Here is a 57,671-nt window from a genome sequence, read left to right as displayed (position 1 = left end):
GCTGACCTATCCGCCCGCCCCGCAGACGGAGGCGAGTGCACCGGTGGCGAGACCGGCTGAAATTCCCTCGGATATGAGCGATGTTGCCGGTCAGTCGCAGGGCCGTTTCGCCCTGGAAATTGCAGCTGCCGGCGGCCACCATATGCTGCTGACAGGCCCGCCCGGCTCGGGTAAAACCATGCTGGCGGAGCGCCTGCCGAGCATCCTGCCGACCCTCGATAATGATGCCGCGATGGAAGTGACCGCTATTCGTTCCCTCTGCTCGGCGGGGGAGCACCTGAGCGAGCTGGTGCGTCAGCCGCCCTTTGAGGCGCCGCATCATAGCGCCTCCGCGCCGGCGATTCTTGGTGGCGGTAGCGGCATTCCCCGCCCGGGCTGTGTGTCTAAAGCGCACCGCGGCGTGCTCTTTCTCGACGAGGCGCCGGAGTTCAAACGCACGGTGCTCGATTCGCTCCGTCAGCCCCTGGAGTCGGGGACCGTGACCTTGGATCGTTCGAGCGCGTCGGCGACCTATCCGGCGCGGTTTCAGCTGATCCTGGCGGCGAACCCGTGCCCCTGCGGCATGAACGTGGGCACCGGTACGGAGTGCACGTGCGCCCCGCGTGAGCGTCGCGCCTATTTTGGGCGGCTGTCCGGCCCGCTGGTGGACCGCATTGACGTGAATGTGACGGTTCCGAAGGTGTCGTCCACGGAGCTTGCGGGCGGTCAGGTGAACGAGAGTTCGGCGCAGATTCGTGAGCGCGTCATGGCGGCGCGACAGGCTCAGCGGGAGCGTCTGGAGCCGTACGGGTTGAAGACGAATGCGGAGATGAACGGCAAGATTTTGCGCGGTCCGTTGCGTCTGGATGCGAAGCTCACCGGCGAACTGAACGCCGCCGTGGACCGCGGAACGCTGACGGCTCGCGGCTACGACCGGGTGCTGCGTATCGCCTGGACTCTCGCCGATTTGGAGGGGGCCGCCTACCCGAGCCGGGAGCACCTGGATGTGGCGCTTTTTCTGCGGCAGCAGGGGCAATTGAAATAATGCGCCAGCTGAAATAGGGCCAGCTGACATAGCGTGCCGGTTTATAGAAGGAATCACTCACGAGAGGAGAAGAACGTCATGAGTGAGAAGAAGCTCAGAAAACGAGCTGAAGAGGCCGAATTGAAAGAAAATGGGCTGAGAGAAACAGCGCCGGACGAGTGTGTGCCAGAAGTGAGCGTGCCTGAAGAGCATGTGCCAGAAGAGCGCGCGGCGGAGGATTTTGTGCAGGAGGAACTGCAGATCCGCCTGCCAGGCCGCACCCTGGATGCGCACGCCCTGGTGCGTGAGAGGGTGGCGCATATTCTGTCGCTGGGGAACGAACCCTCACCGAGCCCCTATAACGCGGCGCGGTTGCCGGGTTTCCTCACCTCCTGCCTGAACCCGGTGTACCTGGAACAGATGAACCTGCAGGACCTGAGCCGGGAAGAGCAGCCGGGGGAGGAACAGCAGAGCGAGGTGCCACAGGGTGAGCACCCCGAACCTGCGGCGGGTACAGCCTCCAGCGGTTCTGACCCTGTGCCTCTGCTCAATCCAGCACCCCTGTTCAACCCCGCCCTCAGCGCGGAGCAGGTTGAGGCGGCGTGCCGCGAGTACATCCGCTGCTGCACCGCCCAGCTGATGCGCTACGCCGAACCCGCCGATGAGCTCGTGGTCGAATCCCTCACCACCCTGGGAGCGCCGCTGACCCTGCACTACCTGCTGACCGGGCACATCCCCGATGCGCACACCTGGGAGCACGGCGAACCGGATACGCAGCTCAGCGATTATTTGCACTCGGTGGGCGCACCCGCGGAAGGGGAGTCCGCCCTGTTTTCTAGCGCGAATGGCTACTACACGCCGGGTGAGCATCAAATGAGCCGCGATAAGTTCGGCAAGGCGCTCGCGACCCGCCGCCTGCGCTGGAACCGCCGCATGGAACGCACCCTGAATGCGGAGGCGCACATGGCGGCAACCTGCGGGGCGTGGCTGGTCACTCCCGCCGATCCGCTGTGGCCGCCGCAGCTGAACGATTTGGGGCCCGCCCGACCGTACGGGCTGTGGTGCCGAGGCGATTCGCGGCACCTGCTGGATGTGGCGTCTGCCCCGAGCGTGGCGCTGGTTGGTTCGCGTGACCCGAGCATCTACGGTACGGAGGCGACGACCCATCTCGCCGCTGAGCTGGCGCGCCGCGGGTACACGGTGATTTCTGGCGGTGCGATGGGCATTGATATTGCGGCGCATCGGGCGGCGCTGACTCAGCAGGGTAGTGACCTGCCGACCATCGCCTTCATGGCGGGTGGGCTGGATCGGCTGTACCCGGCGCAGAACTCGGATGCGTTGAATATGATTGTTGACCGCGGGCTCATCATGAGCGAGGTGAGTGTGGGTAACACCCCCACGCGTTGGCGTTTTCTGGAGCGTAACCGCCTGATTGCGGCGTTGGCGCGGCACACCATTGTGGTGGAGGCACGCTGGCGTTCCGGTGCCCTGAACACGGCTCGTCACGCGATGGAGATTGGGCGTACCCTCTGGGCGGTTCCGGGGCAGATTAATTCGCCGAACTCGGTGGGCACGAACCGTCTGCTGCGCGATGGACTAGCGCAAACACTCACCGAGGCCGCCGACATCCTCGAGTACGATGCCGCCGCAGGGTTTGAGCTGGGCACCGAGCACGAGAGCGAGTGGGATCAGGCTGCCTCCTCCAGCGCGCTGGATGAGCTGACCGAGCGACAGGGTAGGGTCTGGGACGATTTGAGCCCGCGTTCCTACCGTGGCGTGGACGAGATTGCCGCCGCTCTCGGTTTGAGCGCTCGCGACGTGATGGCTGACCTGTTCCACCTGGGCCGTTGCGGTCTTGCGGAGAGCAGCGGAACGAGCTGGAGGAAGGTCCGCCCGGCTGTCGCAGCCTAGGAGAGCCCCCGCTGAACACCTCAGCTGAACACCTCAGCCGAACACCCCGGCTATAGCGGGATACGCCGGTCGGTCATGACGGGCGGCAGGTCATGACGGGGGCGGTGCGTGGAGAGCTCGGAACCTCTCTACAATTGGGGTAGGCTTGCGCATACTTGCGCGGAGCCTACCCCGCCGCTGCGCTATCAGCAGACGCGCGGAGAAAATGTCGAAAGACCGAAACCCGAAAGGAGGGACGCATGACCCCCGCCCGCCAGCACGAAAACCAGGCAGAAAACCGGAGTGAGAACCGGGAAGAGTACCGGGATGATGCTCCCTCCACGACCCTGCCGGTGACCTATACCCGCAGCCTTGCCGCCGATCATCCCGGAACCCAAGCTGAGGGCTCGGGCTCCGCCCTACCCGGCTCTGTTCTACCTGATTCGGCACTGGGTGTTTCCGGTGAGGTGTTCCGCCCTGTCCTGGACCGTTTTGAGCGTTTTTTGCGCTATGAGAAGCACCGTTCCGAAGAGACGATCCGCTCGTATATCTCCGATTTGGAGGGCTTCTTTGGCTACATGGCGCGCCGCGGTGTGCGGCATCTGGACAGCATTGATGCGTCCCTGATTCGTGAGTGGTTGGGTTCGCTACATCTGCGGCAGGCGGCTCGTTCTACGGTGGCGCGCCGCGGTTCGACCCTGCGCACGTTCTTCACCTGGGCTCAGGAAGAGGAGCTGGTACACGCCAACCCGACCCGCGGTATGCGCACCCCCAAGCGGGAGAATCACCTGCCGCCGGTGCTGAGCCGTGAGCAGATGAACCAGCTGCTGACTACCCTGCAGGAGCGTCGGGCGCAGGATCCTCGTGATGCGCGCCTGTTGCGCCTGGAAGCTGTGGTTGAGGTTCTGTACGCTTCGGGCATGCGTATTTCTGAGCTGACGGGCCTGGATTTGCAGAGCGTGGACCGGGCGAATAAGACGGTGCGCGTGCTGGGTAAGGGCAATAAGGAGCGCGTGGTGCCGTTGGGTACCCCGGCGCTTAAGGCGTTGAATCGTTGGGTGTCCTATGGCCGTCCGCAGTGGATCCAGGAGGGGGCCCAGGGCGTGACGGCGCTGTTTATTGGCCCTCGGGGCGGGCGTGCGAACGCCCGTCAGATTCGTGAGGACCTGACCCGCCTGCTGCGCACGGTGGAGAATACTCAGGCGTCGGGTGCGCACGTTTTGCGTCATTCGGCGGCAACTCACCTGGTGGATGGTGGTGCCGATATTCGTTCGGTGCAGGAGCTTCTGGGGCATTCGTCGTTGGCGACCACGCAGATTTACACGCACGTGTCGATGAAGCGTCTGGCGGAGACGTACGCGCGGGCGCATCCGCGAGCATAGGGCGTTCGCGCGTCTAAGGTCGCGCACCGATATGGGGGAGTATGCTGGGCTGTGTTGTACTGTGCTTTGAATAGTGCGCTGAGCGCCGCCGTCTAATGTCTCTCTATTTGAACCTTGAGTGGCTGAACTGTACGAATGGGGGAAATCGTTCTAAGCTATACACTGTTCAACCTCTGTCTAGGCTCCCAGCGCAGCCCAAAGTTTCTGCACAGTGATGTTTATACAGGGCGGCTGAACAAGGTAGCATAGGTATCAGACTAACCGTGGTCTCCGTCTCTATAACGGCACCGCGTACGAGTACTAAAAACCAGAAAGGTCGCACCGCATGCGCGCACTCGTTTGCCCCGGACAGGGCTCCCAGAAGAAGGGCTTCCTGAGCCCCTGGCTCGAGATTGAAGGTGTGCGTGAGCACCTGGAACGACTCTCCGAAGCGGCAGGCATCGACCTGATTCACTACGGCACCGAAGCCGAAGAAGAAACCATCAAGGACACCGCAATCGCCCAGCCCCTCATCGTGGCTGCAGGCATCGTCACCGGCCGCCTCGCACTACGCGAACTCGACGGTGAAGAACTTATCTTCGCGGGCCACTCCGTCGGCGAAATCACCGCAGCAGCCCTCGCGGGTGTGCTCAGTGACGAAGACGCAATGCGTTTCGTGCGTGTGCGCGCCAACGGCATGGCGGAGGCGGCAGCCGCCTCCCCGACCGGCATGGCTGCAGTACTCGGCGGCGTTGAAGAAAACGTCCGCGAAGCCATCGACGCAGCAGGCCTCGTCGCGGCAAACTCCAACGGCGGCGGCCAGATCGTAGCCGCAGGCCCCATTCCCGCCATCGAGGCATTCGCCGCGAACCCGCCCGCACGCGCTCGCGTCATCCCCCTGAAGGTCGCTGGCGCATTCCACACCGAGGCGATGGCACCCGCCGTGCCCGCCCTGGAAGAGTTCGCCGCATCCCTGCAGGTCTCCGACCCGACCTCCGCACTGCTGACCAACCGCGACGGTTCCGCCGTGGCATCCGGTGAAGAGTTCGTCAAGACCCTCGTCTCCCAGGTCACCAGCCCCGTCCGCTGGGACCTGTGCATGGCAACCCTGCTCGAGCGTGAGGTCGCCGGCATTATCGAGGTCGCCCCCGCAGGCACCCTGGTCGGCCTGGCAAAGCGCGCGATGCGTGGCGTGCCCGGCACCTCCATCAACACTCCCGAGGACCTCGCCTCGCTGAAGGGCTAAACGCCGGGGGGAGAGCACCCAGCCCTCCCCGCGCTAGGAACCCTTCACACTAGACATGCACTTTAGACATGCGAGGCACACAGTGTCTTGCGAGCATCAGCACTAAGGATTGAATACGTGACTACCCTCAAGCAGTACGAAATCAACCGCTACTCCCGCATCCTCGGTTACGGCGCAGCCCGCGGTGAGGTCATCGTCCCCAACGATGACATCGTTGAGGCAATTAACTCCTCCGACGAGTGGATCAGGCAGCGCACCGGCATCGCAACCCGCCATCGCGCCAGCGAAAACCAGTCGGTAGCCGACCTTGCCATCGGTGCCGCCAAGGACGCCCTGGCAGCATCCGGTGTAGCCGGTGAGGACATTGAGGCGGTCATCATCTCGACCATCTCGCACCCCTACGCAACCCCCTCCCTGGCAACCCTGGTCGCTGACGCAATCGGCTCCAAGTGCCCTGCATACGACATCTCCGCAGCGTGTGCAGGTTTCTGCTACGGCATCGCCCAGGCAGACGCCCTCGTCCGCGCAGGCACCGCAAAGCACGTGCTGGTCATCGGCGTTGAGAAGCTCTCTGACTTCATCGACAACACCGAACGCACCATCTCCTTCCTGCTCGGCGACGGCGCAGGCGCAGCAGTTGTAGGCGTCTCCGACGAGCCGGGTATCGCACCGACTGTGTGGGGTTCGGACGGCTCCCGTTGGGGTACTGTGGGTATGACTCACTCCCTGTTGGATATCCGCAACCGCGACTTCGTAGCAAACCCCGTGCAGGAAGGCGAAAAGATTTGGCCCACCCTGCGCCAGGACGGCCCCTCCGTCTTCCGCTGGGCAGTATGGGAAATGGCAAAGGTCGCCAAGCAGGCACTCGAAACTGCCGGCATCACCCCCGACGAGCTCGGCGCACTCATCCCGCACCAGGCAAACGCCCGCATCATTGACCAGATGGTCAAGACCCTCAAACTTCCCGACACGGTGGCAGTGGCACGCGACATCGTTGATGCCGGTAACACCTCCGCCGCATCGGTTCCCCTCGCCGCACACCGCCTGCTCAAGGAGAACCCGGAACTCTCCGGCAAGTTCGCCCTGCAGATCGGCTTCGGTGCCGGCCTGGCATTCGCAGCTCAGGTAGTCGTCCTTCCCTAAGAAAAACCACCAGAGCCCGATGCTCACCGCCCCTCACGACCGGCACAGTGCCGGTACACGAGAAAGAAAATAAAGCGGGAAAGCATCCCCTAAACTCCGAGTTGCCGCATGCGTACACCACGCAGACACGATAAACTCGGTAATGCACGCGTACCCCCACCCGGCGGGTGCGATGACCATCGAACAACAAAGGAGCCCCTGAATGGCTAACAAGGAAGAGATCCTCGCAGGTCTGGCAGAAATCGTTAACGAAGAGACCGGCGTTGAGGTTGAGGACGTTCAGCTGGACAAGTCCTTCACCGAGGACCTGGACATCGACTCCATCTCGATGATGACCATCGTCGTGAACGCTGAGGAGAAGTTCGAGGTGACCATCCCGGACGAAGAGGTCCAGAACCTCAAGACCGTTGGCGACGCAGTCGAGTTCATCGCGAACGCTGCCTAAGCTATAACCAATAACGAGGCGGCGCGGGCTCTCACCGGCCCGCGCCGCATCGCTATTCACTCAGCCTCAACCCAACACACCCCGGGAACACACAGGGTGCGATGACTGCACTCTCCACGGCGTGAAAACGCCCACTGTAAACCCCGGGCCCTACAGGTTTTTATCCACACACCACCGGATAAACCACCAAATCGACCACCGAAGAGAAAGTGCCACAATGTCTCGAAAAGTGCTGGTGACCGGCCTCGGCGCGACCACCCCCATTGGCGGCGACGTCCCCACCACCTGGGAAAACGCAACCAAGGGCGTATCTGGTGTATCCACCCTCGACCACCCCTGGGTCAAGGAATACGACCTGCCCGTATACATTGCAGGCCAGCTCGCCGTGCCCGCCCTCGAATCCGGCCGCCTCACCAAGGTAGAAGCAAAGCGCCTGGATCCCTCGGGCCAGCTCGCCCTCATCGCCGCACGCGAAGCATGGGAAGACGCAGGATTCACCGGCCCCGACGCCGAATCCGCAGAAGAAGTCGACCCCGAGCGCACCGGCGTAGCCTTCGGCACCGGCATCGGCGGCGTGTGGACCCTCCTCGACGCATGGGACACCCTCCGCGAAAAGGGCCCCCGCCGCGTCCTACCCATGACCGTCCCGATGCTCATGCCCAACGGCAACGCAGCAGCCGTCTCCATGAACCTCAAGGCACGCGCCGCAGCACAGACCGTCGTCTCCGCATGCGCATCCTCCACCGAAGCCATGGAGCTGGGTGCCGAAATGATTCGTAGCGGCAAGGCTGACGTCGTCATCGTCGGCGGCGCCGAAGCAGCAATCCACCCGCTTCCCATGGCTGCATTCGCCAAGATGCAGGCACTCTCCTCCCGCAACGACGAGCCCGAAAAGGCATCCCGCCCCTACGACGTCGACCGCGACGGCTTCGTCATGGGTGAAGGCGCAGCAGCACTCATCCTCGAATCCGAAGAGCACGCCAAGGCACGCGGCGCACGCGTCTACGCGGAACTGGCAGGCACCGGCGTATCCGCCGACTCCTACCACATCACCGCACCGGACCCCGCAGCACTCGGCGCAACCCGCGCACTGCGCGAAGCCCTCGAAGACGGCAACATCGACCCGAAGACCGTCGTGCACATCAACGCGCACGCCACTAGCACCCCCGCCGGTGACTTGCCCGAAGCAACCGCAATGCACGAAACCTTCGGCGAGCACACCAAGAACATTGCCGTCTCCGCAACCAAGTCCATGACCGGCCACCTGCTCGGCGGCGCGGGCGCACTCGAAGCCGTACTCACCGTACTGGCACTGCACCACCGCACCGCACCCTGCACCATCAACCTGGACAACAAGGACCCCCAGATTGACCTGGACGTGGTGACTGAGGCGCGCGAGCTGCCCGCCGGTGAGATCGTGGCACTGTCGAACTCCTTCGGTTTCGGCGGCCACAACGCGGTTGTAGCATTCCGCTCCGTAGAGGACTAAAACTCTTCGACAGCCTCATAGAAAGGGCACATCGGAAATGCTAGCGGGGGAGTGCCCCCTCTTCAGCGCCTGGGGGCGCTTCGAGGACGGAGCCCCCGCCACGCATTCCCGACACGCCCTTTATAGGGTTAGCAATAAACAGGGTCGCCTGCGATAGATGTCTATCGTAGGCGACCCTGTTTGCGTATGAAGTTTTACTTGCGGGTTAGTTGTTTGAGAGGTTGTACCGGACACCGCTCGCGGGGGAGTGCGGCTTCCGTGGGTTAGTTGTTTGGAAAGTGCATACCGGACGCCGCTCGCGGGGGAGTGCCCCCTCTGCGGCGCTGGGGCGCCTTGAGGACGGAGCCCCCGCTTCGCGTGTCCGGTACGCCCTCTAGGTCGCCTACCCCTCGGTGGGGTTTATATAGGGGTTGGTCTGTGGTTGGGATTCAGAGGTAACGCGCCAATCCCTTGGGGTAGGGAATATGGGTGGCTTGGTGCGGGGTTTCCTTCTCAGGCTAGCTTGCCTCAGTCTGGGGTGCCCCTGTTTTAGATGTTAAAAACGGGTGGCGTATTCGCTCCGGCACTGCGAATACGCCACCCAAACACACCACACTCCACAAGACAATGCAGAGCGCGCGGGATCAACCATCCCGCAAGGTTCCCGTAACCTCCATCGCGCACCACGGTAGGCGACGACAGAAGAACGGGAGCTTATGACCGTTTGACACGCACAACGCCCCCCTCATAGAGGTTTACAAAGGCGCATACCGTGCGATCTTCCGGAAGTTTATTCGGAAGAGCTCCCACGCCGGTTCCGTTGAGAAATAATTCGGTGTGGTTGCCTCCCGATGGTGAAGCACATCAACATCGTGCGCCGCAATACTGCGCAATCCAGTACGCGCAGATGCTGCGTGAAAACCATCCGGGGAATGCAGTCCGCGGGCCAGTTTTCCAGCTTCAAATGGCAGAAGCTTAAGGGTTTGATGTGAGTGCTCGGATGGTCCGAATCATGTCGCTCTCAACGGAACCGGTTTATCGGTGATGGGAGCTCCTGTAGATAAGAATAACCTTAAATCACCCCTGGAGTAAACCTTAAACCAATAATTTAACCTTATTGTTATAATTCCTTGTCATAAAGGTATTGACGGGTGTTCAATGTGTCCTGGGTAACCCCCCTACAGGTCCCCGTAACTCTTTGGTCTGTTTGGCGCTCTTCACCGTTATGAAACCGTGATAAATCGTCCCCGAAAAATGAAGGACCGGGTTCCGAAGCGGCCCCGTGGGTGACTACCGCGGGGAGTTGCGTAGCGGGACTTGAAGACGCACCGCGGGCACAGTCATAAAACGTCATCTTGTCACGGAAGTTACCCCAGAGAAAACAAATTAAACCCCCGGCGTGCACTGTGGCATAATCAATATCGACATCGTGCTCCGGGGTCGGTGAAATTCCGAACCGGCGGTCACAGCCCGCGAACCGCTCTCGCAGGCAGGCAAAAATCGTACGAATCTTCGCATCCGCGCAGGACGCCAAGACTCCACTAGAGACGCCCGCCCGCAAGAGAGGCCGAACCGGTGAAAATCCGGTGCCGACAGTACAGTCTGGATGGAAGGTAGCACGAGCAGAAAAAGGCAGGTTCCGCCTCTCACGAAGGTGTCTGCGACCCCACCGGCGGTACAACGCGGTGGGGGTCGTGTTTGACGTTTCGTCGTGGTATCCCGAAGGTCCCGCGGATCCTGCCCACACACCGGAACCGGCGCATCCACCCCGTGATGCGCCCGGAATCGATGAGTTCTGTTCCTCTCCCCGGAGCCGCCGCAGATGCGCACCCCGCGCATCCGACACACGGTCCAACTCAGAGAGGAAAGAAACAATGGACATCTTGCGGTGGCTCTTCGACGCACAAATTCACGTGGGGGACCAGTCCCTCCTCGTGCGCGAAGTTCTCGGAAACGCATTCGGCCTGGCATCGGCGCTCGGCGGCATGCGACGCAAAGTATGGGCGTGGCCCGTCGGCATTCTCGGCAACCTGCTGCTCCTCACCGTCTTCCTGGGCGCCCTCGTCGGCAGCCCGCACCCCGTCACCATGCTCGGCCAGGCAGGCCGCCAGATCATGTTTATTGCAGTGTCCATCTGGGGCTGGCATCGTTGGCGTGCCACCCGCGCAGCCGGTGGTGACGCCTCCGAAGGTGCCGCGGTAATCCCCAAGTGGGCCACCAACACCGAACGCGCAGGCCTGGTCGTCGCCATGGTCGCAGGCACCCTGCTGCTCACCCCCATCTTCCGCGCACTCGGATCCTACGAACCGGTCTGGTCCGACGCCTGGATCTTCACCGGCTCGCTGCTCGCCACCTACGGCATGGCGCGCGGCTGGGTTGAATTCTGGCTCATCTGGGTAGCCGTCGACCTGGTCGGCGTGCCGCTGCTGTGGAGCGCAGGCTACTACGCGACCTCCCTCATGTACGTGTTCTACGGATGCTTCACCCTGGTCGGTTTCTTCGTTTGGTGGCGCACTCGCAACCTGGAGGCGCAGAAGACTCGGGTGCAGACCCAGTTCCCCGACGTGACCGTTGAAGTAACTGACCTACAGAAGGGTCGTGCCTAAGATGCCGCAGAACCCCTCGCTGCAGGTGCTGGCGAGCGCGCACCTGCCCGCAACCGTTGCCCCGAGCGTGTCCCTTCCGCACAACGAGGCGGACTACTCCGCCGCGGAGTACGGGCACCTCGCCGGGCTACCCGCCGCACGCACCCTCCAGCTACCCAACCTCGAGCAGACGCTCAGCCACGCAGACGCCATGACCCTGGCACTGCAGGCGGCACGCCAGGGCATCCGCGGCGCGAACCCCCTCGTCGGCGCCGTTATTACCGACAGACACGGGCACCTGTTGCACGTGGGCTACCACCGAGGTGCAGGTACCCCGCACGCCGAAGCCGACGCCCTCGCCGCCGCCCGTGCCGCGGGAACCGACCTCACCGGCGCCCGCATGTACGTGAGCCTCGAGCCCTGCAACCACACCGGACGCACCGGCCCCTGCTCCCACGCCGTCGCCGAAGCGGGCATCAGCGAACTCTACTACGCCTACAGCGACGACACCGAAAACGCAGCCGGAGGCGCCGCCTACCTGCGCTCGCAGGGCGTCACCGTGCACGCCATGGAGGAGTTCGCGAACGCCTCCTACCTGCTGAACGAGCGCTGGTTCATTGCCGCCGCCGAACGCCGCCCCTTCATCACCGCAAAGAGTGCGTCCACCCTGGACGGGTTCATTGCGGCAGCTGACGGCACGAGCAAGTGGATTACCGGCCCCGCCGCGCGCATTGACGGGCACCTGATTCGTCACCGCGCCGACGCCGTCATGATTGGCACCCGAACCACCCTCATGGACGACCCGACCCTGGACGCGCGCGACGCCAACGGGGAACGCTTCGAGAAGCAGCCGCTGCGCGTGGTCATGGGCAAGACCAAGATTACCGAGAACTACCGCGTGCGCGGCCTCAATCCGCCCGAAGGTGTGGAGGCGGACCCGCAGAACTTCCTGCAGGTCTTCACCCACGACCCGCGTGAACTGCTCGACGAGCTGTACGCCCGCGGGGTGCGCCACCTCATGATTGAGGGCGGCCCCGGCATGGTCGGCCTCTTCGCCGGTGAAGACCTCATCGATGAGATGGTCTGGTACCGCGCCCCCATGATTATGGGGCAGGGCAAGAGCGCCGTGTACAGTCTGCTCGTGGACACCCTCGCGCAGGCGCCGCGCCTGCAACTGGACGACCTGGGCATGTTCCCGGCAGTGCGCGTGCTCGGCAATGACACCGCAACGCACCTGGTGCCGGCACCTCGCGGAACGGCGCAGGACCCTGGGCAGCGGCGTACCCTGCCGAAGCTGGACGCCTGCCACGTGCCCGAACCGAGGCTGGACTAGTCGCGGCTGGACTAGCATCCGCCTGGGTTGAGCGCGGGCGGGGGAGTAGCACCTCAAGGAACCCCCGCCGGCGCCCGGCTAGTTTGTGCCGGCTGGTTCATGCCGGCTGGTTCGCATGCTGGCACAAAACCTCCCCGTCACGGGGAATATTCGAAAAATACGTATAGTTATACCGACGAACAAACCATCGCCGCCCGTCGCCCTCAACGACGACGCCCCGGCGGACACGGCGAGAAAAGGAAAGCACACATGTTTACCGGAATCATTGGCGCCCTCGGCACCGTAGAATCCATCACCCCCATCGAAGGTAGCGACGCAGCCTACCTGACCCTCAACGCCGGTGACATTGTCGCCGACCTCGAACACGGTGGGTCCCTCGCCGTCAACGGTGTATGCCTCACCGCTATCGACCTCGACCAGCTGCAGCCCGGCCAGTTCCGCGCCTACGCGATGGGTGAGACTCTGCGCCGCACCAACCTCGGCAACCTGAACCCCGGCGACACCGTCAACCTGGAGCGCTGCCTGCCCGCCGGTGGCCGCCTCGACGGTCACGTCGTGCAGGGTCACGTGGATGCGGTTGGCACCCTCGCATCCGTCACCGCGCACGAGGCGTGGAGCACCCTGCGCTTCAACCTGCCCACCGAACTGGCACCCCTGCTCGCTGAGAAGGGCTCCATCGCGGTTTCTGGCGTGTCCCTGACCGTCACCGCGGTATCTGAGCCCGGCGAAACCCCCGCATGGTTCGAGGTCGGCCTGATTCCCGAAACCCTGAAGGCAACCAACCTTGGCGCGCTCAAGGTTGGCGACAGCGTGAACCTTGAGACCGATGCGCTCGCTAAGTATGTGCAGCGTCTGACCGCGTTCGCAGGCGTGCCCCAGGATTCTTCCTCCGAGCAGGTTGCACCGCGTCGCGCCGACGTCGCAAGCGTCCTCGACAGCGTGCAGACCGCAGTGGACGCTATCGCCGCAGGTCGCGCCGTGGTCGTCGTCGACGATGAAGACCGCGAAAACGAAGGCGACATCATCTTCGCCGCCGAGCACGCAACCCCCGAGCTGATGGGCTTCATGATTCGCTACACCTCCGGCGTGGTCTGCGCACCCCTGAGCAACAAGCGTGCCGACGAGATGAACCTGCCGCCCATGGTCACCAACAACGAAGACCCCAAGGGCACCGCCTACACCGTCTCCTGCGATGCGGCATCCGGCGTGAGCACCGGCATCTCCGCGGCAGATCGCGCACGCACCGTGCAGATCCTCGCGGATGCCTCCTCCAGCCCGGCTGACATTACTCGCCCGGGCCACATCTTCCCGCTGCGCGCCGTTGACGGCGGCGTGGCGGAACGCCCCGGCCACACCGAAGCCGCAGTGGAACTCTCCCTCGCGGCGGGCCTGTCCGGCGTGGGCGTTATCGCCGAGGTCGTGCACGACGACGGCTCCATGATGCGTTTCGACGCACTGCGCGCCTTCGCAACCGAGCACAACCTGCCCATGATCTCTATCGAAGACCTCATCAAGTATGTAGCTAAGGCGTAGGAGAACGCATGAGCGAAACCCCTAACACCCAGGCAACGCCGGGCACTTCCGCATCGGGTACCCCCGCGGCTGTCACCTTGGCAGAGCCGGGCACCCTGGTTGAGCCGCTTGAGGCGCAGGCTGAAGAGCTCAGCGCCGAATCCCTGCGCATCGCCTCCCAGCTCGCTGAAGGCTACCGGGTCAGCCCCCTCGACATGGTGCCCAACCCCAGCCCGCTACTGGTCGAAAGCACCGAAGAGGTCGCCGTACCCACCCCGCAGGGTCTGTTCGGTCTGCGCGCCTGGCGATTCGCAGACGGCGCCGAGCACATCAGCGCCCGCGCCCTCGACCGTGACGGCACCCCCGTACCCGCCGAGGACGGGGGAGCACCCGCGGTACGCATCCACTCTGAATGCGCCACCGGCGACATTTTCGGTTCCTTCCGATGCGATTGCGGCCCCCAGCTGGAGAACGGCCTGCGCATCCTCAGCCGCACCGGCGGGTACCTCATCTACGTGCGCAACCACGAAGGACGCGGCATCGGACTGGTCAACAAGCTCCGCGCCTACGCGCTGCAGGATGCCGGACTCGACACCCTCGACGCGAACCTGGCGCTCGGCCTGGACGGCGACATGCGCGACTACTCGCAGGCGGCACTAATCCTGCAGGAACTCGGCGTGAACGAGCTGAGGCTCGTAACCAACAACCCCGCCAAGCAGGAGGCGCTCGAAAGCCTCGGCCTGCAGGTTACCGAGCTCATCCCGGATGAAATTCCCGCCCGAGTCGAGAACGCACACTACCTGCAGACCAAGCGTGAGCGCATGCGCCACGTGCTCAAAAGCGCGTAGCGGCACCCCTGCAAACTAAACTTTTCAATAACCCAAAACCCACAAGGAGAACACAATGAGCGGCGTAGGCGCAGCAGACACCACCCTCAACCCCGAAGACTACAAGGGCTTCAAGCTCGCAATCGTAGCGGCAAGCTGGCACACCCAGGTCATGGACGGCCTCATCGACGGCGCGCAGCGTGCAGCACGCGACGCAGGCATCGAGCCGACCCTCGTGCGCGTACCCGGCACCTTCGAGCTGCCCGTCGCAGCAACCCGTCTCGCTGAGAAGTTCGACGCAATCGTCGCGCTCGGCGTGGTCATCCGCGGCGGCACCCCCCACTTCGACTACGTCTGCCAGGGCGCAACCAACGGCCTGACCGACGTGTCCGTGCTGACCGGCCGCCCCATCGGCTTCGGCGTGCTCACCTGCGACAACGAGCAGCAGGCACTCGACCGTGCAGGCCTGGAAGGCTCTAACGAAGACAAGGGCTACGAGGCGACCGCAGCGGCACTGCAGACCGCAGCAACCCTCAAGCAGTTCAGCAACTAACACGGCTGAACGGTACGCGGCTCAGTTTCACGAAGAGAACTATTGAATCTTCACCGTGGAACTGGGCCGCAGCACCGGTTAAACTGAAACAACCCGCGCGCAGGGCTTACCGGGCTTTAAAGGGCTTACCGGGCCTTATCAGGCATGATCGGGCGTCTATGGATCTGGCAAGTATGCGCCAGAGAGATACACACCGGAACATATGTCCCGGTACCCCATGTACCGGTAAAACCCCATGTACCGGTAAAAACCCCGCGCAGCAGCTAAGGGACACAGCGCACCGACGCGCTCCCAAACCAACACCAAGGAGTACAGCAATGCAGGATTTGGGCACCATCACCCCCAGCCTCGAAGAATTCCGCGCCCGCGCAGCCGGCACCCGCGTCATTCCCGTACACATCAAAATCCTCGCCGACTCACTCACCCCCATCGGCATCTACCGATCCCTCGTACTCCAAAACGACCAGGGCGAACCCGTCGACGCACCCCACGGCACCTTCCTGCTCGAATCCGCCAAAATCTCCGCAGAAGGCGAATCCGCAGCCTGGGACCGCTACTCCTTCATTGGCGCGTCCTCCCGCTCCACCCTCACCACCGTTGACGGCGCAGTCCACTGGCAGGGCCGCACCCCCGCCGGCGCACCCGTCGACGGCGACCCCGTAGAAGCCATCGCAAAGACCCTGCAGATGCTCTACACCGAACCCGACCCGACCCTGCCGCCGCTCACCTCCGGCCTGGTTGGCTACCTCGGCTGGGACGTCGTGCGCCACTGGGAGCACCTGCCGTTCCCGCCCGCCGATGACGTGAACCTGCCCGAATTCGCGCTCAACATGGTCTCCGACATGGCAATTCACGACAACAAGGACGGCACCGTCCTGCTCGTCGCCAACGCCATCAACTTCAACGGCACCAGCGAAAACGTTGACGGCGCCTACGAAGACGCCATCGCACGCCTGCACAGCATGCTCCGCCGCCTGCAGCGCGGCGCCACCGCAACCACCTCCACTCTCTCCGGCGTGGCAGACGTTGACCGTAAGGTCCGCGAAGACGTCACCCTCACCTGGAGCGAACAGGGCTTCAAGGACGCCATCGACCGCTCCAAGAAGAACATCATCGACGGCGACGTCTTCCAGATCGTGCTCTCACGCCGATTCGAAGCCGAAACCAACGCCAAGGCACTCGACGTGTACCGTGTACTGCGCCAGTCCAACCCCTCGCCGTACATGTACCTCTTCAACTTTGAAGACAGCAACGGCACCCCCTTCCACATCGTCGGCTCCTCCCCGGAGGCGCTCGTCACCCTCAAGGACGGCATCGCCAGCACCCACCCCATCGCCGGTTCCCGCCCGCGCGGCGCAACCCGCGAAGAAGACCTCGCACTCGCCGAGGAACTGCTCGCCGACCAGAAGGAACGCTCCGAACACCTCATGCTCGTCGACCTGGCACGCAACGACCTCTCGCGCATCGCCAAGCCCGGAACCGTATCCGTCGACCAGTTCATGATTATTGAGCGATTCAGCCACATCATGCACATTTCCTCCGCCGTCAGCGCCGAACTCGACCCGCAGTTCAGCGCCTACGACGTGCTGCGCGTCGCCTTCCCGGCAGGCACCCTCTCCGGTGCCCCCAAGCCGCGCGCCATGCAGCTCATCGACGAATACGAACCCACCCGCCGCGGCGTCTACGGCGGCGTATGCGGCTACTTCGACTTCGCCGGCAACATGGACATGGCAATCGCCATCCGCACCGCCGTACTCAAGGAAGGCACCGCCTACGTACAGGCAGGTGCGGGCCTCGTCATGGACTCCAACCCGGACTCCGAAACCCTCGAAACCGTCAACAAGTCCGCCGCCCCGCTGCGCGCTGTGCTGACCGCCTCCGGCCTGGCACCCCTGGACGCAGACGCAGCCGTCAACGCCACCAAGTAACCCAAGGAGACACCATGAGCACCGTTCTCGACGAGATCATCGTCGGCGTCCGCGAAGACCTCGCCGCCCGCGTACAGCAGGTTCCCCTCGAAGAAATGAAGAAGCGCGCCCTCGCAACCGCACCCGCCCGCGACGCGCTCGCCTCCCTACGCGGTGAAGTACCCGGCGGCGGCAACGGCACGACCGCACGCATTATTTCTGAGGTGAAGCGCTCCTCACCGTCCAAGGGTGCGCTCGGCGAAATCCCCGACCCCGCCGCGCTCGCCGCCCGCTACGAGGCAGGCGGCGCCGCAGCGATCTCCGTACTCACCGAACAGCGCCGCTTCAACGGCTCCCTCGCCGACCTGGACGCTGTGCGCGCCTCTGTGAACATCCCCGTGCTGCGTAAGGACTTCACCGTTGACGAATACCAGATCTGGGAGGCACGCGCACACGGCGCCGACCTGGTCCTGCTGATCGTCGCGGCCCTCGACGAGAAGACCCTGCGCGAGTTCCTGGAACTCACCGAGTCGCTCGGCATGAACGCTCTGGTCGAGACCCACACCCCCGAAGAGATTGAGGTCGCCCAGCGCATCGGCGCCAAAATCGTTGGCATCAACGTGCGCAACCTCAAGACCCTTGAGGTCAATAACGAGCACTACGCATCCCTCGCCGCGCACCTGCCCAACTCCGTCATCAAGGTTGCTGAGTCCGGTGTCGCCAGCATTGAGGACGTGCGCGCCTACGCTGGTGCCGGTGCCGATGCTGTGCTCATCGGTGAAGCGCTGGTACGCTCCGGCGACCCCGAAGGTACCGTGCGTGAATTCTCCAAGGTGCCGGTGACCCGATAGGGGTTGCTAAGAGATAGCGACCAAAACACGCGAAGCGGGGGAGTGCCCCCTCTTCAGCGCCTGGGGGCGCTTCGAGGACGGAGCCCCCGCTTCGCGTGTCCGGTACGCCCTCTAGGTCGCCTACCCCTCGGGGAAGGATATAAAGGGGTTGGTAGATAGTTGCCTTCTCGGGTTAGCTCGCCTCGGTCTGGGATAGGGGTATATGAGGTTGGTAGGTGGTTAGCTTCTCGGGTCAGCTCACCTGATTCTGGGGTTATTTGTCCTGTCGGATTTTTTATCTACTTCCCGGATAAAGACCTGATACATACACATAAAGCCGGTGTCCGGTTCCTGTCACATCACAGGAACCGGGCACCGGCTTTTCACCTATTAGAGAGCTTCTAGCGGCCCGTATAGTCCGCGTCCGCAATATCCTTCGGCCAGCGCGCCTTCCGGAACGGCGCCCACGTAAACGCCGCCGCCACCAACAACAAACCACTGATAATGAACGCCGGAACAAAGCCCCACGCATCCGCAATCAAACCAGCTACCAGCGGGCCCAAAATCATACCGAAATCACTACACATCTGATACACCGCCAACACCTGACCACCACTGCGGCGAGTACCAATCACATCAGACACCGCAGCCTGAATCGACGGGCCCATAAACGCCGCACCAATACCCAAGCACGCCGTCAACGACACAAACACCCACGCCACCGGCGCGAAACCCATAAACGTCACCGCAGAACCCGCCAACAGCAGACCCGAAAACGCCATCACACGGCGACCAAAACGATCCGAAAAACGACCCGAGAACGTCTGTGTCAACGCATTACCAAACGAGTTTGTCGCCATCGCCAAAGAAGCCAATAACGTAGCCGCCACCGGATCCGACATGTCACCACCGGTCGCCAAATACGCCGCCGCCAACGGAATAATCGACGACTGCACACCAAACACCGACCAGCCAATCGCCCAATTCGAAACCAGCGCAGAACGGTAATTCGAGAACTTCAACGCGTCACGAACCGTCATCGCAGGAAGATCGCTCTTACCCGAAGAAGACCCAGGCTTAGCCCCCTGACCGGATGCACCAGCGGGCGAAGGCGCCGCCGACGGCAACACCCCGGTACCCTTGCCTTCAGCCAGTGCCGCCGCCTCCATAATCGCGTCGCGCTCCGCCTCCAGCGCCGCCTGCGAAGGCATCAAGAACCACACAATCAGGCCCGCCGCCAGCAACGAAAAACCATACACAATGAACGGCGCACGCATACCAAAGGGCGCCAACGCGCTCGCAATCACCGGGCCCAGCAGGTTACCCAGCAGGAACGCCGTCGCATAATAGCCCGAAATACGGCCGCGCATATGCGCCGGGGACAGGCGCACCAGCAGACCCATCGCAGAGACAGTGAACATGACCGAGCCGATACCCGCCACCGCACGCGAAGCCAGCAGCACCCAATAATCCCAGGCGAACGCAATCATAAACGACGTCACCGACACAATCAGCATGCCAATCGTGTACACCGGACGCTCACCCCAACGGGTAATCATCTGACCCGCTGACGGCGCAAAAATCAGGCGCGTAATCGCCAACGCAGAAACCACCATCGTCGCCATAGTGACCGTGGCATTAAAATTTTGCGCATAGTTCGGCAGCACCGGCGCCACCAAACCAAAACCCACCGCAATCATGAACGACGCAGCAATCAGAACCTTCAAACCGGTCGGCACACGGTTCGGGTCAATTGTGCGCGGGTCAAAAACAGGCGGTGTTTTGGCAGGGTTCCTCATATTCATCCTCGAAATAGTGCGGTGCCGTGCGGCAGTTGCGGGCCCCACCCGCAACTGCCCATCATGTGTTCGGCTAAAAAACTTAACAGTGTCCAGTCTACTCCGCCGACAGCCGGGCATGCGCGTCATCTCGACCAGCCAAACCGCCCAAACCGGTAAGCTAGTAGTGTGAATGAAACGATGATGATAATCTGCGCAATCGTGCTGGGTGTACTGGTGATCGCCGGTGTACTTTTCGCCGTTCTGCGCCGACCCAAGAAGACCGCGAACCTGCAGTCTTTGCGTCAGGAGGCGGCAGAAGCCTCCGGCGGATCGGTGGAAGAACCCGAAAGCTCGGCACCTCGCGCTATTGAACTTGATATGCCCGACCCGTCCGCGGGTCGCCTGGTGCGCCTGCGTGCCCGCCTGGCACGCTCCAACAACATGCTCGGCAAGGGCCTGCTGGCTCTGCTCTCCCGCGACCGCATCGACCAGGACGTCTGGGATGAGGTTGAGGAAACCCTGCTGCTGGCTGACCTCGGTTCTGAGCCGACCACCCGCCTGGTGGAGGCGCTGCAGCAGCGCGTGCGCGTTGAGGGTACGAGCAACCCCGCCGCCGTGAAGAAGATGCTCCGCGAAGAGCTCGTGAAGATTGTTCGCCCCGACATGGACCGCGAGCTGAAGACCGCCGGCAGTGACGGCAACCCCGGCGTGGTGCTGGTCGTTGGCGTGAACGGCGTCGGTAAGACCACGACCGTCGGCAAGATTGCCCGCGTGATGGTCGCTGACGGTCAGACCCTGCTCCTGGGTGCCGCGGATACGTTCCGTGCGGCCGCCTCTGAGCAGCTGACCACCTGGGGTGACCGCGTGGGCGTGAAGACTGTGCGTTCCGAGAAGGAAGGCGCCGACCCCGCATCCGTCGCGTTTGATGCAGTGAAGGCTGGCAAGGAGCAGGGCGTCGACACCGTGCTCGTGGACACCGCGGGCCGCCTGCAGAACAAGTCCGGTCTGATGGATCAGCTCGGCAAGATTAAGCGCGTTATCGAGAAGGAAGCGCCGGTCACCGAGGTTCTGCTCGTGATTGACGCGACCACCGGCCAGAACGGTATGGTTCAGGCGAAGGTCTTCGGCGATATCGTGGACGTCACCGGTATCGTGCTGACCAAGCTTGACGGCACCGCAAAGGGCGGCATCGTGGTCGCTATCCAGGAGGAGCTCGGCGTTCCCGTCAAGCTCATCGGCCTGGGTGAAGGCCCGGACGACCTGGCGCCGTTCGACCCGGAAGCATTCGTGGACGCGTTGCTGGACTAACATCCTCATATTCCGCCGAGAAGCCACATGTGTTGTGAACATATGTGGCTTTTCGCGGTTAATACAGGGGTAATGACGACGGGCAGCACACGATGCGGGGCTCTGGGATATTCTGAAACTAGAAGATGCGTAGCGAGAAAAAGTGCCGACCCCTCAGGCGGTCCCGAGCATCGCACACCATACAGCCCAATTCACCCCGAACCTCAGCGAAGGAGCTACCATGGCAGCCACCCACCTCCCCGGAACTCTTCCCGACCCCAACTACCAGCCCACCTACCGTTCCAACGGCGCGGGCGACGACCTCGCCGCACTCGTTGCACCGTACAGCCTCTCGCGCGTCCAGCTCGCTGAGGCTACCGGTATCGCTGACGAGGCTACCGTGAACAGCTGGGTTGAGCAGTGCTGCCCCGAACTCGCGGCGGATGCTCCCGCGCCCCTCGAACCCGTGCTGCGATACCTGGACGAAACCTACCTTCCCGACCCCGCAAACTGGCCCGGCGATAACGCCTACGACGAGTACATCCTCGAGAACATTGCCGCGCGCATGCTCGCCCGCGTTGTTGCTAACACTTTCGCCGCTGACCGTTCCGGCGACTACCGTGAACTTCTCGCACTCGTTGCAACCCTTGTGCTGATTGCCCGCTACTGGGAGGGCACCGATGAGGCTTTCCTGACCCTGCTCAACGCCGAGCCCACCGCGGAGGCGGAAGAGTCCCTGCAGGAGGCTATCGCGAACGCCCCCGAGTCCCTGCACCCGCTCCTGGCCGAGCTTCTGCTGCCCGCCCTGCGTGAGGCGCGCGGCACCTTCACCGCCGCCGAGGCGCAGCTACTCACCGGCTACGTTCTTGCCGCCGGATACTACGCGGGTGAGCACCCCTACGAGACTCTGAACGGCATCCACGTTGCGTTCGATGCGGATGACCTCACCCTGCCCGATGCTGAGCTGATGAGCCGTATTGAGGACGTCCTCAAGGCTAACTTCCAGGCTGCCCGAGCGGAATCCGGCGCTGCTGACAAGAACCAGGAGCCGCACCACGTCACCCTGCCCGGCAACCAGGACGGCTACGAAACCGCCGCGCACTTGATCGCCGCCCTGCCTCAGGCGCATGACGTTATCGTTTTCAGCACCCCTGAGGGTGATGACGCGGAGGCGCTCGCCGCCGACCGCCGCGCCGCCTTCACTCTGTACCTGTGCTACCTGCTCCTCGGTGATGATGAGTCTTCGGAGGAGCGCGCCGCTGAGCTGTACCGCGCCAGCCGCGAAGGATAGAGCAACAAAGGATGTCTGGTAGCTTCCCAGACGCTAAGAAGCCACATGTGCATCAAACACATGTGGCTTCTTAGCGTTAATTGTGGTGAGTGTGGTGGGATTATTCTCAACGGTGACTGTGCACGGCGATTTACACAGCTACGGGCTGTTCCGCGCGAATCGCATTATAGGTAGCGTCGCTGACGGTCACACCGTACTGCTCGGAGGCGAGCCGCAGAATCTCCTCAACCGTGTAGATGCGGAATACGCCGCCTCCGGTTGCCTTAGCGTATTCACGCAGTAGCTGACGGTTCGCGAGCTGACGTACGGGTTCGCCGCCCGATGCGGCGCGTACCTGCTGACCGTTGCGTAGCCAGGTGTCGCGCACACCGCCGGTGACGAAGACGCAGTCGGTGCCCTTCACACGGGTGGTTGCTTCGGTAACGCACTGGTTCCAGAGCGCGAAGTCGGCGTCAAAGCTGGCATTAGCGAGTAGCGGGTGACCCTGTGCGAGGGCTTCGCGGCACTGCTGTTCGTGGCGTTCGGGGCTGGGTGCCGCACCCACGTGGCCGGTGAAGATGCGGTTCAGTCGCGGCAGGATCGTGTCGTCTTCGCGGCGTGCCATGTTGATGGATCCGGTGTCGGTGGTGGGTTCAAGGATCTTCATGATCTGCGCGATGGAGTGGTCCAGCTGGTGCGTGACTGAACGCAGTGCGCTCCAGGGGGAGTTGCGTTCTTCGGGCAGGGTTTCTTTGAAGGATGCGAGCGCTGAGCGGACGCGGTCTGCGGCGGCGGGTACGGGGGAGGCGCCGTCGAGTGCTGCCCAGAATTCTTTGAGTGCCTGGTGGGGGAGGAAAGCGTGTCCGCGCAGCTGCGAGTAGACGCGGAGGATTTCGTCGCTGATGTGGGTTGGGTAGTTGTAGAGGCTTGCAAGCGCGGTGGAGTCGAAGGCGATGAGAATTCCGGGGTGAATGGAAGTCAGCGGGGCGCGATCGAGTTCCTTGTACTCGACGAAGTCTGAGTACAGGGTGCGTGCTTGACGGGTGATTGACATGAATCCCCTCCGGGTATCGAGTATGGGTGGTCAAATGTGAGTGCCGGAGAAGTCGAGGAGAATACCTATTTCAGTGTATCGGCCTTCTGCGGCGCGTGATGGGGTTTCGATATAAATATTTTGTTTATTACTTTTGTGTCTAACCCGAGGGGGTGTTAGTGCATGTCAGAGTCATTTTCGGGTCCATGTTTTAGGTGTGAATTTCGCCGCGTGACCTCTGCATTGTGCGGTTTTGTTTTCACAGTCATGAGCAGTATAGAACAAAAATGTGCATTAATATGCAAAATCTGATGGAGGGTCACAAAATAACGTCAGAAAACTCCTCCCACCTGCACATAGGACGCATATAACACGCGAGGGACGAGGCGAGAAAGTAGATGAACATTTATTCCCTCCTGTAGACTTTAAGTGATTCAATTTGATAAGGAGAAGAGTAATGTCAGAGCTGACCACTCAAAACCAGGCGGAGGAGCAGGGTCCCGCCCGCACCGTCGTCGTGGCAGAAGACGAGGCACTGATTCGCCTCGACATCGTCGAAATTCTGAAGGACCAGGGTTTCGATGTCGTTGCAGAAACCGATAACGGCAAGACCGCCGTCGAGCTAGCGCAGAAGCACCGCCCCGACCTCGTCCTCATGGACGTGAAGATGCCGATCATGGACGGCATCACCGCAGCTGAAGAAATCGCGAAGGAGCAGATCGCTCCCGTCGTTCTGCTGACCGCATTCAGCCAGAAGGAACTCGTCGACCGTGCCGTTGAGGCAGGCGCTATGGCGTACGTCGTCAAGCCGTTCTCCCCGAACGATCTGGTCCCCGCAATCGAGGTAGCAATCAGCCGCTACGAGCAGATTCGCGCTCTCGAGAAGGAAGTTGGCACCATCCGCGACCAGTTCGAGACCCGCAAGCTGGTTGACCGCGCAAAGTCGCTACTCATCACCAAGATGAACCTGACCGAGCCGGAAGCATTCCGCTGGATTCAGAAGACCTCCATGGACCGCCGCCTGTCCATGCGTGAAGTTTCCGACACCATCATCAAGCAGCTCTCCTAAAGACGTACACAGTACAAACGGTACAGGTACGAACGCACGCTACGACGAAGACTAGGATTCGCCCGTACGCACCTTCAGCCGGTCAGCATCTGGCCAGCACCTTTTCATGACACGCTAACGCCCCATCCCTCACAGTGAAGCTGAGGGACGGGGCGTTAATGTTTAACCTCTGAAGCTCACATCCTGCCGGGGCAGTCGGAGCGTTTCTAAGCCCGGAGCGTTTCTAAGCCGGTGCCGCGGGCAACCCAACGCTGCAAGAGCTGCAGCGTCAGGCGGTCTTAGCGCATGTAGCGGTTGAAATCGTCTTCGTCATTGTTGGGGCCGCTAATGGGACGGTCCGTGGGGGAACCCGCCCAGAGCATACCGCCAGTACCGAGCATCACGCCCAGCCACCAGAAGCTACCGGGGTTATTGATGGCGGTCACCAGGCACACCAGCATCACACCGATTGCGATGGGCAGGACAATGCGCTTGGCGCGCACAATCTTCGGGTAACGCTTGAAATAGGGGGTGCGCTCGCGGGCCATGGTGCTCCTTCTGGTCGTACCTTCTGGTGGGTGTTGGGGGCTGTGTACCCCGTGCTTCTACGATTTTAGGCTACTTGCGTAGGCTGTAGGGTCTTATGCTGCGGGGTATTAGGCAGTGGATGCTTATGCAGTGGGAGTTTATGCAGCGGGGCGGGGGATCAGCATGTTGGTGATGCGCGCCGTGCAGGTGGTGCGGCCGCGCTCATCCACAATGTCGATGGAGTGGATGCACAGGGTGCGTCCGAGCTTGACGGCGGTGCAGGTTGCGGTGACCAGACCGGAGACTGCCGGGCGCACGTGGGTTGCGTTGATGTCCACGCCGACTGCTACGAGGTTTTCGCCGCCGTGCACACCCGCGGAGAGGGAGCCGAGGGTTTCGGCAAGGACCACGTTGGCGCCGCCGTGCAGCAGGCCGATGGGCTGGGTGTTACCGGCGACGGGCATGGTTGCGACGGTGCGTTCTGCGGTGAGTTCCTGGAATTTAATGCCCATGGCGGGGATGAGTTCGCCCAGGCCGCGGGGGAAGTAGGGGTGCAGGTGTTCGGGGATTCCGCTGTCGGTCAGCTGCGCCTTGATTTCTTCTGCGCTGAGGGTGGTGGGTGCTGCCGCGCGGACGGGTGCGTGCTGTGTGTTGTTTTCAGTCATGACTTCCAGTGTACTCCTCGGTTTTTGGTGCTTTGACCTGCGGGGGAGGTTCCGGGCACGATTCAGCCCCGCCTCCTGAACTCAGGAGACAGGGCTGAATAACGCTATGGAAGCTTACGCGAGGATTAGGCGGAAATAGCTTCTGCCTTTTCGATGTCCTCGTCGCGGATTTCCTTATCGGGATTCACGCCACTTGCCTTGGAAATACGCTCGGTCAGGGCTGCGATGGTCGCGTCACCGGTCACGTTGGTTGCGGTGCCGAAGGAGTCCTGAGCCAGGTACAGGGCAATCATCAGGGCGATCATGGAGGAGTCAAAGCCGAGCATGGACTCGAGCAGACCAATTGCGGTCATCACGCCACCGCCGGGAACGCCGGGAGCGGCAACCATCATCACGCCGAGCACCAGAATCATGGGAACCAGCGAACCGAAGTCGGGGCTCTTACCGGTCATGAACAGCACAGCCACCGCGCAGGAGGTAATGGTAATCATGGAGCCGGAGAGGTGAATGGTTGCGCATAGCGGAATCGCGAAGTCCACCACGCGAGCAGAGATGCCAGCTTTCTTTGCCGAACGCACGGTCACAGGGATGGTAGCAGCCGAAGACTGGGTGCCGATTGCGGTGAAGTACGCGGGCATCATGGTCTTGAGCATCTGGATGGGGCTACGGCGAGACACCGCGCCAGCCACCGAGTACTGCAGGGCCAGGGTGACCCAGTGCAGGATAATCACCATGACAAAGACCAGACCGAAGACGGAGAGGATCTTGGCAACCTGACCGGCGAGGGTCATGTTCGCGAACACACCCACAATGTGCACGGGCAGCAGGGGGATAATCACGTAGCTGAGCATCTTCTCAACGATGACCTGGAAGTCTTCGAAGAGGTTCAGCATCGCACGGGTCTTCAGCGCGGTAATGCCCAGACCCAGAATGAAGGAGAGAACCAGCGCGCTGAGCACACCCATGATCGGGGGCAACTGAATGGAAACGTAACCGGCGGAGAGCGCATTCTCCGGGTTATCGAAAGATGCCAGCTGCTGACCCTTCAGAATGATGGGGTAGAGCAGCAATGCGCAGGTCAGTGCCAGGAAGCCCGCAAGGATGCTGGAGAGGTACGCCAGACCCACGGTGATGCCGAGCATCTTGCCTGCACCCTGCGCGAGGGAACCAATACCGGGCACGATGAAGCCGATAATAATCAGCGGAATCGCGAAGCTCAGGAAGGCACTGAATACGGTGGAGAAGGAGACGAAGAGCTGCACAATGAAGTCGGTGGGGATGGCTGCGCCGGTTGCGTCATTGATGCCGCTAATCATTCCGGGGGTCAGCATGCCGATAAGCACACCCGATGCAATCGCGATGATAATCCACGCGAGGAGGGGAAGTTTTTTGAGTGCCTTCATAGTTTCCTAAATGAGGGTTCGTTGTGTGTTGAGCGCGGGAGGTGCCCTCACGGTCCGGTGAATCCTGTCGGTGAATTTTGCCAGTAAATTCTGGGTAGAGTTCTGCCTATGAATACACGGGGTGTGGGGGTTTCCTACGCTGGAGGCGATAATAAGGTTATATATTATCTGGAAACTGTATTATTATCCACCTTACATAGTGACTTGGGGCACATTTTTGGGAAGAAAACTCACCAAACGCACCCCACCGGCACTTATATATGAGGTAAAACTCTTTCCACACGCCCCCTAGTTCCGCTATATGGCACAGCACCGGCACCCAATACGGCACGGGCGCCTCCCACATGGCTGACCAGCCCAAGGCAGACCCTCAGTGCTGACCGGCAGTCGTCACAAAACCGTCCGTCACGAAGCTTCCCGTCACGAACCCAACCACCGAGCAAACTCAGACTCGATACACTAGAAGAGTGACTACAGAGAACAAAACCCTCCTGCTCATTGACGGACACTCCCTCGCCCTACGCTCCTTCTTCGGCATCTACACCATGGCCGAAAAGACCGGACAGCACATCTTCGTGCGCAGCGACGGCCAGCACACCGAAGCCGTCCACGCCTTCCTCTCCACCCTGCTGAGCATCATCAAAGACAACCAGCCCAGCCACATCGCCGTAGCCTTCGACCTGCCCGGCGGCACCTTCCGCACCGCCGAATACGGCGAATACAAGGGCGGCCGCAACGCCATCCCCGAAGCCTTCAACGGCCAGATCGACCTCATCAAAAAGATGCTCGGCGCGCTCAACATCCCCGCGCTCACCTACGAAAACTACGAAGCCGACGACATCGTCGCAACCCTCACCCGCCGCGGCACCGAAGCCGGCTACAAGGTCCTCATCCTCTCCGGCGACCGCGACATCTTCCAGCTCGTTACCGACGACGTCACCCTGCTCTACCCGGTCACCACCGGCCCCTCCAAGGGTATTCAGCGCATGGACCCCGCCGCCGTCGAAAAGAAAACCAAGGTACCCCCGCACATGTACCCCGACCTTGCCGCCCTCACCGGCGAGCAGGCGGACAACCTGCCCGGCGTACCCGGCGTGGGTCCCGGCTTCGCCGCCAAGTGGCTCGGCGAGTACGGCTCCCTCGACGCCGTCATCGAAAACAGCGACAAGATCGGCGGCAAGAAGGGTGAAGCACTACGCGAAAACATCGACAACGTCGTGCGCAACCGCCGCCTCAACCAGCTCGTCAACGACCTCGACCTGAACGTCACCCTCGAAGACACCGCATTCACCCCCGACCTGGATGCACTCAACACCTTCTTCGACGAAGTAGAGTTCCGCACCATCCGCAAGCGTGCCGCCGACACCCTCGGCCCCATCGTGCACGCCGCCGGAACCGCAGGCTCCGCAAGCCCCGCCGCAGAAGCGGGGGAGGAGGGCGCCACCAAGAAGGCACCCACCGGCCCCGTCTACGCACCCATTGTCACCAGCGCACCCACCAAAAACGCAGACGCAGCAGCATTCCGCGCCTTCTGCACCGCCGCAGCCGAAGAAAACTACGGCAACGACGAACAGGGCGCGCCCATCCCCGTACCCGAACGCCTCGAAGGCGCCGTGACCCTCTACCCGGTCACCAACCTGCCCGTAGCACGCCCCGCCATCGGCGACGCCCCCGCCGTCAAGGTCACCAAAACCAAGATCCGCGCCGCCGAAGAAAACCCCGAACTGCTCGGCGTGCTCCTCACCAGCAAGAGCACCAGCCTCTGGATCGACACCCGCACCATCGACCCGGAACTCGACGCCGCCCTCGCCGCCTGGCTCTCCGACGAAGCAGCCCGAAAAATCGTCATGGACCTCAAAAACCAGCGCAAACTCCTGCGCGCCTACGGCTACGAACTCGCCGGCGCCGTCGAAGACCCCGCTCTGTCCTCCTACATGTGCGGATTCATCCCCACCGCAACCCGCAAGCTCTTCTCTGAACGCATGGAAGACCTCGCCGAACGCTACCTCTGGATCCCCAAGGACCCCTACGCGCAGCTCGTCTTCCAACCCGAAGAAGACGAGGCAGAACCCTCCCTCTTCAGCCTGCCCGGCGAAGCCGAACCCGTCGATAACCTGCGCTACTTCACGCAAATCAGCCGCATCATCCACGAACTTGCACGCCTGCTGCACTACGAAATGGAAGAGCACGGCCAGCTGAAGGTCTACGAAGAAATCGAACTGCCGCTGCTCTACGTCCTCGCAGACATGGAGCAGGCAGGTATTGCCGTCTCCGACGCGCTCCTGACCGAACTGCACGACACCTTCTCCGCACGCGCAGCCCAGGCACAGGACGCCGCACGCGCCATCATCGGCGACACCGTCGAAACCGACGACGGCGAAGAATCCCTCAACCTCGCCTCCGTCAAACAGCTGCAGACCGTGCTCTTCGACAAGCTCGCCCTGCCGCACACCCGCAAAATCAAATCCGGCTACTCCACCGACGCCGAATCCGTCACCGAACTACTCTCCAAAATCTCCCCGGAGTCCGACGGCGCCGCATTCCTCGGTGCGCTCGCCGCCTACCGCGACAACATCAAACTCGTCCAGACCGTCGAAGGCCTGCAGAAAGCAGCCGCCGACGACGGACGCGTACACACCACCTTCCAGCAGGGTGCCGCCTCCACCGGTCGACTCTCCTCAACCGCACCGAACCTGCAGAACATCCCGATCCGCACCGAAGAAGGCCGCCGCATCCGTGGCGCCTTCATCGTCGCGCCCGCACCCGTCGACGGCGTGGAATACGAGGGTCTGCTCACCGCCGACTACTCGCAGATCGAAATGCGCATCATGGTGCACCTCGCCGCCGACGAGAAGCTCATCGCAGCCTACGAAGCAGGGGAGGACCTGCACCGTTACGTCGGCTCCGAAGTCTTCGGCGTCGCCCCCGAAGACGTCACCCCCGAGCAGCGCTCCAAGGTCAAGGCAATGTCCTACGGCCTGGCATACGGCCTGTCCCGATTCGGCCTCGCCAAGCAGCTGAACATCAGCTCCGACGAAGCAGGCGAACTGCGCACCAACTACTTCAAACGCTTCGGACGCGTGGGACGATTCCTGCGCGGCGTGCTCAAGCAGGCACACCAGGACGGCTACACCGAAACCATTTTCGGCCGCCGCCGCGTGCTGCCCGACCTGGACTCGCCCAACCGTGTACGCCGAGAAGCCGCCGAACGCGCCGCCCTCAACGCCCCGATTCAGGGCACCGCCGCGGACATCATCAAGATCGCCATGATCAACATTCACCGCCGCCTGCGCGAAGAGGGCCTGAAGACCCGCATGCTGCTGCAGGTGCACGACGAAATCATCCTCGAAGTCGCCACCGGTGAGCGTGAAGCCGCCGAACGCGTGCTCGTCGAGGAGATGAGCGGTGCCGCCTCCCTGCGTGTTCCTCTGGATGTGCAGGTCGGCTGGGGCAAGTCCTGGCAGGAGGCGGGCCACTAGGCTCGTTTCTTCCGTTTGGCTCCGCTTGGAAAGGCGGTTATCGTCCTCGTTCCTACAGGGGCACCCGCCCTCGCTTCGCTTCGGGCACCCTGATGTCACTTTCGGACGATATCGCCTTTCCGCGCTGGGGGTAGCAGGTCACCGAGCGGGTGCGGCCGCGTTTTCCGGATGCGCCCTCAGGGTGTCAGCCCGGACGCTCTCCGATGCGGAGCGAGGAGAGGGCGGAGCGTCCGGGTGACGGGTGCCCCTGCGTAGGCGCGGAGGAAATATGCGGCGCCCCGCCCTTCCCATGGTGAGAGGAACGAGGACGAGCACCGTCCCTCGAGCTAGGCCCGTCCTGCCTGCAAAATAGGGGAGCAAAACCGGGCGCGTAACCATTGACGACACGCCCGGGATTCCCGTACACTATTAATCGCGTGTACCAACGTACGGGTTTTCTATGCTCTTTTTCTCCTTAAGAAAACGGGTACAGACTGCTCGTACACCCTGCTAAAAGCATCTGCTTCCGGTGGGCGGTACACATTGTAAGTATCCGTCAGCTCGACGTTTCCTCACCTCGTTCAAAGGCGTTAGCGGCCCTATGCCGTGCGCGCCGGGGTGAAAAAGTGAGCCGGTCGGCGCCTCCACCCGGGGGTGTTGAGCGGTGAACCGGCAGCGTCGACCTATTAGAAATCCAATTGGAGCCCTCACTACATGAGCACCAACATCCCTCAGGTCGCAATCAACGACATCGGCGACGAGCAGGCATTCCTCGAGGCTGTCGACAAGACCATCAAGGTCTTCAACGACGGCGATCTCGTCTCCGGCCAGGTCGTCAAGATCGACCACGATGAGGTTCTGCTCGACATCGGTTACAAGACCGAAGGCGTCATCCCCTCCCGCGAGCTGTCCATCAAGCACGACATCGACCCCTCCGAGGTCGTCGAGCTCGGCTCCGAGGTTGAGGCACTCGTCCTCACCAAGGAGGACAAGGAAGGTCGCCTGATCCTCTCCAAGAAGCGCGCACAGTACGAGCGTGCATGGGGCGACATCGAGAAGGTCAAGGAAAACGACGGCGTCGTTACCGGTACCGTTATCGAGGTTGTCAAGGGTGGCCTTATCCTCGACATCGGTCTGCGTGGCTTCCTGCCCGCATCCCTCGTTGAGATGCGCCGCGTCCGCGACCTCGCACCTTACATCGGTCAGCAGATCGAAGCTAAGATCATCGAGCTGGACAAGAACCGCAACAACGTTGTTCTGTCCCGCCGTGCATACCTGGAAGAGACTCAGTCCGCTGTTCGCTCCTCCTTCCTCAACGAGCTGGAGAAGGGTCAGGTCCGCGAGGGCGTTGTCTCCTCCATCGTCAACTTCGGTGCATTCGTGGACCTGGGTGGCGTGGACGGTCTGGTTCACGTTTCCGAGCTGTCCTGGAAGCACATCGACCACCCGTCCGAGGTTGTCGAGGTTGGCCAGCCCGTTACCGTCGAGGTTCTCGAGGTGGACCTGGACCGCGAGCGCGTGTCCCTGTCCCTCAAGGCAACCCAGGAAGATCCGTGGCAGGCATTTGCTCGCACCCACGCTCTGGGTCAGATCGTTCCCGGCAAGGTCACCAAGCTCGTTCCCTTCGGTGCATTCGTGCGCGTTGAGGACGGCATCGAGGGCCTCGTCCACATCTCCGAGCTGGCAACCCGCCACGTTGACCTGGCTGAGCAGGTCGTCTCCGTTGGTGAAGAGGTCTTCGTTAAGATCATCGACATCGACATGGACCGCCGCCGCATCTCCCTGTCCCTCAAGCAGGCAAACGAGGGCGTTGACCCCAACGCTACCGAGTTTGACCCCGCTCTGTACGGCATGGCTGCAGAGTACGACGAGGCTGGCAACTACAAGTACCCCGAGGGCTTCGACCCCGAGGCTAACGAGTGGCTGGAAGGCTTCGACGCACAGCGCGAGGCATGGGAAGCACAGTACGCAGAGGCACAGGCTCGCTTCGAGGCTCACAAGGTTCAGGTTGCTAAGGCTCTCGAGGCTGACGCAGAGGCTGCAGCAGCAGCTCCCGCAGCAGCTGAGCCCGCACCGACCTCCTACTCCTCCGAGGAGCCCGCATCCGCAGGCACCCTCGCATCGGATGAGGCACTGGCTGAGCTCCGCAAGAAGCTGACCGGCAACTAATCTGCCGCTCAGATGAGCACTCATCAGGCGTAATAGCCGATAGGTAACCCCCGCGTGGGGTGCCTTAGAGCAGAGGAACCCCCTCATCTCCCGTTTGGGAGGTGAGGGGGTTCTTTGCGTTATTGGGGGTTTGGGTTTGGAGCTGGGCGCCTTGGGAGCCGGGGCGTGTGCCTTGTGTTGCTGTGCCCCGTGTTGCTGGGGAGGATCTTAGGCGGCGGTCATCTGCTCCCAGACGGCGCGCACCTGCTCGGCGGTTTCCTCCAGCGAGCCGCCGTTATCGATAATCCAGGTTGCGACCGCCTCACGCTGCTCGTCGGTAGCCTGCGCGGCGATGCGGGCGCGCGCATCCTCCTCACTCATGCCACGCGACGATACGAGGCGCTGCAGGCGAGTTGCCAGGGGAGTGCGCACCACGACCACGCCCTCAAAAGCGGACGGGTCGCCGGTCTCCACGAGCAGGGGAATATCCTCCAGCACCACGCCGCTGAACCCGGGTTCGGACTGCGCCTGCTCCACCAGTTGCGCGGCACGCTCACGAATAGCGGGATGCACAATCGCGTTCAGACGCAGGCGCGCCTGCTCATCATTGAACACGATACGCGCCAGGGCGGGGCGGTTGAGGCGGCCGTCCTCATCGAGCAGATGCTCGCCGAACTCCGCGACCGTGCGGGCGAGCACCGCCTCGCCGGGCTCCATGAGGGATCGGGAGATGGCGTCCGCATCCACCAGGAATGCGCCCTGCTCCACGAAGAGGGCGGCGATGGTGCTCTTGCCACTGCCGATACCGCCGGTGAGGGCGTAACGGCGCAGCGTGGTAGAAGCGGGGGAAGAAGGCTGGGACATGGACGGTGCTCCTGACGGGCTGTGCCACAATAGATAGGTACTGATTAGAGGAGGACACATGCAGGAAGAAACTCGCGCCAACCGATACCTTGTGCCGCGCGGCGATGAGCCCTATGAGAGCCTCCTCGAAATTAAGCGTAGCGAATTTATTGGTCACATCAAACGCGTGAGCACCGTTGAGGAGGCGCGCGCCTACATTGAGTCAGTGCGCAAGACCTACCACGATGCCCGCCACGTGTGTTCAGCGTTCATTATTGGTGCTGACCGCGATATTCAGCGTTCCTCCGATGATGGTGAGCCCGCCGGTACCGCCGGTGTGCCGATGATGCAGGCGCTGCTGGCGCGTCAGACCCGCGAGGACGGCACCACCGACCTGTCGGATGTGGTTGCGGTGGTCGTGCGCTATTTCGGTGGCATTAAGCTCGGCGCGGGCGGTCTGGTGCGTGCCTACACTGATTCGGTGGTGCAGACCCTGGATGGCGCGCTATTCGATTCGCGTGAGCGTCTGCGCGTGGGTAAGGTGCCCAGTTCGCATGCGGATGCTGGCCGCCTGGAGAATGAGATTCGTGCCGCCGGTCTGAACGTTCTGGGTACCGAGTATGGTGCGGAGGGCGCCACGATTTCCCTGGGTGTGTTTGACCGCCCGGAGGAGCTGGCGCGTGCCGAGGAGCTGGTGGTGAGCTTGAGTTCCGGTGCGGCGAGCGTGACCTGGGGCGATACGCAGTGGGTGGATTTGCCGGTCTAGGCTGCCCTAGATTCCCGGTCTTAGACTTCCGCCCCCAGATTTTCCTCCTAGATTTCGGGGCTAAAGCGCCTGCGTAAAGCTCTCAAAGCCTAAAAGATAGTCCAACCTTAGTTAATAGTTACTTGAACCCTAGTAATTGCCTGTTTTTGTTGCTAGGGTAGAAGGAGTGCCAAAAGGCTTATCCAATATCTGAGGTCGTGAAAACGTGACGCAGTCGGGAACCTACCGAGAACAAGCAGGCAAAAACTCATCAGAGCAGTCCGCGGGCAGCCGCGGCGGCACCGCAACCCTCAACCGCCAGGGAGCGCGCCTCCCCGCGAGGGGCACCGTCGAGCAGCTTGAACCCGCCACCGTCGCCCAGCTGCTTAACGCCTATCGCCAGCAGAACCTCGGCACCCTACTGAGCGTGCTCACGCAGCGTCCGGCAGAATTTGCTCGCCAGCTTGGCAGGCTCTGCCGCGTCTTCCCCGAACATGTTCACGCTATCGCCCAGGCGTTCGGCACCGTGGGCCGCGCCCTGCCCATTGACGAGCTGGTGCGCCTGCACAACCGCTACTCTAACGCCGCCCGCGGAGTTGGCGAACACCTCAGCCTGGACAACTCCGGTGTGGCGCACATGGTTCAGAGCCCAGCACTGAGCCGTGAAGGTGCGGGCCACCTGCTCATGGCGATTGAACTCTGCCTCGCCGGCAGGATGCGCGGGCTCACCATCGCCATGCCCGCCACCGAGGCATTCACCCCGGCTGAGCAGGCGCCGAGCCTCGGATCCTGCAACCCCGCCCTGGACGGTGCCCTCAATGCTTTTGAACCGGCAGGCTGGGAGCCGTTCCCCCTGGACGGCAGCGAAGTGTTGCTCGCGACCGGTGTGCGCGATGTACCCGACGGCTATGAGCTGTCCCTCTGGCTGCTCGATGACGACTATCAGTGCCGCGCCCGCATTGAGCGAGGCGCCCCGCAGGTGTGCGTGGCAAGCTTCTACGATGAAGAAGTCATCACCCGCACCGTGGAAGAAACCGGGTCGGGCGAAGCCGGTCTGGTCGAGAACTACCGCGTGGAGGAGTACGCGGAACTGGACTTCCTCAACGCCATGGACCGGCAGGTACGCTACGTGGCGGTCACCGCCGCGGTGGGGGAGCCGCTGCTGTCTGTGCTGAACGAGAAGAGCGCGGTGCCGAATAGTATTCCCGACCCTGCCGCTTTTGCGAACGGTGCGGGTGCCTCCCGGTTTGAGGGCAGCGCTTGCCCGGATATTCGTACCGCCGCCGTGGTCGGTAAGGGCCTGCGCACCGTCAATCACCGCGGCATGCTGCCGGTGTTGGGTGTGCCGAACCGCACCGTGTGCGCGGTGATTGACCTGTATAAGCAGCGCATCTGCGTGCCGGGTGTGGGTATTCCGCGCGGGCTGAGCGTGGAGGATGAAGAGCGCACCATGCAGCTGATTTTGAGCGCCCTGAACGGGTACCTTCCGCTGACGAACCGGGCGCTGATGAGCCTCGCCGGAGCCACCGTGGAGGTGCGCTAACGCTGCGGTTAACTAACGCTGAACTCGACTAATACAGTGGCACCCCACGGCTACAAACCAATAAAATACCGCCCGGAACCATGCTGTGAGCACGGTTCCGGGCGGTACGTGTTCAACGAACTAGCCGGTCGCCAAGTGAGCTACCGCCAGGCGAGTTAGTCGCCGGATTAGCTAGTTTCGGATTAGTTAGCTGCGGGGCCCTGACCATTGATGATGCGCTGCGCTTCATCCTCGGTCAGCTGGTAGCCGTAGAAGGTCGAGTAGAACTCGCGGGTCTCCTTCACCAGGTCAATGTCGGAGAACTTCTCGGGGTGGAACAGCTTCGCCGCCCACAGAATCTGCAGAGCCTCCTCGGCGGAGTAGCGGTCCCAGTTGAAGGTGCCGACCGGGTTCTTAATAATCTTGCCGTTCTTCACCGCCGGAACGTCAGCCCACGCGGCGTCAGCCTTAATCGCGTCCACGCCCTTCTGGGCATCCGCGCCGCCAATGATGATGTACTCCGGCTGCGAGGCAATGATCTGCTCCAGAGAAATGTTCTTCAGGTTCTCCACGCCGTCCAGGGAGTTCTTCGCACCCGAAAGCTTCATCCATTCACCAATTAGGGAGTTCGAGCCGTCCACCTTCGTCAGGTCAGAACCGCCCGCAATGTGTAGCACCTTCGGGGACTCGGTGACGCCCTGCAGGCGCTCCTTGATGAGGTTCTCGTTCTTCTCCAGATATGCCAGGTACTTCTCGGCACGCTCAATCGCCTCATCGGTACCGATGACCTCGGCGGTCAGCTCAACGGTGCGCTTCAAATCAGCGAAGTTCTGGAATTCCACGTGCACCGCCGGGATGCCTGCCTCAGTAGCCTTCGAAATCTGATCCTTCGAGGAGGCGAGTAGCACCTCCGGCTTATCGGCAAGCAGCTGCTCCATGTTCACGTCGGTGCCCTTCACCGGCGCGTCAACCTTCTCAATACCGGGGTACACCTGCTTAAACCACGCCAGAGACTTCACGGCAGTCGTGGTGGACACCAGCTTCTCAGCGCCGCCGAGCAACAGAACCACCTGGTTGTTTGCGTGCCACAGGTCAGCGATGCGCTCGGGGTTGGTCGGGACAGTGACCTCCTTGCCGTCAATGTCCTTAATGACCTTGGTGCCGTCACCGTTATCCTTCACGAAGAAGCTGGTGTGCTTCTTTGCGGAATTGCTCGAAGTCGAGACTGAGGTTGAGCTCGATGCGGAACCCGAGGAGGAGGCGGTGTTCGCTGCGCCGCAACCGGTCAGCGCAGCCAACAGGAGGGAAGTGGTCAGGGCAATGCCGGTGTGGAACTTCGTAATCTTCATGATGTGTCTTTCTGTGTCGACAGGGTGGGTGAATAACCCGGAGGCGGTTCGGGGAAGCGGCGCTCTAGGGGCGCGCCACCACAGCGGATGCGGCACCTCTACCGCATCTTCTGTATCTGGTTCAAACCGCCACCGGAAAACTAAAAGCTGTGGAGCCTCATATCGAGGCTCGTCATGTGCACGCTGGAACGACCCAGCTGTGGTGAATACACCACCGACAAATCTGTAGCGAAGGTGCGTGAGAGAACCTCGCTGGTGAGCACCTTGGAGGCGCGGCCCGTGAGCAGCTGAGCCGGCGCATGTGCAGATACCTGCGGCGTTGCGTTTGGCATGGTATCGGGCATATCGTGTACGCCAAGCAGGGCGACGGTCGCATCCAACAGGAGCGCGTGATCCGGATTGTGGGTCGTAAAAATAACCCCGTACCCGGCATCGCGCAGCTGCCGAATCTTGCGCAACACCTTCGCCTGATTCGCCACGTCCAGTGCACTCGTCGGCTCGTCCAGAACGATGAGCGGGGCGTCTTGCACCAGGGTTCGGGCAATACCTACCTGCTGACGCTGACCGCCGGACAGCTCATCCAGCGGGGAGTGCGCCAGGTCGAGCAGCCCCAGCTCCTCCATCACGGTATGCACCTGCTCACGGTCACGGCGCGAGGGTGAAGAGAACAACCCAATATAGGGTGCGCGACCCATCAGCAGGTACTCGGTCACGGTGTAGGAGATGCCGCGACCCTCCATCTGCGGAAGGTAGGCGATGCGGCGGGCACGCTCAGTCGCGGTCAAAGAATCCAGCGGCTCACCGCCCAGGTGAATGCTGCCCTCGGTGAGCGAATTTAAACCAATCAGGCAGTTCAACAGGGTGGACTTACCCACACCGTTGCGACCCAGAATGGCGAGGACCTCACCGCGTCGCACCTGCAGGTTCACGTTGCGGAAAATCCAGCGGCTGAAGCGGTGCCCGGAACGGTGCAGACCCGCGCGGCGGCGATTGATGCGCTTGCCCCGGCGGCCGTAACGGAAGCCCGCATCGTCCAGGTGCAGCAGAACCTCTGCGCTCGCATCCGTGCGCTGCTGAGTATTGGGAATGGAAGAGGGCATTACTTCACCCGAACCTTTCCAAGCAGCAGTAGCGCCACGTACAGCGGCGTGCCAATGAAGCCGGTCAGTACGCTCAGAGGCACCTCCGCACTGGTGAGGCTACGCGCCAGGGTATCGACGAACATCATGAACGAAGCACCCATCAGAATGGACAGCGGCATGAGCTTGGTCGTGTCGCTACCAACCAGCAGGCGGCACAGGTGCGGAATGACCAGGCCAACCCAAGAAATCGGGCCGCCAATACACACGCTGGTCGCGGTCACCAGGGTTGCCAGCAGAATGGTGATACCGCGGGTGCGGGTCAGGTTAATGCCGAGGGTGCGCGCTTCATCGTCACCGAGCGAGAGGATATTGATGCGCCAGCGCATCGCCAAGAGCAGCAGGATGCAGGGCACCGCCACCAGCGCAAACTGCGTGAGTGCTTCCGCGCGTACGTCCTGCAGGGAGCCCATCTGCCAGAACACGATTTGCGCCAGCTGAGTTTCAGGGTTCGCAATGAACTTCAACGCACCCAGCGCGGCGGTGCCAAAGCCACCCACAATCACGCCGGAGAGCACCAGCATGAGCGTGGACTGATTCTTGAGCAGGCGCGGAATGCTCACGGTCAGCAGTACTGCCGCGAGGCCGCCGGCGAGGGCGGAACCCTGAATGGCGAGGCTCGTGCCCACACCCAGCAGAATGGCGGAGGCGGCACCCACCGACGCGCCCTGCGAAACACCCAGCAGGTAGGGGGAAACCAACGGGTTACGGAAAACTGCCTGGAAGGTGGCGCCCGCAATGGCGAGGGCGGCACCGATGAGCCCGGCGGCGAGCAGGCGCGGAATGCGCACGGTCAGCAGCATGTTTTCGGCGGGCTTGTAGACCTTCAAATCCATGCCGAACCAGTTCTTGCCGAGGATGCGGAAGAGCTCGTCCAGTTCGACCGGGTACCTGCCGGTGATGAGTGAGAGGTAGGTGACGCCCAGCAGAATGGTGAGGGCGATGAGCATGATTAGCGGGTACGAGGAGGCGAAGAGGCGGCGGCGCTCGGTCTTGGCGGCTGGTGTGCTGGTGGAGGTCACCTCCGTGGTCGTACTCATGGAGTCCTTCCGTGCGCTCTTGTGGTCCCGTTCTGTCTGCGTGTGTGCTCTAAACATATGTGAGCCACATCAAGGAGGCAAAGGGTGCGGGTGCGGAGCGCCCGCCATAAGTCTTTATGTGTTGCCGCTTATCTTCTGCGGTGCGGTGCCCGTGAGTGGCGGCGGCTGTGGGGGAGGGCGGCCACCCCTAAGAGCGCTGTTCCTAAGAGCACCGTCATCGTGCGGAAAATGCTCCCGCTCGCCTCCTGCCCGGTAGCGCAGATGAACCAGTCGAATACCTCTTATCTTTTGCGTCCTTTCTTTTATGAACTTGGGCACTTTCATGGTGATGGCTTGTTACCTGTCGTGTCTGTACTATTGCGCGTGATTATATTGCGCCAGCAGAAAAGGGTGACCAATCCGGGGGCGCGTCGGGCGGCTTTCCCCTAGGATGGATACATGAGTTATGCACCCCAGATTAACCGTGTTGTTGCCCCCTTTGAGGTAGTCAGCCCCTTCCAGCCTGCCGGCGACCAGCCCAAGGCTATTGCCGAGCTCACCGAGCGTGTGCAGAACGGTGAGAAGGACATTGTGCTGATGGGCGCTACCGGTACCGGTAAGTCCGCGACCGCAGCCTGGCTAATTGAGGCGGTGCAGCGTCCGACTCTGGTGCTCGTGCAGAATAAGACTCTGGCGGCGCAGCTGGCGAATGAGCTGCGTGAGCTGCTGCCGAATAATGCGGTGGAGTATTTTGTCTCCTACTACGACTACTACCAGCCTGAGGCGTACGTGCCGCAGACCGATACGTTCATTGAGAAGGACTCCTCCATCAATGAGGAGGTGGAGCGTCTGCGCCACTCGGCGACGAACTCCCTGCTGACTCGCCGTGACGTGGTGGTGGTTGCGACCGTGTCCTGCATTTACGGTCTGGGCACGCCCGAGGAGTACATTGCGCAGATGGTGACTTTGCGTCGCGGTGAGGAGGTTGACCGCGACGAGCTGTTGCGCCAGTTCGTGGCGATGCAGTACGCGCGTAACGATATGGACTTTCACCGTGGCACGTTCCGTGTGCGCGGCGATACCGTCGAAATCATCCCCATGTACGAGGAGAACGCGATCCGCATTGAGTTCTTCGGCGATGAGATTGAGGCGATTTACACCCTGCACCCGCTGACCGGCGAGGTGATTCGCGAGGAAGAAGAAATGTATGTCTTCCCCGCAAGCCACTACATCGCCGGTGCCGAGCGTATGGCGAAGGCCATTACCTCCATTGAGGATGAGCTACGCGAGCGCCTGCAGACCCTCGAATCTCAGGGCAAGCTGCTGGAGGCGCAGCGTCTGCGCATGCGCACCACCTATGACCTGGAAATGATGGAGCAGATGGGCTTCTGCAATGGCATTGAGAACTACTCTCGCCATATTGACGGTCGTGCCGCAGGTAGCGCTCCGAACTGTCTGCTGGATTATTTCCCGGATGATTTCCTGCTGATTATTGACGAGTCACACGTGACGGTTCCGCAGATTGGCGCCATGTACGAGGGTGATATGTCCCGTAAGCGCACCCTCGTGGAGCACGGTTTCCGTCTGCCGTCGGCGATGGATAACCGCCCGCTGAAGTGGGAGGAGTTCCTGGAGCGTATCGGTCAGACGATTTACCTCTCGGCGACCCCCGGCAAGTACGAGCTGTCGCAGGCTGATGGTTATGTGGAGCAGATTATTCGACCCACCGGCCTGATTGACCCGGAGATTGTGGTCAAGCCGACCAAGGGTCAGATTGATGATTTGCTTGAGGAGATCCGCGTGCGCGTGGAGCGTGATGAGCGTGTGCTGGTCACGACCCTCACCAAGCGCATGGCGGAGGATTTGACCGAGTACCTGTTGCAGCACGGTGTGAAGGTGCAGTACCTGCACTCTGACGTTGACACGTTGCGCCGTGTGGAGCTTCTGCGTGAGCTGCGCCTGGGCACCTTCGACGTGCTGGTTGGTATTAACCTGCTGCGTGAGGGCCTGGACCTGCCCGAGGTGTCCCTGGTTGCGATTCTGGATGCCGATAAGGAAGGCTTCCTGCGTTCGACCACGTCGCTGATTCAGACCATTGGTCGTGCGGCGCGTAACGTGTCCGGTCAGGTGCACATGTACGCCGATAAGATTACGGATTCTATGCGCGTGGCGATTGATGAGACGAACCGCCGCCGCGAGATTCAGCAGGCGTACAACCGTGAGCACGGCATTGACCCGCAACCTCTGCGGAAGAAGATTGCCGATATTACGGATGTTCTCGCCCGCGAGGAAGAGGATACCCGCGAGCTTCTGCAGCAGCGTAAGAGTGGTAAGAAGGGTGCCCGCACGGTGAGTGCGGGGGCAAAGACCGGTTCTGCGACCTCGTCGAAGATTGCCACGAGCACCCCGGAGTCGGAGGAGCTTCTCGCCCGTGCGGAGGCGCGCGTTCGTGCCGACGGCCTGGCGGCGGCACCCGCTGAGGATCTGCTGGATTTGATTGAGCAGATGAACGAGCAGATGCGCGTGGCGGCGGAGAACCTGCAATTTGAGTTGGCGGCGCGTCTGCGTGATGAGCTTGCCGATTTGAAGAAGGAGCTGCGCCTGATGAAGGAGGCAGGTCACGCCTAAACCCGGTGTTCTAAACCCGGCGTTTAGGGGTTCGACGTGGGTTTTTCGCCATGAGGTAACTCATTGTTCATGAAGTTCTACTGAGTGCAGATACATGCTGTACACTATCAAGGTGTTTTACGTGTCAAATAAAACCTTGATGCTTCCGAACGATAAAGAAAAATCTGTGACTATTTCTCATAACTCTTCAGACGCACACACCACGGGAGCTCGTTCCGTTACCCGCCGCAACCTCACCCGCGGCGCGCTTTGGGCTGTGCCCGCTATTGCCGCCTCCACGACGGTGCCCGCATTCGCTGCATCGGCTGATGATTGCAAGACGGTACACGGCCCGGACTTCACCCAGGTCGGCGGCTGGATGATTACCAACCCCGCCAGTGGCGCCCTGCAGTCGCGCACCAAGAACAAGCCCGTGACTGCGCCGGAGACCGGTCAGGCGTGGTGGTCCATGGAGAATGCAACCTCACCGAACCCCGCGACGATTCGCCTCATGTCCGTGTACGAGGCGACTCACGGCCCCGAGGGTGACCTCAACCTGAACTGCGGTGAGTTCGTGATGACCTACAACGTATCCGCCCTGGAGGCGACGACCGGCACCACGCACCTGCACCCGTCCATGGACATTTACCTCTTCTCGCCCGAGGGTAAAATCATTGACCGCCAGATTTTCACGACTGACCCGACCGGCAAGGCAACCGTCATGACCCGCAACGGCAAGACTCAGACTGTTCAGGGTCAGGTCATTCCGTTTGCGTCGAGCGTGAATGATAAGGCGACCGGCATCTCCGCGCGTTTTGCGTTGCGTGGTAATACGCTCATGGAAGGCATGTACCAGTTCGAGGTGGTTATTACCGTCCCGACGATTCAGGAGAACGGCACGCTTGATACGAACAAGCAGGTCAATGCGATTGCGTTCACCCCGCCGACCTTCAACATGGTCTCCTAACTGAATGAAAAGTAGCCCTCCCCGTAATAGTTCACGGGGAGGGCTACTTTTGTATGGGCTTGTTGCACGGTGTTGATCTGTGTAGTGCTGGTCTGCAATACGCCGCTCTACATGTTGTCAAACTAATAGTGGCGCCAGCTAGACCCCCAACTAGACAGCGTGTATTCGTCACGCAGAACGCCGCATCCGACAGGTCAACCCCGCCGGATGCGGCGTTTCGGTGCACCTAGCTCCTGAAAGTTCTCCCGGAGGGGCTCCTGTGCGAAAACCCCAACCTGCTGTATAATCGTTCACCGAGCAAGGGAGTATCCCACCAATCGACTCATCGTCAGCACGTTAGCCGAAGGCGCCTAACCGGTGAATCGAGCCGACCTCCATTAAGGTCGGCGGGAGAGACTTGTGGTCCTGTACGCACACCACAAGAAAGGCTCCCCATGGAAGTTACCGGGTTGCAATGGTTGGTTACTATTCTCATCATCGCGGGTCTGTTGGCCTTCGACTTCGTGTTCCACGTTCGTAAGGCGCACGAACCTTCCGTCAAGGAAGCGGCCATCTGGTCGAGTATTTACATCGGCATCGCGATGCTGTTCGGTCTGTATATTTTCGTGACGAACGGCCCCTCCGCTGCCACCGAATTCTATGCAGGCTACATCACCGAAGAAGCTCTCTCGGTCGATAACCTCTTCGTTTTCATGATTATTATGGGCACCTTCCGTGTCGCCCGTGAGAATCAGCAGAAGGTTCTGCTCTTCGGTATTGTCTTCGCGATCCTGGCGCGCGGCTCCTTCATCTTCGCCGGCGCAGCGATCATCAACTCCTTCGCTTGGGTGTTCTACATCTTCGGCCTGGTCCTGCTCATGACCGCAGGTAACCTGCTCAAGGACGAAATCACCGAAGGTGACGGCGATGACGAAGCCGACAACATCATGGTCCGCCTCGCCAAGAAGTACCTGAAGACCAGCGACCACTTCGACGGTGACAAGCTCTTCACCATCGAAAACGGCAAGCGCGTCATGACCCCCATGATGCTCGTCATGGTCGCTATCGCTGGTTCCGACCTGCTCTTCGCGCTCGACTCGATCCCCGCGATCTTCGGCCTCACCCAGTCCGTCTACATTGTGTTCACCGCGACCGCGTTCTCCCTCATGGGTCTGCGCCAGCTGTACTTCCTTATTGACGGCCTGCTGGACCGCCTCGTCTACCTCTCCTACGGCCTGGCGACCATCCTCGCGTTCATTGGTGTGAAGCTCATCCTGCACGCAATGCACGAGAATAACCTGCCGTTCATCAACCACGGCGAGCCCGTGCACGTGGTCGAAATCAGCACCGAAATGTCGCTGATGGTCATCGTGGGCGTCCTGATCATTACCGTGCTTGCCTCGCTGCTCAGCCCCAAGGGCCGCGCGCTGCAGACCATTCAGCGTGTTCAGGCGCTCTCCGAGAAGTACCTGGCACTGCCCGAGGATGCACCCGCCGCCGAGCGTGCGGACATCACCGCCCGCTGGCAGAAGGAAACCGAGAAGCTCAACGCCATTCCCGCCAAGCTGCGTGACGAGCTGATCGAGAAGGAAGACGAATACCACGCCCTCGTGATGCGTGCCCGCACCGCACAGGATGCGCACGCTTCCTCCTCGAAGTAGTTTGAGCTACTGAGCGTGCAGCCTCACCAGGCTAAGCGCTCACACGAAAGCCCCTCACACCGGATCAACCGGGGTGAGGGGCTTTAGCTATATCAAAATATATTCGGGGATAAACCCGGGGCAGAATGACTACCCGGCGAAGAATTACTGGTTGTGAACCTCAGCCAGCATGTTCTTCAGGTGACCCAGAATGGTCAGCGGGTCAGAACCGAAACCATCGTGGTGGTGGGTCTTCGAGGTCCACACCTGAGTGTTACCAACCCAGCGAGCGGTCTCCATGGAGTGCTCAAAGTCCACGTACACGTCCGGGTTGTACGCCGCAGCCACCACGGGAACCTCGTTCTTGTGCAGCTGTGCGTGGTCGTACAGGCGACCCCAGTCCTTCTTCTCAGCCAGCAGGTTAGCAACCTCAGCCAGCGGACGCAGCGAGGGATCCTCCTCGTAGTACCAGGGGAAGATGTGCTCGCCGGTGAAGAGCAGACGGTCCGCATCCGGTGCGAACTCGGGGCGGGAAGCCGCCACGCGAGCAGCAGACCAGTTGGTCGGCGCGGGGGAGGGGGACAGTTCGTAGCCGGGGATGCCGGGCAGAACGCCGTCAGCGGGGCCGTCAGCGTAAATGGTCTCGTGCATCAGGGCGTACAGCGGGTTCGCCTGGAAGGTCACCTCGGCACCCATAGCGGTCAGGAACTGATCGGAGAGGTGGTCGTTACCCTCAGCGAAAGCGGTCTCCAGGAAGTAGTGCAGACCGCGCTCGCGCCAGCGGCCACCCAGGAAGTGACCAGCCATCTGGAAGCGGTGATCGGTCAGACGCTCACCGGTGGGCAGGTACTCCTTGTGGGTGCGCAGGTGCTCAGCAATGCGGGTTGCCAGCTCGGCGTCCTCGGGGAACCAGCTGTAGTACTCCTCAACACGTTCCTTCATGCGGTCGAAGGTGTGCTGGTAGACGTTGTCCACGGAGGTACGAATCGGTGCCAGACCTGCGGTGATGCGGCAGTCACGCAGCGACTGCGGTGCGAACGACAGGTAGGACAGGGTCAGGAAGCCACCGAAGGACTGGCCAATGGTGGACCAGCGCTTGTCGGCACGGTCAGCCAGCAGCACCTCGCGGACAGCCTCCGCGTCAGCGATGATGGAGTCCGCACGGAACAGCTCAGTGTACTCAGCCTGAACCTGCGGGTCACCCACAGCGGTGATGTTGCGAGCAGACAGCGGGGAAGACATGCCGGTACCGCGCTGATCCAGAAGAACCACGCGGTGAGTCTTCGCCAGCTCAGCAATCCAGCCGCCAATGGAGCCGGTCTTCGGCGAACCGAAACCGGGGCCGCCCTGCAGGTACACAATGTAAGGACGCTTATCAGCCGAAACGGTCAGAGTCTCGTTGGTGCTCACAACCTCGCGGGCGAACACGGTGATGGTCTGGTCCGCGAAACGGGAGGAGAGAGCGGCATCCTTGCCCTTGGAGAAAATCAGACCGTGGGTCAGGGGAACCTGGAACCAGTGGTCGGTAATCTCGTAGCCGTCGTGCTTGACGACCGAACCCTTGCGGTACTCAACCTTGGGAAGCGAAGAAACGGTCAACGGTGAACCTTCTTTCATTCAAATAGATAGATACTCTGTATTCTAGCCCACTACGGGCAACATCTGGGCAGAGCCTCGGGCGGAGTCTCAATTGGAGCCTTAGAACTCGCCCACGCTCAGGATCTTCAGCACCGGGTAGCCAGCCTCATCGGAGGCCGCCAAATCAACCTCGGCACGAATACCGAAGTCAAAGTTGTCTTCGGGGTCGGCGAAGCTCTGCTGAACCTTCCACACGCCCGGATGCGCGGTGGTGTCCTCATCCATGCTGACCAGGCGAGGCGAGCGCGCGTCGGCGTCCGTGTAGATGTCATCGTAGGTGTCGAAGTAGTCGTCCATGGCGTCCGCCCAGCGGTCGGCATCCCAGCCGCACCATTCGTCCATCGCGCCCAGGGCACGGTCACGCTCCTCAGCGAAGAGCTCCACACGGCGGAAGAGGGCGTTGCGCACCATCACGCGGAAGGCGCGCAGGTTCTTCGTCACGGCGGGAGGCTCTTCCTCCTCGATGGAGGCGTGCTCTGCCGCAATGGTCGCGGTGTCTTCGCCGGCAGCCAGCTTCTCCCACTCGTCCACCAGGGAGGAGTCGGTCTGGCGCACGAGCTCGCCGAGCCACTCGATGATGTCGTCGAGCTCGTCGGTCACGGCAGAATCGGGGATGGTGTGGCGCAGTGCCTTGTACGCGTCAGAGAGGTAACGCAGAAGCACACCCTCGGCGCGTTCGAGCGAGTAGTACTGCACGAAGTCGTTGAAGCCCATCGCGCGTTCGTACATGTCACGCACAATCGACTTGGGGCGCGGCTCAAAACGTGCAACCCACGGGGCCGACTGCTTGTAGGTCGTGTACGCCTGATCAATGAGCTCCGCCAGGGGCTGCGGGTAGGTGACCTTGTCCAGCTCGTTCATGCGTTCGGTGTAGTCCACACCGTCCGCCTTCAGCTGTGCCGACAGTTCGTTCTTCGCCTTGCGTTCCTGTGCGTACAGCACCTGGTTCGGCGAATCCAGGGTCGCCTCAATGAGGGAGAGCGCGTCCAGCGCGTAGCTGGGGGATTCGGGGTCGAGCAATTCCAGCGCGGCGACCGCAAAAGCGGACAGCGGCTGGTTCAGGGCAAAGTTATCCTGCAGGTCCTCGGTCAGGCGCAGGTAGGAGCCGTGCTCGTCCGGGGTGTTGGTTCGCTCAATCACGCCGCCGGTCAGCAGCTCCTTGTAGATGCCAATTGCCTTGCGCAGCAGCTCGCGGCGGCGCGCAGGCGACTCGTGGTTCTCCTGGATGATGCGGTACGCAGCAATGACCGGGTTCTCCGGGCGGTGCATCAGGTTCAGCAGCATCGAGTGGGTGATGTCGAAGGAGGAGGTCAGCGGCTCCGGGGCGGCCTCTACCAGCTGGTCGAAGGTCTTCTCGGACCAGCCAACGAAGCCTTCCGGCGCCTTCTTACGCTTGGAGGACAGCGACTGGTTAATGCGCTTGGTGTCGTCACCGAACTTCGCCTGAGCCTTAGCCAACAGGCGAGCATTCTCAATATCGTGCTCGGGTGCCTGAACCACCACGGTGCCGGCGGTATCAAAACCGGCGCGGCCGGCGCGTCCAGCAATCTGGTGGAACTCGCGGGCACGCAGACGGCGGCTACGGGCACCATCAAACTTCGACAGCGCCGTAATCAGCACGGTACGAATCGGCACGTTAATACCCACACCCAGGGTGTCGGTACCGCAAATCACCTTGAGCAGACCCTCCTGAGCCAGCTGCTCCACGAGGCGGCGGTACTTGGGCAGCATACCCGCGTGGTGAATACCGATACCGGCACGCACCAGCTTATTCAGCGCCTTACCGAAACCCGGACCGAAACGGAACTTAGCAATCAGCTCGGCAATGCGTTCCTTATCTTCCTTCGAAGCAATAGCCACCGACAGCAGCGCATTCGCCTGCTCCAGCGCCGCCTTCTGCGAGAAATGCACAATGTAGACCGGAGTCTGCTTGGTCTGCACGAGCTCCTGCACCGTCTCCTGAACCGGGGTGGTGGAGTAGTAGAAGTGCAGCGGAATAGGACGCTCAGAATGCGCCACCAGGTCACTCTCGCGACCGGTCAGCGCCGTCATCTCCTCCTGGAAGCGAGTCGTATCGCCCAGGGTCGCGCTCATCAGCAGGAACTGCGCCTGCGGAAGCTCCAGCAGGGGAAGCTGCCACGCCCAGCCGCGCTGCGGGTCAGAGTAGAAGTGGAACTCGTCCATGATGACCTGGCAGAGGTCCGCGTCCTTACCCTCGCGCAGGGCAATATTGGCGAGAATCTCCGCGGTGCAGCAGATAATGGGCGCCTCCGTATTAATGGCGGAGTCGCCGGTAATCATGCCCACGTTCTCGGCACCAAAAATATTGATCAGGTCAAAGAACTTCTCAGATACCAGCGCCTTAATGGGGGCGGTGTAGTAGGAACGCTGGCCGGTCGCCAGGCCCGTAAAATGCGCGGCAACAGCCACGGTGGACTTGCCCGAACCGGTCGGGGTTGCCAGCACCACGTTATGTCCGGCGGCAATGCTCAGAACGGCCTCGTCCTGGGCGGGGTACAGGGTCATACCGCGGGTCGAAATCCACTCGGTGAACGCCTCATAGATTTCTTCGGCGGTGAGGGGGTTGACCTTGAAATCGCGTCGATTGTAGTCGCCGGGGTTCTCGCCCAGCGAGGGAGAAAGAAAATTCAAAATACTCATGAGAATTCCAGTCTATCGGGAATAGGGCGGGCGCGGGGGCGTTATCGTTACGAGGGAACAACTCGGCAGGGGCGCGAAGGCGCGTGCTCTAATGCGGGAAACCGCAAAGTTCAGGTAGGGTAGAACAAAGCGCTTTAGGTGCAGGTTAGGTGCAGCGATGCACAACCCTGCACTCAGAAAGTCTGCGTTCAGAAGGTTGAACGCACAGGGCTCTATATTGTAGGGCTACACACCACAGGGCGCCAGGTCGCATGAATTACCGCGCCGAATAAATGACCGCGTAGGTTCAAGTCCGCCGATTGATGCCGGCTTATATTGCGCGGTTGATACACGCCCCAGATACGTTGCACAAAATAACGACACGCCCCACTAATGCACTCATAGTGTTGCGTGCCACATTGATAAAGGAATAGGGTAAGAGAAAGGAGAGACGTTGAATGACTGAATACAACGCTGACAAGGCGCAAGAAAACGCTGCGCGTGAAGAAGCTACGCATGAAGAATCCATGCATAACAAAACCACGCAGGAAAAAGCCGCTCAGAAGAAAACTGCGCAGAAAAAAGCTGCACAGGAAGTAACCGGTAGCGAACAGCGCAAGGCTGAAGAAGAAGCCCTCAAGAAGCGCCTCGCCCTGCGAGTCACCGCGCCCGGACACAAATACCCCTGGCACCGCTGGGCAATCCCCATCGCGGGTGAAACCACCGCAGGCATCGGCGCAATCATGATCCCCGTCATGGTGGGTCAATTCATCAACCAGCACATCGCTGGCAAAGCCCACGACGCCTGGCCCATGTTCTGGGTCGTCGTCGCCGCTATCACCTTCATCGTGATTAACGAGTTCTTCGGCTGGGGTACCTCCATGACCCTCAGTGCGGAACTCGGCCGCGACTGGCGCATCTACATCAACCGACTCATGGGACGCACCCGCGCTGGCGTAGACTCCGGCGAAGCGGTCACCGTCATGAACAAAGACGTACGCCGCATTACGGACGTCTACTTCTCACTGCCGCTATTCGTCAACGCCATGATCGTCGCGACCCTCGGTGCCGTGCAGCTCTGGCTCATCAACCCCGTCACAGCGATCGTGACCCTCATCGGCACGATTATCGTGGTTAGCGTTATCGCCTGGTACTCGACCTTCCTCGAATCCAAAATCGGCGAATACCGCGAAAAGGACGGTGAAGCCTCCTCACGCGCCTCCGACATCGCCACCGGTCTGCGCACCATCGCCGGCCTCGGCGCGGAAGAGCAGATGCGTGAACGCTACCACCGAGCCACCGACGAAGTCTTCGACAGCTACATGCGCTACGAAAAGACGCACCGCTGGATGTACCTCATCCGCGCGCTGCTCGGCGGTGTCGTGACCCTGCTCGGCATCGGCTTCGCCCTCACCGGCCACGTCGAAAACGGCCGCTGGGTATCCGACACGCCCGCCGCGTCCCTGGTGACCGTCGCCTCCATTATCGCGATGATGGGTGGCCCCATCTGGATTACTCAGAACTTCCTCACCTCATGGCGATACGCCAAGATTGCGCTCGCCAAGGTCGCCCGACTCGAAGGTCACGCGGGCGTACGCCAGGGCGTGCTGAAGAGCCCGCGCACCGACGAAGAAATGGCGCAGCTGGCACGCGCCGAACAGGCAGTTGAGGCGAGCACCCTTGAGATGCCCGTACCCGTCGCCCCCGCCGGTGCCAGCAACCCGCGCATCGTGTACGTCAACCCGCGCGACTACAACCTCACCGCGCAGGACTACGCCGAGGCACTCGCCCGCACCCTGCGACGTGGGGGAGAGGACCTCAAGGACGCCTCCGGCCGCCGCGTGCTACTGAGCGAACCGAACCCCATGATTTTCGCGGGAACCCTGCAGGAGCACCTGCGCCTGGGCACCGTGCCGAACCCCGACGAGGAGCTGGCACAGGCAAAGGACCAAGAGCTGCTGAAGATTACCGACTCCCGCGAAATCGCCTACCGTCTGGGCGGACGCAACCCCGAAGACTACTTCGCCGCCCGCATCACCAGCGAAGGCGCGAACCTCTCCGGTGGTCAGCGTCAGCGACTGGCACTCGCCCGCGCACTCGCGCAGGATGCGCAGGTGCTCATCCTGACCGAGCCGCTGAACTCTGTGGACGAACCCAGCCAGCGCTACATCTACGATGCGATGGAAACCCAGATCGGTAGCGACCGCCTGCCCGTCGGCTACCCCGGCCTGCTGCAGGATTTGGAGCAGGTCTACGTTGTCTCCACGACCGCGGAGACGACCCGCCGCATGGAACGCGACGGCTACCCGGCCGCCGACTCGGGAACTCCCTCAACTACTCAGAATCAGGAGGTGAACTAGCATGGCAAAGCAGCTCCCCATCGAAACCCCCGCCTACGTGGCACACCGCATGTGGAACTACCTCGCGGCGCATAAGGGACGCGCCCTCTACACCTTCGTCATCTACATGGTCAGCACCCTCATGGGTGCGGTGGTGCCCCTGCAGATTGGTGCCACCGTGGACGACGTGGTGGCGGGCAAGTTCTCCAGCTACCCGTGGCAGCCGATTCTGATTATCCTGGCGGCGTTCATCGTGCAGGCAGTGACCCTCATGGTCTCCTCGTACAGTGCGGCGCGACTGGGTGCGCTCGTCACCCGTGACGCCAACCAGGACACCCTCGACGGCACCCTCGACCTGGACGCACGCACCGTGGAAGAAGCCGGTAGTGGCGACCTGCTGACCCGCGTGACCGACGACCTCTCCTCGGCAGCCAAGTCCGTCAGCGAGGACCTGCTCGGCGCAATCTACGTGCTGCTGTACTTCCTGATTTCCACAATCTCCCTGGCGTTTGTGAGCCCCGCAATGGGTCTGATTATGCTGCCCATGATTGCCGGTCTTGCCCTCATCATGTCGAAGATGCTGCCGCTCATGGCGGCACGCAACCAGACCGCCCAGGAGCGCGTGAGTGACCTCAACAGCGTGCTGACTGAGAACATTCGCGGCACCTCCACGATCCGTGAGCTGGGTGTTCACGCCGCCCGCGAAGACGCCTTCGCCGGTGAGAACAAGCGCCAGTTCGCCGCACAGCTGGGCATGGTGCGCATCCGCCAGCTGTACTTCACCGTGGATGCTATCAACGCCTGGATCCCCACGGTTCTGTGCATGCTCTGGGGCGCCGCCTGCGTGGCTCTCGGCTGGGCAAGCTGGGGCGCCGTGGCAACCGCCTCGGTCATGGTATTCAGCCTGCGAATCCTCGCCGACATGCTGAACCACCACGTCAGCAGCCTGCGCATCATGCTCGTGAACATGGGCCGCGTGTTTGGTGTGGTTTCCCTGGCGAAGAAGCAGCGTGAGACGCGTGCACAGCACCGCGCCGAAGCCTTCGCCGCCGTGTCTGATGAAGCCGTGAAGAACCCGGAGTACGCCATTGACTGCACCGACATATCCTACGGCTACTCGCCGGACGCTCTCGTTCTGGAAGGCATCAACCTGAAGATTCGCCGCGGCGAGGCGCTCGCCCTGGTGGGCCGCTCCGGCTCGGGTAAGACCACCCTGGCGCGTCTGATTGGTGGTTCGCTGACCGCCCTGGACGGCACCATCAGCGTGATGGGTCGCCCGGTGGGTCACGGCGACTTCCCGACCGATGCCGCCGCCGACGGCCGCCCGCGCCTGCTGGTCTGCACCCAGGAAGCACACGTCTTCTTCGGTACTCTCGCCGATAACTTTACGGTGGTCGTGCCGGATGCAACCGTCGAGCAGATGGGCGAGGCACTGGACGCTGTCGGTGCCCGCTGGTGGCGTGACCTGCCGCAGGGCATGGACACCGTCGTCAGCGGCGCAGATTCGCCTCTGACCCGCGACCAGATTCAGCAGCTGGCACTGGCACGTATTGTGCTGGCTGACCCGCACGCCGTGATTCTGGACGAGTCCACCACCCAGCTGGAACTCGCGGACGCAACCGAGTCCCTGAGCGCCGTGCTGGCGAACCGTGCGGTGCTGATTATCTCGCACGATGCGCGTATCGCCTCCCTGGCTGACCGTGCGGTCCTGCTGCACGAGGGTAGGATCATTGCGGAGGGTTCACCGGCAGAGATTTTCGCCCTGACCTAAGCCCGGAGGATAAGCCCGGTTGATAGTGCCCGGTACCGTGTGAAGCGGTGCCGGGCACTGCTCTTTAATGGGCGAGTTCTGGGTGGGATGTACGCTGAAACCTGCGCTGAAAAACCTGAGCCGGAGTGGGGGTGCAGCAACGCAATGCTCAAACGAAAATTTCGGAGAGATTCGCTGGGCCCCCGCAAAACTTTCAGCTCCTGAGAATCGTTGTGATAACCTGGCAGAGCGATATGGGGTGCCTTGAGACGCCCGCAACCCGCCCAACACCAGCCCACCCCGCCCAATGAAGGGTATACGGGGCATACGGCACAGTGGGCGCACGAAACGGCGTCAGAACACTCAAGGCTGAGAGAATCACCCATTGAACCTGCTCTAGTTCGAACTAGCGAAGGGATTATCGATCATGGCAGAGCAGCCTACCGCGCCCGCGTGCGCACCCACCAACCCCTCTAACCCTGCACCCGGCGCGAGCGCTTCCGGAACTCCCGGGGTACCTGGGACCTCTAGGGTGCCGAGGGTCCTGTCCATTGCGGGAACCGACCCCTCCGGCGGTGCGGGTATTCAGGCGGACCTCAAATCCATTACTGCATCCGGCGGTTACGGCATGTGCGTGACCACCTCACTGGTCGCCCAGAACACCTGCGGAGTGCGTGAAGTATTCACCCCGCCTCTGGAATTTTTGACCGCGCAGCTTGCCGCCGTTTTTGATGACGTCACGGTTGACGCCGTAAAAATCGGTATGCTCGGTGACGCAGATACGATTCGTACTGTCCGCACCTGGCTGAGTGAGCATCCCGTGCCCGTGGTCGTGCTCGACCCGGTCATGATTGCTTCTAGCGGTGACCGGCTGCTACAGGCGGAAGCGGAGCAGGCGCTGCGCGACCTCGTGCCGCTCGTGGATGTGATTACCCCGAACATTCCGGAGCTTGCCGTGCTCTGCCAGAAGGAGCCCGCCCAGACCTTTGATGAGGCGCATGAGCAGGCGGCAAACCTTGCGGCGGCGACCGGAACCACCGTGATTGTGAAGGGCGGCCACCTGTGCGGTCAGGACGCCGGTAACACCGCGGTCTTCCCGGACGGCACCTGCGCCCACGTGCGCACCCCGCGCCTGGACAGCCGCAATACGCACGGCACCGGATGCTCCCTGTCCTCCTCGCTGGCAACCCGCCTGGGCGTGGAACTGCTCCAGCATACCGAAGCCGCAGAATCTTCTGAGGGCGAGAAGAATGCTCTGACCAGCGAAGACACCCACCGCGCCCTGCAGTGGAGCACCCGCTGGCTCCACGAATCCATCGCCGCAGGCGCCGGGTTGCAGGTGGGCTCCGGTGAGGGCCACGGCCCGGTGGACCACGCCGCCCGTGCCCGCCGTCTGGAAGCTGCCGCCTCCGCGTACCCGTGGCATCACCTGCTCGCCACCACCGACTCTGAGGGCAATGCTCTTGACGGCACCAGCCCGGAGCGTCTGCTGCCGGTCAGCCCCGTGCCCGCCGGTGAAGCCGTCGTTAAGCCTGCCGGTCCGTGGACCGCCGCCCTCTGGGCAGCCGGTGGCGAAACCTGGCACCAGATCCTGGACCTGCCCTTCGTGCGTGCCCTCGGTGACGGCACCCTCGACGAGGACCTGTTCTCCTTCTACCTGGACCAGGATGCCCTCTACCTGCGCGACTATTCGCGTGCGCTCGCGACTCTCTCGGCGCGTGCTGATACCGCTGCGGCACAGGTGCACTGGGCGGCCGGTGCGCACGAGGCGATTGCCGCCGAATCGCAGCTGCACGAGGGCTGGCTGGCGAACCGTGCGCGTCTGGGTGGGCCCTCGCCGATTACGATGGGGTACACGAATTTCCTGCGTGCCTCCGCCGCCGGTGATGATTACGTGGTCGGTGCCGCGGCAATCCTGCCCTGCTACTGGCTGTACGAAGAAGTGGGCGCTGTGCTCTCCTCACAGAATCACGCGGACCACCCGTACGCGGAGTGGTTGAGCCTGTACGGTGGCGAAGAGTTCGCCGCGGAGGTGGCGCGTAGCCTCGCGGAGGTGGAGCGTGCGTTTGAGGCGGCTTCACCGGCTCAGCGTGTGCGTGCGGCGCGGGCGTACCTGTCGGCGTGCGTGTACGAGCGTGAGTTCTTTGACCAGGCGCACCGAGCATTGCGTTAGTTTGCTGGGCGCTGCGCTAGCTGACGGGCGCCGCGCTAGGGGTTGCGCTGTAGCCAGCTCGCCGGTGCTTGAGGTACCGGTGCTTTAGGTGCCGATTCTGGGCTGAATACCGCCCCGGCATGGCGTGAGATGGGTGATTGATGCTTCACTCAGACTGCCGCCGGTTCGGGGTGTGTGCCGGTTATGCTTAAGGCGTCGGTGAAAACCGTTTGCGGTAGGATTCCGGCCCCTCACCCAACTGGCTGATGTACCTGCCGCGCCCGCACCTCTACGGTGTGTAGCCGACCTAGGAAAGTTTGGCCCGTCGCAACCACCTCATCCAACCCCCGCGGCGGGCCAAACGCCTTCCTTCCCGGGTTTTCCTCCCGGGTTTTCTTCTGGGGGCTCCGTTTGAAAGCATTCGGCTTGAAAGCGTTTTGCGTATGAATCCCGCATAGAAATATCCCGTGCAGATACTCTCATCTGCACGGGATATTTCTATGTTCACCGCTGCGGGTCAGCCGCCGCGGCGGGTACTTCAGGCTAGTACATCAGGGAAGGGGAGTAGCCTACTTGCTCTCGCCCTTGAGCGCACCCATGAGCGGGCCAATCACGTCCATGGGCAGCGGGAAGACCACGGTCGAGTTCTGGTCGGCACCCAGCTCCAGCAGGGTCTGCAGGTAACGCAGCTGCAGGGAGGCGGGGGACTGGCTCAGAATGTCGGACGCTTCCTTCAGCTCGCTCGAAGCCTCCAGCTCACCGCGTGCCGAAATGATCTTTGCGCGGCGCTCACGCTCAGCCTCAGCCTCGCGAGCCATGGCGCGCTGCATAGCCTCGGGAATCTCAACGTCCTTAATTTCGACGAGCTCCACCTGAATACCCCACGGCTCGGTGCGCGAACCGATGATGGAACGCAGGTCCTCGTTCAGGTCCTCGCGGTGTGCGAGCAGGGTGTCCAGGTCAACGCGACCGAGCAGGGAACGCAGGGTGGTCTGCGCAATCTGGCTGGTGGCAATCGGGTAGTTTTCAACCTCAAGCACGGCGTTCTTGGCGTTGGTCACGCGGAAGAGGACCACGGCGTTCACGCGGGCAGGGACGTTGTCCTTGGTGATGACTTCCTGCGGGGGAATGGTCAGGGTGATGACACGCATATCAACGCGCTGCAGGGAGTCGACGAGGGGGAAGACGATGTTCAGGCCGGGCTTCAGTTCCGAGCGCAGGTGACCGAAGCGGAAAGAGATGCCACGCTCGTATTCGGGGATGACGCGGAACATACGAATCAGAATAAAAAGAACAATGACGGCAACTGGGATGAGGATAGTTGCCAAAGTGACGGGATCCATGGTTTTCCTTCACAAGTATTGGGGGAGGACGGTATGTGTGCCCACCTGCCCGCGCCTCGTACGGTTCAGGTAGTAGGGGTGTAGGTAGTGGGTGTTGCCCGGTACCGGGCTGTGTGGGGAGTTTGGGAGGGGAATTTCCCGTCCCGGCGTACATCGCGGCGGTCGGTGCTTTAGCGGTACCCCGCATGGAAAACTCAAAAGAGAAATCCACACGGGGTAGCCGCCGAAGCTAACAGACGGGACCAGCCAGCCGGTCAGCCGCCGGAACGGAAAAACCTATGCAGCGCTACTTCTTCGCCATTTCCTCAGCGGCCTGAGCATCAGCAAGGTTCTGCTGTTGCAATACCTCGTTCGTGGTCTTATGCAGACGCGGAACCGAGGTGCCGGTACCGCTCCATGCGGGGCGGTCCGGGTCGAGGGCAGAGGTACGAACCGGCAGGGTTGCATCCGCAATCATCTGCTTGCGGGTCTGCTCGGTACGGCGCTTACGCTCATTCGACACGCCACCCCACTTCGCCGCGAAACGGTCCATCTTCACGTTCACCGATTCGTCAGCGGTGGATGCGTGAATATGCTTCGGATCGTTCTCGAAGTTCGCGGGGGAACGCATGAGCTTCACAGCCAGCGGGTAGGTCAGCGACAGGCAGACCACCGCGGCGGCACCCTCCACCAGAAGCTCCAGCGGGGAGTGCCAGACGATGGCGGCACCAATCAGGATGACCACACCCAGCAACGAGACAGCAACCGCCAGCCCGCGGTGGAAACGACCCGACTCGGAGTAGGGCCATTCGTCCACTTCACGGGTGAGCTCGCGGCCGTTCGCTGAGACGGTGCAGCTGTCCTTAATCGGGCAGGTGTTGCACACGCTGGGCTTGGCGCGGTAACGCATCACTCGGTTATCCGAGTCGAATGCGGTCGCCCACAGCCACTGGTCTTCGGGGCAGAGCCACGCGTCGCTCTCTTCGTGGTAGGTGAACCCGAAGGTTCGCGCCGCCACCATGCGCTGGCTGGTGCGCTTGGCGAGAATATCGAAGCCCCAACCCACGGCGACCAGGCCGAACGCGTACACGCAGGCCAGCCACACGAGGAAAGAAACTCCAGCAATCTGCTCAGGCATGGTTAGCCTCGACGATCGCTACGGTAGGGGCTGGTCTGCTCGGGCAGCTCCTCGGCAGCCTTAGCGCCGGCGAACTCTGCGATGCGAGCGTCCTCAACCACCTCGTACAGCGGCGGTTCGGGCAGCTCCAGGACGGTTTCCTTAGCGTTCTTGGAGAA

At 61.9% G+C, this 57,671-nt stretch carries 41 protein-coding genes and 1 riboswitch (2 of these 42 running past the window's edge); of the genes, 27 read left to right on the top strand and 14 right to left on the bottom strand.

The window, feature by feature from the left end:
* From LPB405_RS00885 to trpC, 14 genes are all read left to right on the top strand, one after another.
* Nucleotides 1-1,024, top strand: partial view of a YifB family Mg chelatase-like AAA ATPase gene (locus tag LPB405_RS00885; RefSeq protein ID WP_219101578.1) — the 3' portion only. It extends 515 nt beyond the left edge of the window; 1,024 of the gene's 1,539 nt are visible here — the last part of the coding sequence; the start codon falls outside the window, past its left edge; the stop codon is at nt 1,022-1,024.
* Nucleotides 1,025-1,201: 177 nt separating this feature from the next.
* Nucleotides 1,202-2,914: a DNA-processing protein DprA gene (gene dprA, locus LPB405_RS00880; protein ID WP_257604936.1), complete on the top strand. Its 1,713-nt coding sequence runs from the start codon at nt 1,202-1,204 to the stop codon at nt 2,912-2,914.
* 239 nt (nt 2,915-3,153) lie between these two features.
* Nucleotides 3,154-4,275: a tyrosine recombinase XerC gene (locus tag LPB405_RS00875; protein ID WP_219101574.1), complete on the top strand. Its 1,122-nt coding sequence runs from the start codon at nt 3,154-3,156 to the stop codon at nt 4,273-4,275.
* Between the two features lie 325 nt (nt 4,276-4,600).
* Entirely contained in the window at nt 4,601-5,500 is a 900-nt protein-coding gene (locus LPB405_RS00870; protein WP_005507477.1) for an ACP S-malonyltransferase, read from the top strand.
* Nucleotides 5,501-5,617: 117 nt separating this feature from the next.
* Entirely contained in the window at nt 5,618-6,643 is a 1,026-nt protein-coding gene (locus LPB405_RS00865; protein WP_219101572.1) for a beta-ketoacyl-ACP synthase III, read from the top strand.
* 202 nt (nt 6,644-6,845) lie between these two features.
* On the top strand, nt 6,846-7,088 hold the full coding sequence (locus LPB405_RS00860; RefSeq protein WP_005506250.1) for an acyl carrier protein: 243 nt from the start codon (nt 6,846-6,848) through the stop codon (nt 7,086-7,088).
* 217 nt (nt 7,089-7,305) lie between these two features.
* Nucleotides 7,306-8,577: a beta-ketoacyl-ACP synthase II gene (gene fabF, locus LPB405_RS00855; RefSeq protein WP_219101570.1), complete on the top strand. Its 1,272-nt coding sequence runs from the start codon at nt 7,306-7,308 to the stop codon at nt 8,575-8,577.
* Between the two features lie 1,404 nt (nt 8,578-9,981).
* Nucleotides 9,982-10,180: riboswitch (FMN riboswitch) on the top strand.
* A 250-nt stretch (nt 10,181-10,430) separates the two neighbouring features.
* On the top strand, nt 10,431-11,162 hold the full coding sequence (pnuC, locus tag LPB405_RS00850; protein ID WP_219101568.1) for a nicotinamide riboside transporter PnuC: 732 nt from the start codon (nt 10,431-10,433) through the stop codon (nt 11,160-11,162).
* Nucleotide 11,163: 1 nt separating this feature from the next.
* Nucleotides 11,164-12,474 (top strand): bifunctional diaminohydroxyphosphoribosylaminopyrimidine deaminase/5-amino-6-(5-phosphoribosylamino)uracil reductase RibD, encoded by a 1,311-nt coding sequence (gene ribD / locus LPB405_RS00845; protein WP_219102027.1) that lies wholly within the window; start codon nt 11,164-11,166, stop codon nt 12,472-12,474.
* Nucleotides 12,475-12,723: 249 nt separating this feature from the next.
* Nucleotides 12,724-14,007, top strand: coding sequence for a 3,4-dihydroxy-2-butanone-4-phosphate synthase (ribB, locus tag LPB405_RS00840; protein WP_219101566.1), 1,284 nt, complete (start codon nt 12,724-12,726; stop codon nt 14,005-14,007).
* An 8-nt stretch (nt 14,008-14,015) separates the two neighbouring features.
* Nucleotides 14,016-14,834 (top strand): GTP cyclohydrolase II, encoded by an 819-nt coding sequence (locus tag LPB405_RS00835; RefSeq protein WP_219101564.1) that lies wholly within the window; start codon nt 14,016-14,018, stop codon nt 14,832-14,834.
* Nucleotides 14,835-14,889: 55 nt separating this feature from the next.
* On the top strand, nt 14,890-15,366 hold the full coding sequence (gene ribH, locus LPB405_RS00830) for a 6,7-dimethyl-8-ribityllumazine synthase (protein ID WP_005506244.1): 477 nt from the start codon (nt 14,890-14,892) through the stop codon (nt 15,364-15,366).
* Nucleotides 15,367-15,683: 317 nt separating this feature from the next.
* Complete coding sequence (locus LPB405_RS00825; RefSeq protein WP_219101562.1) at nt 15,684-17,294, top strand: anthranilate synthase component I; 1,611 nt, start codon at nt 15,684-15,686, stop codon at nt 17,292-17,294.
* Between the two features lie 14 nt (nt 17,295-17,308).
* Complete coding sequence (trpC, locus tag LPB405_RS00820; RefSeq protein WP_102033834.1) at nt 17,309-18,124, top strand: indole-3-glycerol phosphate synthase TrpC; 816 nt, start codon at nt 17,309-17,311, stop codon at nt 18,122-18,124.
* Between the two features lie 380 nt (nt 18,125-18,504).
* Here trpC and LPB405_RS00815 read toward each other — a convergent pair whose 3' ends face one another.
* Nucleotides 18,505-19,902: an MFS transporter gene (locus LPB405_RS00815; RefSeq protein ID WP_219101560.1), complete on the bottom strand. Its 1,398-nt coding sequence runs from the start codon at nt 19,900-19,902 to the stop codon at nt 18,505-18,507.
* A gap of 180 nt (nt 19,903-20,082) precedes the next feature.
* Between LPB405_RS00815 and ftsY the strand changes: the two genes are divergently transcribed.
* On the top strand, nt 20,083-21,192 hold the full coding sequence (gene ftsY, locus LPB405_RS00810) for a signal recognition particle-docking protein FtsY (RefSeq protein ID WP_219101558.1): 1,110 nt from the start codon (nt 20,083-20,085) through the stop codon (nt 21,190-21,192).
* 220 nt (nt 21,193-21,412) lie between these two features.
* Nucleotides 21,413-22,462, top strand: coding sequence for a glycosyltransferase (locus tag LPB405_RS00805; RefSeq protein ID WP_219101556.1), 1,050 nt, complete (start codon nt 21,413-21,415; stop codon nt 22,460-22,462).
* Between the two features lie 130 nt (nt 22,463-22,592).
* Here LPB405_RS00805 and LPB405_RS00800 read toward each other — a convergent pair whose 3' ends face one another.
* Nucleotides 22,593-23,495 carry a PIN-like domain-containing protein gene (locus LPB405_RS00800; protein WP_070543078.1) on the bottom strand — a complete coding sequence of 301 codons (903 nt, stop codon included), beginning with the start codon at nt 23,493-23,495 and terminating at the stop codon, nt 22,593-22,595.
* 436 nt (nt 23,496-23,931) lie between these two features.
* Between LPB405_RS00800 and LPB405_RS00795 the strand changes: the two genes are divergently transcribed.
* Nucleotides 23,932-24,543 (top strand): ANTAR domain-containing response regulator, encoded by a 612-nt coding sequence (locus LPB405_RS00795; protein WP_005509159.1) that lies wholly within the window; start codon nt 23,932-23,934, stop codon nt 24,541-24,543.
* Between the two features lie 278 nt (nt 24,544-24,821).
* On the opposite strand, the gene LPB405_RS00790 is transcribed toward LPB405_RS00795, so the two are convergent.
* The 3 genes from LPB405_RS00790 to LPB405_RS00780 all read right to left on the bottom strand — a co-directional run bounded on the left by LPB405_RS00790 (nt 24,822) and on the right by LPB405_RS00780 (nt 27,118).
* Nucleotides 24,822-25,070: a hypothetical protein gene (locus tag LPB405_RS00790; RefSeq protein ID WP_219101554.1), complete on the bottom strand. Its 249-nt coding sequence runs from the start codon at nt 25,068-25,070 to the stop codon at nt 24,822-24,824.
* A gap of 138 nt (nt 25,071-25,208) precedes the next feature.
* A complete protein-coding gene (locus tag LPB405_RS00785) occupies nt 25,209-25,715 on the bottom strand; it encodes a PaaI family thioesterase (RefSeq protein ID WP_219101552.1) in 507 nt (168 codons plus the stop codon).
* 125 nt (nt 25,716-25,840) lie between these two features.
* Complete coding sequence (locus LPB405_RS00780; protein ID WP_219101550.1) at nt 25,841-27,118, bottom strand: dicarboxylate/amino acid:cation symporter; 1,278 nt, start codon at nt 27,116-27,118, stop codon at nt 25,841-25,843.
* Nucleotides 27,119-27,585: 467 nt separating this feature from the next.
* Here LPB405_RS00780 and polA point away from each other — a divergent pair, with 467 nt between their 5' ends.
* Both polA and rpsA read left to right on the top strand, forming a co-directional pair.
* Nucleotides 27,586-30,597 (top strand): DNA polymerase I, encoded by a 3,012-nt coding sequence (gene polA / locus LPB405_RS00775; RefSeq protein ID WP_219101548.1) that lies wholly within the window; start codon nt 27,586-27,588, stop codon nt 30,595-30,597.
* Between the two features lie 693 nt (nt 30,598-31,290).
* The gene (gene rpsA / locus LPB405_RS00770) at nt 31,291-32,745 is read left to right on the top strand and encodes a 30S ribosomal protein S1 (protein WP_219101546.1); all 1,455 of its coding nucleotides are present in this window, start codon (nt 31,291-31,293) and stop codon (nt 32,743-32,745) included.
* A 207-nt stretch (nt 32,746-32,952) separates the two neighbouring features.
* Here the strand turns inward: rpsA and coaE are convergent, their stop codons facing one another.
* Nucleotides 32,953-33,588: a dephospho-CoA kinase gene (gene coaE, locus LPB405_RS00765; RefSeq protein WP_044150491.1), complete on the bottom strand. Its 636-nt coding sequence runs from the start codon at nt 33,586-33,588 to the stop codon at nt 32,953-32,955.
* Between the two features lie 58 nt (nt 33,589-33,646).
* Here coaE and LPB405_RS00760 point away from each other — a divergent pair, with 58 nt between their 5' ends.
* Together LPB405_RS00760 and LPB405_RS00755 are read left to right on the top strand one after the other, a co-directional pair.
* On the top strand, nt 33,647-34,333 hold the full coding sequence (locus LPB405_RS00760) for an IMPACT family protein (protein WP_012903629.1): 687 nt from the start codon (nt 33,647-33,649) through the stop codon (nt 34,331-34,333).
* Between the two features lie 205 nt (nt 34,334-34,538).
* The gene (locus LPB405_RS00755) at nt 34,539-35,855 is read left to right on the top strand and encodes a 2-oxoglutarate dehydrogenase (protein WP_219101544.1); all 1,317 of its coding nucleotides are present in this window, start codon (nt 34,539-34,541) and stop codon (nt 35,853-35,855) included.
* Between the two features lie 182 nt (nt 35,856-36,037).
* Here LPB405_RS00755 and LPB405_RS00750 read toward each other — a convergent pair whose 3' ends face one another.
* The 3 genes from LPB405_RS00750 to LPB405_RS00740 form a co-directional block, all read right to left on the bottom strand.
* Nucleotides 36,038-37,183 carry an ABC transporter substrate-binding protein gene (locus LPB405_RS00750; protein WP_239669183.1) on the bottom strand — a complete coding sequence of 382 codons (1,146 nt, stop codon included), beginning with the start codon at nt 37,181-37,183 and terminating at the stop codon, nt 36,038-36,040.
* A 140-nt stretch (nt 37,184-37,323) separates the two neighbouring features.
* The gene (locus tag LPB405_RS00745) at nt 37,324-38,283 is read right to left on the bottom strand and encodes an ABC transporter ATP-binding protein (RefSeq protein ID WP_219101541.1); all 960 of its coding nucleotides are present in this window, start codon (nt 38,281-38,283) and stop codon (nt 37,324-37,326) included.
* Complete coding sequence (locus LPB405_RS00740) at nt 38,283-39,362, bottom strand: FecCD family ABC transporter permease (RefSeq protein WP_257604934.1); 1,080 nt, start codon at nt 39,360-39,362, stop codon at nt 38,283-38,285. Before LPB405_RS00740 ends, LPB405_RS00745 begins: the two co-directional genes overlap by 1 nt.
* 438 nt (nt 39,363-39,800) lie before the next feature.
* Here LPB405_RS00740 and uvrB point away from each other — a divergent pair, with 438 nt between their 5' ends.
* The 3 genes from uvrB (at nt 39,801) to LPB405_RS00725 (ending at nt 44,555) form a co-directional block, all read left to right on the top strand.
* Entirely contained in the window at nt 39,801-41,969 is a 2,169-nt protein-coding gene (gene uvrB, locus LPB405_RS00735; RefSeq protein ID WP_219101539.1) for an excinuclease ABC subunit UvrB, read from the top strand.
* 166 nt (nt 41,970-42,135) lie between these two features.
* Complete coding sequence (locus LPB405_RS00730; RefSeq protein WP_246824763.1) at nt 42,136-42,915, top strand: ornithinee aminotransferase; 780 nt, start codon at nt 42,136-42,138, stop codon at nt 42,913-42,915.
* A 434-nt stretch (nt 42,916-43,349) separates the two neighbouring features.
* Entirely contained in the window at nt 43,350-44,555 is a 1,206-nt protein-coding gene (locus LPB405_RS00725; RefSeq protein WP_049341332.1) for a TerC family protein, read from the top strand.
* A gap of 144 nt (nt 44,556-44,699) precedes the next feature.
* Here LPB405_RS00725 and LPB405_RS00720 read toward each other — a convergent pair whose 3' ends face one another.
* Both LPB405_RS00720 and LPB405_RS00715 read right to left on the bottom strand, forming a co-directional pair.
* Nucleotides 44,700-46,151 carry an alpha/beta fold hydrolase gene (locus LPB405_RS00720; RefSeq protein WP_219101537.1) on the bottom strand — a complete coding sequence of 484 codons (1,452 nt, stop codon included), beginning with the start codon at nt 46,149-46,151 and terminating at the stop codon, nt 44,700-44,702.
* Between the two features lie 81 nt (nt 46,152-46,232).
* The gene (locus LPB405_RS00715) at nt 46,233-48,833 is read right to left on the bottom strand and encodes a DEAD/DEAH box helicase (protein ID WP_219101536.1); all 2,601 of its coding nucleotides are present in this window, start codon (nt 48,831-48,833) and stop codon (nt 46,233-46,235) included.
* A 437-nt stretch (nt 48,834-49,270) separates the two neighbouring features.
* Here LPB405_RS00715 and LPB405_RS00710 point away from each other — a divergent pair, with 437 nt between their 5' ends.
* The 3 genes from LPB405_RS00710 (at nt 49,271) to LPB405_RS00700 (ending at nt 55,074) form a co-directional block, all read left to right on the top strand.
* Complete coding sequence (locus LPB405_RS00710; RefSeq protein WP_219101534.1) at nt 49,271-51,172, top strand: ABC transporter transmembrane domain-containing protein; 1,902 nt, start codon at nt 49,271-49,273, stop codon at nt 51,170-51,172.
* Between the two features lies 1 nt (nt 51,173).
* Nucleotides 51,174-52,922 (top strand): ABC transporter ATP-binding protein, encoded by a 1,749-nt coding sequence (locus tag LPB405_RS00705; protein ID WP_219101532.1) that lies wholly within the window; start codon nt 51,174-51,176, stop codon nt 52,920-52,922.
* 406 nt (nt 52,923-53,328) lie between these two features.
* Nucleotides 53,329-55,074, top strand: a complete 1,746-nt coding sequence (locus LPB405_RS00700; protein ID WP_257604932.1) for a bifunctional hydroxymethylpyrimidine kinase/phosphomethylpyrimidine kinase — start codon at nt 53,329-53,331, stop codon at nt 55,072-55,074.
* Nucleotides 55,075-55,622: 548 nt separating this feature from the next.
* On the opposite strand, the gene LPB405_RS00695 is transcribed toward LPB405_RS00700, so the two are convergent.
* The 3 genes from LPB405_RS00695 to LPB405_RS00685 form a co-directional block, all read right to left on the bottom strand.
* Nucleotides 55,623-56,396, bottom strand: a complete 774-nt coding sequence (locus tag LPB405_RS00695) for a slipin family protein (RefSeq protein ID WP_070691528.1) — start codon at nt 56,394-56,396, stop codon at nt 55,623-55,625.
* A 286-nt stretch (nt 56,397-56,682) separates the two neighbouring features.
* Complete coding sequence (locus LPB405_RS00690; protein WP_219101530.1) at nt 56,683-57,513, bottom strand: transposase; 831 nt, start codon at nt 57,511-57,513, stop codon at nt 56,683-56,685.
* A 2-nt stretch (nt 57,514-57,515) separates the two neighbouring features.
* On the bottom strand, nt 57,516-57,671 hold the 3' end of the coding sequence (locus LPB405_RS00685; protein WP_219101528.1) for a nitric-oxide reductase large subunit. 2,262 nt of this gene lie beyond the right edge of the window; only the last 156 of its 2,418 coding nucleotides appear in the window; its start codon lies beyond the right edge, outside the window; its stop codon occupies nt 57,516-57,518.

Source organism: Rothia mucilaginosa, assembly GCF_019334805.1.
GTDB classification, from domain to species: Bacteria; Actinomycetota; Actinomycetes; order Actinomycetales; family Micrococcaceae; genus Rothia; species Rothia mucilaginosa_C.
Note: the sequence above shows the minus strand (reverse complement) of the source record. Positions and strands in the feature narration are given on the sequence as shown.

Excerpts from the sequence above, each read along its gene's own strand:
- ribB (WP_219101566.1), top strand. The coding sequence starts at position 12,724 with ATGTTTACCGGAATCATTGGCGCCCTCGGCACCGTAGAATCCATCACC.
- ribH (WP_005506244.1), top strand. The coding sequence starts at position 14,890 with ATGAGCGGCGTAGGCGCAGCAGACACCACCCTCAACCCCGAAGACTAC.
- LPB405_RS00720 (WP_219101537.1), bottom strand. The coding sequence starts at position 46,151 with ATGAAAGAAGGTTCACCGTTGACCGTTTCTTCGCTTCCCAAGGTTGAG.
- LPB405_RS00795 (WP_005509159.1), top strand. The coding sequence starts at position 23,932 with ATGTCAGAGCTGACCACTCAAAACCAGGCGGAGGAGCAGGGTCCCGCC.
- LPB405_RS00705 (WP_219101532.1), top strand. The coding sequence starts at position 51,174 with ATGGCAAAGCAGCTCCCCATCGAAACCCCCGCCTACGTGGCACACCGC.
- LPB405_RS00690 (WP_219101530.1), bottom strand. The coding sequence starts at position 57,513 with ATGCCTGAGCAGATTGCTGGAGTTTCTTTCCTCGTGTGGCTGGCCTGC.
- LPB405_RS00835 (WP_219101564.1), top strand. The coding sequence starts at position 14,016 with ATGAGCGAAACCCCTAACACCCAGGCAACGCCGGGCACTTCCGCATCG.
- coaE (WP_044150491.1), bottom strand. The coding sequence starts at position 33,588 with ATGTCCCAGCCTTCTTCCCCCGCTTCTACCACGCTGCGCCGTTACGCC.
- LPB405_RS00715 (WP_219101536.1), bottom strand. The coding sequence starts at position 48,833 with ATGAGTATTTTGAATTTTCTTTCTCCCTCGCTGGGCGAGAACCCCGGC.
- LPB405_RS00790 (WP_219101554.1), bottom strand. The coding sequence starts at position 25,070 with ATGGCCCGCGAGCGCACCCCCTATTTCAAGCGTTACCCGAAGATTGTG.
- LPB405_RS00870 (WP_005507477.1), top strand. The coding sequence starts at position 4,601 with ATGCGCGCACTCGTTTGCCCCGGACAGGGCTCCCAGAAGAAGGGCTTC.
- uvrB (WP_219101539.1), top strand. The coding sequence starts at position 39,801 with ATGAGTTATGCACCCCAGATTAACCGTGTTGTTGCCCCCTTTGAGGTA.
- LPB405_RS00750 (WP_239669183.1), bottom strand. The coding sequence starts at position 37,183 with ATGAAGATTACGAAGTTCCACACCGGCATTGCCCTGACCACTTCCCTC.
- LPB405_RS00805 (WP_219101556.1), top strand. The coding sequence starts at position 21,413 with ATGGCAGCCACCCACCTCCCCGGAACTCTTCCCGACCCCAACTACCAG.
- LPB405_RS00760 (WP_012903629.1), top strand. The coding sequence starts at position 33,647 with ATGCAGGAAGAAACTCGCGCCAACCGATACCTTGTGCCGCGCGGCGAT.
- LPB405_RS00875 (WP_219101574.1), top strand. The coding sequence starts at position 3,154 with ATGACCCCCGCCCGCCAGCACGAAAACCAGGCAGAAAACCGGAGTGAG.
- fabF (WP_219101570.1), top strand. The coding sequence starts at position 7,306 with ATGTCTCGAAAAGTGCTGGTGACCGGCCTCGGCGCGACCACCCCCATT.
- pnuC (WP_219101568.1), top strand. The coding sequence starts at position 10,431 with ATGGACATCTTGCGGTGGCTCTTCGACGCACAAATTCACGTGGGGGAC.
- LPB405_RS00725 (WP_049341332.1), top strand. The coding sequence starts at position 43,350 with ATGGAAGTTACCGGGTTGCAATGGTTGGTTACTATTCTCATCATCGCG.
- ribD (WP_219102027.1), top strand. The coding sequence starts at position 11,164 with ATGCCGCAGAACCCCTCGCTGCAGGTGCTGGCGAGCGCGCACCTGCCC.
- LPB405_RS00815 (WP_219101560.1), bottom strand. The coding sequence starts at position 19,902 with ATGAGGAACCCTGCCAAAACACCGCCTGTTTTTGACCCGCGCACAATT.
- trpC (WP_102033834.1), top strand. The coding sequence starts at position 17,309 with ATGAGCACCGTTCTCGACGAGATCATCGTCGGCGTCCGCGAAGACCTC.
- LPB405_RS00710 (WP_219101534.1), top strand. The coding sequence starts at position 49,271 with ATGACTGAATACAACGCTGACAAGGCGCAAGAAAACGCTGCGCGTGAA.
- LPB405_RS00825 (WP_219101562.1), top strand. The coding sequence starts at position 15,684 with ATGCAGGATTTGGGCACCATCACCCCCAGCCTCGAAGAATTCCGCGCC.
- rpsA (WP_219101546.1), top strand. The coding sequence starts at position 31,291 with ATGAGCACCAACATCCCTCAGGTCGCAATCAACGACATCGGCGACGAG.
- LPB405_RS00780 (WP_219101550.1), bottom strand. The coding sequence starts at position 27,118 with ATGAAGGCACTCAAAAAACTTCCCCTCCTCGCGTGGATTATCATCGCG.
- LPB405_RS00860 (WP_005506250.1), top strand. The coding sequence starts at position 6,846 with ATGGCTAACAAGGAAGAGATCCTCGCAGGTCTGGCAGAAATCGTTAAC.
- LPB405_RS00695 (WP_070691528.1), bottom strand. The coding sequence starts at position 56,396 with ATGGATCCCGTCACTTTGGCAACTATCCTCATCCCAGTTGCCGTCATT.
- LPB405_RS00700 (WP_257604932.1), top strand. The coding sequence starts at position 53,329 with ATGGCAGAGCAGCCTACCGCGCCCGCGTGCGCACCCACCAACCCCTCT.
- LPB405_RS00800 (WP_070543078.1), bottom strand. The coding sequence starts at position 23,495 with ATGTCAATCACCCGTCAAGCACGCACCCTGTACTCAGACTTCGTCGAG.
- LPB405_RS00740 (WP_257604934.1), bottom strand. The coding sequence starts at position 39,362 with ATGAGTACGACCACGGAGGTGACCTCCACCAGCACACCAGCCGCCAAG.
- ftsY (WP_219101558.1), top strand. The coding sequence starts at position 20,083 with ATGATGATAATCTGCGCAATCGTGCTGGGTGTACTGGTGATCGCCGGT.
- LPB405_RS00745 (WP_219101541.1), bottom strand. The coding sequence starts at position 38,283 with ATGCCCTCTTCCATTCCCAATACTCAGCAGCGCACGGATGCGAGCGCA.
- LPB405_RS00785 (WP_219101552.1), bottom strand. The coding sequence starts at position 25,715 with ATGACTGAAAACAACACACAGCACGCACCCGTCCGCGCGGCAGCACCC.